57 protein-coding genes and 1 tRNA gene (2 of these 58 cut by a window edge) are annotated in these 55,745 nt (G+C 64.0%); 34 read left to right on the top strand and 24 right to left on the bottom strand.

Going from position 1 to position 55,745, the window contains the following annotated elements:
* The 6 genes from CK224_RS06230 to CK224_RS06205 all read left to right on the top strand — a co-directional run.
* Positions 1-963, top strand: the 3' portion of a protein-coding gene (locus CK224_RS06230; protein ID WP_067002427.1) for a flagellar hook-associated family protein. It extends 87 nt beyond the left edge of the window; the window shows 963 of its 1,050 coding nt (coding positions 88-1,050); its start codon lies beyond the left edge, outside the window; its stop codon occupies positions 961-963.
* A gap of 31 nt (positions 964-994) precedes the next feature.
* Positions 995-1,342, top strand: coding sequence for a flagellar biosynthesis regulator FlaF (gene flaF / locus CK224_RS06225; protein WP_067002429.1), 348 nt, complete (start codon positions 995-997; stop codon positions 1,340-1,342).
* Positions 1,339-1,776, top strand: coding sequence for a flagellar biosynthesis repressor FlbT (flbT, locus tag CK224_RS06220; RefSeq protein ID WP_067002431.1), 438 nt, complete (start codon positions 1,339-1,341; stop codon positions 1,774-1,776). The genes flaF and flbT overlap by 4 nt, the downstream gene beginning before the upstream one ends.
* 2 nt (positions 1,777-1,778) lie before the next feature.
* Positions 1,779-2,189: a flagellar hook assembly protein FlgD gene (gene flgD / locus CK224_RS06215; RefSeq protein WP_067326039.1), complete on the top strand. Its 411-nt coding sequence runs from the start codon at positions 1,779-1,781 to the stop codon at positions 2,187-2,189.
* A 21-nt stretch (positions 2,190-2,210) separates the two neighbouring features.
* Positions 2,211-2,477 carry a flagellar biosynthesis protein FliQ gene (gene fliQ, locus CK224_RS06210; protein WP_027165133.1) on the top strand — a complete coding sequence of 89 codons (267 nt, stop codon included), beginning with the start codon at positions 2,211-2,213 and terminating at the stop codon, positions 2,475-2,477.
* Positions 2,478-2,674: 197 nt separating this feature from the next.
* Positions 2,675-4,318 (top strand): MFS transporter, encoded by a 1,644-nt coding sequence (locus tag CK224_RS06205; RefSeq protein ID WP_095781147.1) that lies wholly within the window; start codon positions 2,675-2,677, stop codon positions 4,316-4,318.
* A 34-nt stretch (positions 4,319-4,352) separates the two neighbouring features.
* On the opposite strand, the gene CK224_RS06200 is transcribed toward CK224_RS06205, so the two are convergent.
* The 7 genes from CK224_RS06200 to CK224_RS06170 all read right to left on the bottom strand — a co-directional run bounded on the left by CK224_RS06200 (position 4,353) and on the right by CK224_RS06170 (position 10,803).
* Entirely contained in the window at positions 4,353-4,709 is a 357-nt protein-coding gene (locus CK224_RS06200; protein WP_067002437.1) for a cupin domain-containing protein, read from the bottom strand.
* Positions 4,710-4,814: 105 nt separating this feature from the next.
* Entirely contained in the window at positions 4,815-6,200 is a 1,386-nt protein-coding gene (locus tag CK224_RS06195) for an FAD-binding oxidoreductase (RefSeq protein WP_095781146.1), read from the bottom strand.
* 31 nt (positions 6,201-6,231) lie between these two features.
* A complete protein-coding gene (locus CK224_RS06190) occupies positions 6,232-7,341 on the bottom strand; it encodes an ABC transporter ATP-binding protein (protein ID WP_095781145.1) in 1,110 nt (369 codons plus the stop codon).
* A complete protein-coding gene (locus tag CK224_RS06185) occupies positions 7,338-8,135 on the bottom strand; it encodes an ABC transporter permease (RefSeq protein WP_095781144.1) in 798 nt (265 codons plus the stop codon). The genes CK224_RS06190 and CK224_RS06185 overlap by 4 nt, the downstream gene beginning before the upstream one ends.
* On the bottom strand, positions 8,135-9,004 hold the full coding sequence (locus tag CK224_RS06180) for an ABC transporter permease (protein ID WP_095781143.1): 870 nt from the start codon (positions 9,002-9,004) through the stop codon (positions 8,135-8,137). The genes CK224_RS06185 and CK224_RS06180 overlap by 1 nt, the downstream gene beginning before the upstream one ends.
* Positions 9,005-9,023: 19 nt before the next feature.
* Complete coding sequence (locus CK224_RS06175; RefSeq protein ID WP_095781142.1) at positions 9,024-10,100, bottom strand: extracellular solute-binding protein; 1,077 nt, start codon at positions 10,098-10,100, stop codon at positions 9,024-9,026.
* A gap of 37 nt (positions 10,101-10,137) precedes the next feature.
* Positions 10,138-10,803: an XRE family transcriptional regulator gene (locus CK224_RS06170; RefSeq protein ID WP_095781141.1), complete on the bottom strand. Its 666-nt coding sequence runs from the start codon at positions 10,801-10,803 to the stop codon at positions 10,138-10,140.
* Between the two features lie 230 nt (positions 10,804-11,033).
* Between CK224_RS06170 and CK224_RS06165 the strand changes: the two genes are divergently transcribed.
* Positions 11,034-11,534 (top strand): molybdopterin-dependent oxidoreductase, encoded by a 501-nt coding sequence (locus CK224_RS06165; RefSeq protein ID WP_176477865.1) that lies wholly within the window; start codon positions 11,034-11,036, stop codon positions 11,532-11,534.
* Complete coding sequence (locus CK224_RS06160; protein WP_095781139.1) at positions 11,495-13,573, top strand: bifunctional diguanylate cyclase/phosphodiesterase; 2,079 nt, start codon at positions 11,495-11,497, stop codon at positions 13,571-13,573. The genes CK224_RS06165 and CK224_RS06160 overlap by 40 nt, the downstream gene beginning before the upstream one ends.
* Positions 13,574-13,581: 8 nt before the next feature.
* On the opposite strand, the gene CK224_RS06155 is transcribed toward CK224_RS06160, so the two are convergent.
* Complete coding sequence (locus CK224_RS06155) at positions 13,582-15,363, bottom strand: chloride channel protein (protein WP_176477864.1); 1,782 nt, start codon at positions 15,361-15,363, stop codon at positions 13,582-13,584.
* A 319-nt stretch (positions 15,364-15,682) separates the two neighbouring features.
* Positions 15,683-16,426 carry an NAD(P)-dependent oxidoreductase gene (locus CK224_RS06150; RefSeq protein ID WP_245425756.1) on the bottom strand — a complete coding sequence of 248 codons (744 nt, stop codon included), beginning with the start codon at positions 16,424-16,426 and terminating at the stop codon, positions 15,683-15,685.
* Positions 16,427-16,473: 47 nt separating this feature from the next.
* Here CK224_RS06150 and CK224_RS06145 point away from each other — a divergent pair, with 47 nt between their 5' ends.
* A complete protein-coding gene (locus CK224_RS06145; RefSeq protein ID WP_095781137.1) occupies positions 16,474-16,944 on the top strand; it encodes a MarR family transcriptional regulator in 471 nt (156 codons plus the stop codon).
* On the opposite strand, the gene CK224_RS06140 is transcribed toward CK224_RS06145, so the two are convergent.
* Positions 16,941-17,240, bottom strand: coding sequence for a putative quinol monooxygenase (locus tag CK224_RS06140; protein ID WP_095777146.1), 300 nt, complete (start codon positions 17,238-17,240; stop codon positions 16,941-16,943). The genes CK224_RS06145 and CK224_RS06140 overlap by 4 nt on opposite strands.
* Positions 17,241-17,362: 122 nt before the next feature.
* Here CK224_RS06140 and flhA point away from each other — a divergent pair, with 122 nt between their 5' ends.
* Genes flhA through CK224_RS06125 form a run of 3 tightly spaced genes read left to right on the top strand, consistent with a single transcriptional unit; the run spans position 17,363 to position 20,588 of the window.
* Complete coding sequence (flhA, locus tag CK224_RS06135) at positions 17,363-19,450, top strand: flagellar biosynthesis protein FlhA (RefSeq protein ID WP_095781136.1); 2,088 nt, start codon at positions 17,363-17,365, stop codon at positions 19,448-19,450.
* Entirely contained in the window at positions 19,447-20,199 is a 753-nt protein-coding gene (gene fliR / locus CK224_RS06130) for a flagellar biosynthetic protein FliR (protein WP_067326000.1), read from the top strand. The genes flhA and fliR overlap by 4 nt, the downstream gene beginning before the upstream one ends.
* Before the next feature lie 5 nt (positions 20,200-20,204).
* A complete protein-coding gene (locus tag CK224_RS06125; protein WP_095777144.1) occupies positions 20,205-20,588 on the top strand; it encodes a hypothetical protein in 384 nt (127 codons plus the stop codon).
* Positions 20,589-20,706: 118 nt separating this feature from the next.
* Here CK224_RS06125 and CK224_RS06120 read toward each other — a convergent pair whose 3' ends face one another.
* Positions 20,707-21,294: a transglutaminase-like cysteine peptidase gene (locus CK224_RS06120; RefSeq protein ID WP_245418651.1), complete on the bottom strand. Its 588-nt coding sequence runs from the start codon at positions 21,292-21,294 to the stop codon at positions 20,707-20,709.
* A 223-nt stretch (positions 21,295-21,517) separates the two neighbouring features.
* On the opposite strand from CK224_RS06120, the gene CK224_RS06115 reads away from it, so the two are divergent.
* From CK224_RS06115 to CK224_RS06100, 4 genes are all read left to right on the top strand, one after another.
* Positions 21,518-22,087, top strand: coding sequence for a rod-binding protein (locus CK224_RS06115; RefSeq protein WP_245418652.1), 570 nt, complete (start codon positions 21,518-21,520; stop codon positions 22,085-22,087).
* Positions 22,088-22,095: 8 nt separating this feature from the next.
* Positions 22,096-22,518 carry a hypothetical protein gene (locus CK224_RS06110; protein WP_067325992.1) on the top strand — a complete coding sequence of 141 codons (423 nt, stop codon included), beginning with the start codon at positions 22,096-22,098 and terminating at the stop codon, positions 22,516-22,518.
* 31 nt (positions 22,519-22,549) lie between these two features.
* Positions 22,550-23,074, top strand: a complete 525-nt coding sequence (locus tag CK224_RS06105; RefSeq protein WP_067002470.1) for a hypothetical protein — start codon at positions 22,550-22,552, stop codon at positions 23,072-23,074.
* 198 nt (positions 23,075-23,272) lie between these two features.
* Entirely contained in the window at positions 23,273-23,557 is a 285-nt protein-coding gene (locus CK224_RS06100) for an SCP2 sterol-binding domain-containing protein (RefSeq protein WP_067002744.1), read from the top strand.
* Between the two features lie 83 nt (positions 23,558-23,640).
* Here CK224_RS06100 and CK224_RS06095 read toward each other — a convergent pair whose 3' ends face one another.
* Together CK224_RS06095 and odc2 are read right to left on the bottom strand one after the other, a co-directional pair.
* Positions 23,641-24,135 (bottom strand): N-acetyltransferase, encoded by a 495-nt coding sequence (locus CK224_RS06095; protein ID WP_095781453.1) that lies wholly within the window; start codon positions 24,133-24,135, stop codon positions 23,641-23,643.
* A 331-nt stretch (positions 24,136-24,466) separates the two neighbouring features.
* Positions 24,467-25,600 (bottom strand): ornithine/lysine decarboxylase, encoded by a 1,134-nt coding sequence (gene odc2, locus CK224_RS06090; protein ID WP_067002471.1) that lies wholly within the window; start codon positions 25,598-25,600, stop codon positions 24,467-24,469.
* Positions 25,601-26,139: 539 nt separating this feature from the next.
* On the opposite strand from odc2, the gene CK224_RS06080 reads away from it, so the two are divergent.
* From CK224_RS06080 to CK224_RS06065, 4 genes are all read left to right on the top strand, one after another.
* Positions 26,140-27,339 carry an amidase gene (locus CK224_RS06080; protein WP_095781133.1) on the top strand — a complete coding sequence of 400 codons (1,200 nt, stop codon included), beginning with the start codon at positions 26,140-26,142 and terminating at the stop codon, positions 27,337-27,339.
* Positions 27,340-27,341: 2 nt separating this feature from the next.
* On the top strand, positions 27,342-28,241 hold the full coding sequence (locus tag CK224_RS06075) for a LysR family transcriptional regulator (protein WP_095781132.1): 900 nt from the start codon (positions 27,342-27,344) through the stop codon (positions 28,239-28,241).
* A gap of 181 nt (positions 28,242-28,422) precedes the next feature.
* Positions 28,423-29,091 carry a DUF1007 family protein gene (locus tag CK224_RS06070; RefSeq protein ID WP_095781452.1) on the top strand — a complete coding sequence of 223 codons (669 nt, stop codon included), beginning with the start codon at positions 28,423-28,425 and terminating at the stop codon, positions 29,089-29,091.
* A 6-nt stretch (positions 29,092-29,097) separates the two neighbouring features.
* Positions 29,098-30,315: a nickel/cobalt transporter gene (locus CK224_RS06065; protein WP_095781131.1), complete on the top strand. Its 1,218-nt coding sequence runs from the start codon at positions 29,098-29,100 to the stop codon at positions 30,313-30,315.
* Positions 30,316-30,330: 15 nt separating this feature from the next.
* Here the strand turns inward: CK224_RS06065 and denD are convergent, their stop codons facing one another.
* Genes denD through CK224_RS06045 form a run of 4 tightly spaced genes read right to left on the bottom strand, consistent with a single transcriptional unit; the run spans position 30,331 to position 33,237 of the window.
* Entirely contained in the window at positions 30,331-31,305 is a 975-nt protein-coding gene (gene denD / locus CK224_RS06060) for a D-erythronate dehydrogenase (RefSeq protein ID WP_095781130.1), read from the bottom strand.
* Position 31,306: 1 nt separating this feature from the next.
* A complete protein-coding gene (locus CK224_RS06055) occupies positions 31,307-31,513 on the bottom strand; it encodes a hypothetical protein (protein ID WP_095777137.1) in 207 nt (68 codons plus the stop codon).
* A 43-nt stretch (positions 31,514-31,556) separates the two neighbouring features.
* The gene (locus CK224_RS06050; protein ID WP_095781129.1) at positions 31,557-32,537 is read right to left on the bottom strand and encodes a cation diffusion facilitator family transporter; all 981 of its coding nucleotides are present in this window, start codon (positions 32,535-32,537) and stop codon (positions 31,557-31,559) included.
* Between the two features lie 13 nt (positions 32,538-32,550).
* Entirely contained in the window at positions 32,551-33,237 is a 687-nt protein-coding gene (locus tag CK224_RS06045) for a GNAT family protein (protein WP_095777357.1), read from the bottom strand.
* 83 nt (positions 33,238-33,320) lie between these two features.
* Here CK224_RS06045 and CK224_RS06040 point away from each other — a divergent pair, with 83 nt between their 5' ends.
* Positions 33,321-34,505 (top strand): pyridoxal phosphate-dependent aminotransferase, encoded by a 1,185-nt coding sequence (locus tag CK224_RS06040; protein ID WP_095781128.1) that lies wholly within the window; start codon positions 33,321-33,323, stop codon positions 34,503-34,505.
* 13 nt (positions 34,506-34,518) lie between these two features.
* On the opposite strand, the gene CK224_RS06035 is transcribed toward CK224_RS06040, so the two are convergent.
* The 3 genes from CK224_RS06035 to CK224_RS06025 all read right to left on the bottom strand — a co-directional run bounded on the left by CK224_RS06035 (position 34,519) and on the right by CK224_RS06025 (position 37,309).
* Complete coding sequence (locus CK224_RS06035) at positions 34,519-35,271, bottom strand: SDR family oxidoreductase (RefSeq protein ID WP_082953977.1); 753 nt, start codon at positions 35,269-35,271, stop codon at positions 34,519-34,521.
* A gap of 279 nt (positions 35,272-35,550) precedes the next feature.
* Entirely contained in the window at positions 35,551-36,258 is a 708-nt protein-coding gene (locus CK224_RS06030) for a tellurite resistance TerB family protein (RefSeq protein WP_067002750.1), read from the bottom strand.
* A gap of 121 nt (positions 36,259-36,379) precedes the next feature.
* Positions 36,380-37,309 (bottom strand): rhodanese-related sulfurtransferase, encoded by a 930-nt coding sequence (locus CK224_RS06025; protein WP_095781451.1) that lies wholly within the window; start codon positions 37,307-37,309, stop codon positions 36,380-36,382.
* Positions 37,310-37,451: 142 nt separating this feature from the next.
* Between CK224_RS06025 and CK224_RS06020 the strand changes: the two genes are divergently transcribed.
* Positions 37,452-38,087, top strand: coding sequence for a 2-dehydro-3-deoxy-phosphogluconate aldolase (locus CK224_RS06020; protein ID WP_095781127.1), 636 nt, complete (start codon positions 37,452-37,454; stop codon positions 38,085-38,087).
* A gap of 112 nt (positions 38,088-38,199) precedes the next feature.
* Here CK224_RS06020 and CK224_RS31190 read toward each other — a convergent pair whose 3' ends face one another.
* From CK224_RS31190 to CK224_RS06000, 4 genes are all read right to left on the bottom strand, one after another.
* Entirely contained in the window at positions 38,200-38,376 is a 177-nt protein-coding gene (locus CK224_RS31190) for a hypothetical protein (RefSeq protein ID WP_082980697.1), read from the bottom strand.
* Between the two features lie 121 nt (positions 38,377-38,497).
* Positions 38,498-38,571 (bottom strand) — tRNA-Gln (locus tag CK224_RS06010).
* 103 nt (positions 38,572-38,674) lie between these two features.
* The gene (locus CK224_RS06005) at positions 38,675-40,519 is read right to left on the bottom strand and encodes a DUF882 domain-containing protein (protein WP_067002493.1); all 1,845 of its coding nucleotides are present in this window, start codon (positions 40,517-40,519) and stop codon (positions 38,675-38,677) included.
* A gap of 378 nt (positions 40,520-40,897) precedes the next feature.
* The gene (locus tag CK224_RS06000) at positions 40,898-42,439 is read right to left on the bottom strand and encodes a sigma-54 dependent transcriptional regulator (protein WP_095781126.1); all 1,542 of its coding nucleotides are present in this window, start codon (positions 42,437-42,439) and stop codon (positions 40,898-40,900) included.
* Positions 42,440-42,583: 144 nt separating this feature from the next.
* Between CK224_RS06000 and CK224_RS05995 the strand changes: the two genes are divergently transcribed.
* The 12 genes from CK224_RS05995 to CK224_RS05940 all read left to right on the top strand — a co-directional run.
* The gene (locus CK224_RS05995; RefSeq protein ID WP_176477863.1) at positions 42,584-44,422 is read left to right on the top strand and encodes a M3 family oligoendopeptidase; all 1,839 of its coding nucleotides are present in this window, start codon (positions 42,584-42,586) and stop codon (positions 44,420-44,422) included.
* 328 nt (positions 44,423-44,750) lie between these two features.
* Positions 44,751-45,470, top strand: coding sequence for a proton-conducting membrane transporter (locus CK224_RS05990; RefSeq protein WP_095781125.1), 720 nt, complete (start codon positions 44,751-44,753; stop codon positions 45,468-45,470).
* A 153-nt stretch (positions 45,471-45,623) separates the two neighbouring features.
* Entirely contained in the window at positions 45,624-46,769 is a 1,146-nt protein-coding gene (locus CK224_RS05985) for an aminodeoxychorismate synthase component I (protein WP_095781124.1), read from the top strand.
* Positions 46,718-47,380, top strand: a complete 663-nt coding sequence (locus tag CK224_RS05980; RefSeq protein WP_095781123.1) for an aminotransferase class IV family protein — start codon at positions 46,718-46,720, stop codon at positions 47,378-47,380. Before CK224_RS05985 ends, CK224_RS05980 begins: the two co-directional genes overlap by 52 nt.
* Before the next feature lie 19 nt (positions 47,381-47,399).
* The gene (locus CK224_RS05975) at positions 47,400-47,687 is read left to right on the top strand and encodes a YciI family protein (RefSeq protein WP_067002501.1); all 288 of its coding nucleotides are present in this window, start codon (positions 47,400-47,402) and stop codon (positions 47,685-47,687) included.
* Positions 47,684-48,604 (top strand): DUF3445 domain-containing protein, encoded by a 921-nt coding sequence (locus CK224_RS05970; RefSeq protein ID WP_095781122.1) that lies wholly within the window; start codon positions 47,684-47,686, stop codon positions 48,602-48,604. The genes CK224_RS05975 and CK224_RS05970 overlap by 4 nt, the downstream gene beginning before the upstream one ends.
* Positions 48,605-48,729: 125 nt before the next feature.
* Entirely contained in the window at positions 48,730-50,175 is a 1,446-nt protein-coding gene (locus tag CK224_RS05965) for a homospermidine synthase (RefSeq protein ID WP_095781121.1), read from the top strand.
* Positions 50,176-50,362: 187 nt separating this feature from the next.
* The gene (locus CK224_RS05960) at positions 50,363-50,734 is read left to right on the top strand and encodes a hypothetical protein (protein ID WP_067002507.1); all 372 of its coding nucleotides are present in this window, start codon (positions 50,363-50,365) and stop codon (positions 50,732-50,734) included.
* A gap of 191 nt (positions 50,735-50,925) precedes the next feature.
* Positions 50,926-53,013, top strand: coding sequence for a 5'-nucleotidase C-terminal domain-containing protein (locus CK224_RS05955; protein ID WP_095781120.1), 2,088 nt, complete (start codon positions 50,926-50,928; stop codon positions 53,011-53,013).
* A gap of 147 nt (positions 53,014-53,160) precedes the next feature.
* Complete coding sequence (hemH, locus tag CK224_RS05950) at positions 53,161-54,225, top strand: ferrochelatase (RefSeq protein WP_095781119.1); 1,065 nt, start codon at positions 53,161-53,163, stop codon at positions 54,223-54,225.
* 133 nt (positions 54,226-54,358) lie between these two features.
* The gene (locus tag CK224_RS05945) at positions 54,359-55,309 is read left to right on the top strand and encodes an SPFH domain-containing protein (protein ID WP_067002512.1); all 951 of its coding nucleotides are present in this window, start codon (positions 54,359-54,361) and stop codon (positions 55,307-55,309) included.
* A gap of 28 nt (positions 55,310-55,337) precedes the next feature.
* A protein-coding gene (locus tag CK224_RS05940; RefSeq protein ID WP_095781118.1) for an NfeD family protein crosses the window boundary here: on the top strand, positions 55,338-55,745 show its 5' portion. 57 nt of this gene lie beyond the right edge of the window; only the first 408 of its 465 coding nucleotides appear in the window; its start codon is at positions 55,338-55,340; its stop codon lies off the right edge, out of view.

The raw sequence follows: 55,745 nt of genomic DNA, 5'->3' as shown, positions 1-55,745 counted from the left end.
ACCACCGAATCCCAGACCGGCAAGGTAGCGGATGTCGGCCTGGCGCTCGGCGGGCGCACGACACAGGCCGTCACCTTCCAGCGCGATCTCGACCGGTTGAACGGCATCGTCGATTCGAACTCGCTGGTCGCCGCACGCCTGACTTCGACACAGGATTCGCTGGGTCAGCTCTCCGATGTCGCGCAGGATCTGCTGACGGCGCTGACCAGCGCCGTGTCGGGCGACTCTTCGACCAGCATCACCCAGACCGCCGGCGCCACGGCGCTGCAGCAGATGACGGGCATCCTGAACACCAGCGTCAACGGCGAATACCTGTTTGCCGGGACCAACACCGACGTCAAGCCGATCGACGATTTCAGCGCCGCCGGCTCGCCCGCCAAGGCGGCGTTCGACGCCGCCTTCACCAGCTATTTCGGCTTCACCCAGAACGACCCCGCGGCCGCCAACATCACCGCCGCCCAGATGGACGACTTCATCACCACCGCGGTCGAGCCGCAGTTCCTGGGCTCCGGCTGGCAGGCCAACTGGTCGAATGCCACCGACGACCAGATCACCAGCCGCATTTCATTGAACGAGACCACGCAGACGTCGGTCAGCGCCAACGAGCAAGGCATCCGCAAGCTCGCCATGGCGGCCGCCATGGTCGGCACGCTCTTTGCCGGCAACATCAGCGAGGCTGGGCAGAACACGATCGTCAGCCGCGCGCAAAAGCTGGTCGGCGAAGCCATCGGCGGCATCGTCCAGGTGCAGTCCGAAGCCGGCCTCACCCAGAAGCGCGTGTCCGACGCCAGCGATCGCATGAAGACCCAGGTCGATCTGTTCGAGAAGCACATCATCGACCTCGAAGGCGTCGATCCCTCGGAGGCCGCCACCCGCGTGGCCGACCTGACGCAGCATATAGAAACGTCCTTCGCATTGACCGCGCGACTGCAGCAACTGAGCCTGTTGAACTATCTCACCTGAACACTCTCACCGGAACGCCAGAGCTCCGACGATGTATCAATTCTCCTACGCCGACATCCAGACCGACTCCGTCGCCGACGCCAAGGACCGGGAGCGGCAGTTGCTCACCCGATCGATCGACATGTTGTCCACGGCTGCTTCCGTTGGGCCGGAGTCGATTGAGGCGGTCGAGGCGCTGCACTTCACCAACCGCATCTGGACCACCTTCGTCGAGGATCTCGGCTCCAGCGACAATGCGCTGCCCAAGGAACTGCGCGCCAATCTGATCTCGATCGGCCTGTGGCTGCTGCGCGAAACGGAAGACATCCGGCAGGGCCGCACCAACAATTTCGAAGGATTGATCGAGGTCTCCCAGATCATCCGAGACGGCATCCAATGAGCAACACGCTGAAGATCTCGCTGAAGCCGAACGAGAAGATCTACATCAACGGCGCCGTCGTCCGGGTTGACCGCAAGGTCACGATCGAGCTGATGAACGACGTTCAGTTCCTGCTCGAAAGCCACGTCATGCAGGCCGAGCAGGCCTCGACGCCGCTCAGGCAGCTCTATTTCATCGTGCAGATCATGCTGATCAACCCGCCGGGCGCCTCCGAGGCCCGCGACATGTTCCGCCGCTCGCTGCCGATGCTGATCGCAAGCTTTGACAACCAGGAAATCTGCAGCGCGCTGAAGCAGATCGACCGCATGGTCGGCGAGGATCATATCTACGAGGCGCTGAAGGCGATCCGCGCGCTCTATCCGCTCGAGCGCCAGGCGCTCGGCGGCAATGACGACATTCCGGAAGCGCCGCGCGCGCTGGCTGTGGGAGCATAAAGATGGCCGTGGACATGACAACGACGATCCCGGTTGGCGCCACCCAGGCCAGCAGCCAGCAGACCTCGAAGACGGCGGTCGACTACCAGTCGTTCCTGAAGCTTCTGATCGCCGAGATGAAGAACCAGGATCCGACCAAGCCGATGGATTCGACGGAATATGTCGCCCAGCTCGCGACCTTCTCGCAGGTCGAGCAATCGGTGCAGACCAACAGCAAGCTCGACCAGATCATGCAATCCTCGGCGCTGTCGCAGGCGGACGCGCTGATCGGCCGTTCGATCACCGCCGCCGACGGCAAGACAACAGGGACCGTGGCTTCGGTGAAGCTCGCCAGCAGCGGCCTGATCGCAGTGCTGCAGGACGGCACCGAGGTCCCTGTCGGCGCGGGCGTATCGATCAAGCCGGCCGCCTAGAGTTTCGCATAGGGTCTGCCCATGAACGAGGCCGACGCCCTCGATATCGTGCAATATGCGGTGTGGACGGTGCTTACCGCCTCCGCGCCGGTGGTGCTCGTGGCTATGGCCGTCGGTATCGGCATCGCGCTTATCCAGGCGCTGACGCAGATTCAGGAAATCACCCTCACTTTCGTGCCCAAGATCGTCGCCATCATGCTGGTCGTGGCGCTGACCGGCCCGTTCATCGGCAGCCAGATCTCGGCCTTCACCAACGTCATCTTCGAACGCATCGAGCACGGCTTCTGACCTGCGGCCGCGGGCATCCCGCCCGAGCGGACCGGCAAAAGTTTGGTCCACACCGGCAAGATGCTTGGCTTAAAGCTTCGCCGACGCATTTTCGCCTTTGCCTTCTTGTTGTTGGACCTGGATGCTTTGGCGAGTCGCCCGCGCGATGATGGCGCCGGGCGAGCGCAAGACAGCAAGATGAAGGCGGGACAGCGACCATGATCGACGACGAGCCGGAAAGCGAACGCGTCTCGGCGCTGGCGCCGTTCCGGCACGGCATCTTCCGTGCCGTCTGGTCGGCGAGCCTTGTGTCGAATTTCGGCGGCTTGATCCAGGGCGTGGGCGCCGCCTGGATGATGACGACGATCGCCACCTCATCCTACCAGGTGGCGCTGGTCCAGGCCTCGACCACCTTGCCGATCATGCTGTTCGCGCTTGTTGCCGGCGCCATTGCCGACAGCTTCAACCGCCGCAAGGTCATGCTGGTGGCGCAGAGTTTCATGCTGGTGGTCTCGGCACTGCTCACCGTATTCACCTGGTTCGGCTGGATGACGCCGTGGACGCTGCTTGCCTTCACCTTCCTGATCGACAGCGGCACGGCGCTGAACAGCCCGTCATGGCAGGCGTCGGTTGGCGACATGGTGGCGCGCGCCAAGGTGCCGGCGGCGATCGCGCTCAACTCAATGGGCTTCAACATCACGCGCAGCGTCGGCCCGGCGATCGGCGGCATCATCGTCGCCGCCGCGGGGGCGGCGGCGGCCTTCGCCGCCAACGCCATCAGCTATATCGGCCTGATCGTCGTGCTTTTCCGCTGGAAGCCGGAAGTACCCGCGCCGACCCTGCCGCGGGAATCGCTCGGCGCCGCGATGGGAGCCGGCCTGCGCTACGTCGCCATGTCGCCGAACATCGGCAAGGTGCTGGCGAGAGGCTTCGCCTTCGGCTTCAGCGCCGGCGCGGTGCTGGCGCTGCTGCCGCTGGTGGCGCGCGATGTCGTCAAGGGCGACGCGCTGACCTACGGCATCATGCTCGGCGCATTCGGCATAGGCGCGGTCGGCGGTGCGCTGATCAGCGTCAGGCTCAGACAATTGCTCTCCAGCGAAACGATGGTACGCGCCGCCTTCGCCGGTTTCGCGCTTTGCGCCTTCAACGCCGCCGCCAGCGACAATGCCTGGCAGACGTCGGCGGGCCTGCTCATTGGCGGTGCCTGCTGGGTGATCGCGCTCTCGCATTTCAACGTCACGGTGCAGATGTCGACGCCGCGCTGGGTGGTCGGGCGCGTGTTGTCGATCTACCAGACAGCAACCTTCGGCGGCATTGCGCTGGGCAGCTGGATCTGGGGCGTCGTCGCTGACGTCCATGGCGCGGAAACTGCATTGATGGTTGCCGCTGTCACCATGCTCGTCGGCGGCGCCATCGGCCTGATCCTGCCGCTGCCGCAGCACACCGCTCTCAACCTCGATCCGCTCAACCGGTTCAAGGAGCCGATGCTGGCGCTCGATTTGAAGCCGCGCAGCGGCCCGATCGCCATCATGATCGAATACATCATTCGCGAGGAGGACGTGCCGGAATTCCTCGCAACCATGGCCGAGCGTGGCCGCATCCGCCGCCGCGACGGCGCCCGCAACTGGACGCTCGCCCGCGATCTCGAAAATCCGGGCATCTGGATCGAGCACTACCACACGCCGACCTGGGTCGAGTATATCCGCCACAACCGGCGTGCCACCCATGCCGACGCCGTTGTCGGCGAGCGCATCCGCGCGCTGCACAGCGGCGAGAACCCGCCGCGTGTGCGCCGTATGATCGAACGCCCGACCACCGCCGGCACGGCCCTTGTCTCGCCCAAGGGGCCGATCGATCACTAACCCGAGTCTTTTGGCCCGGAATATCTAGTTCCGATCAGCCAGCGCTGTGGATCATATAGAGCTTGCGCGTCGTCTCATGAATCAGCCACTCGCCCTTCCAGCCCTTCGGCAGGACGAGCAGATCGCCAGGCCCCAGCTCACGCATCTCGCCGTCGGCGCGGCTCACTTCCACGCGACCGGAGATGATGTGGCAGATCTCGGATGAACCCGAGCGGTCGGCGGTGAAGCGGCCGGGCGTGCATTCCCAGATGCCGATATCGACGGTCCCGTCCGGCGATTGGAAGAACGAGCGCACCGCTTCGACCTGATCGCCTTCGATCGAGGTCGGCTTCGGTGAAAAGACGCCGATATCGGCCGTGGCGAGGTCGCGGAAGGTCGAAAGGTCGATCAAGATAGGCTCCAGTGTCAAAAGCAATTCCAGGAAAGTGCAATGGTTTTCCGTCCGGAATTGCGCGAAAACAAAGAGTTAGAGCGGTTCGGCGAACGCCGAACCGTCTCAGTGGCCTGTGATGCTGTCGGCCAGGGCGGCCAATTTCGAAGTGTAATTGAGCCCGGCGGCCTCGCGTTGGTCGGCGATGCGGTAGAGCTGGTACATCGAGTGGACGCCGAGCCAGCGGAACGGTTCCGGCTCCCACGGTCTGACCTTGCGGTTGACCCAGGGCAGTCGCGTAAGATCCGTGTCATTGCCGAGGATCAGATCGGCAAGCGTGCGCCCCGAAAGGTTGGAGCTCGACACGCCCAGCCCGACATAACCGCCGGCCCAGCCGATGCGCGTCCTGGGGTCGAGGCCGACCGTCGTGCACCAGTCGCGCGGCACGCCGAGCACGCCGCACCAGGCGTGGTCGATGCGGCACCCGGCCGTCTGCGGCAACAGCGTCGTCAGGATCGTGTGCAGCTGGTCGATTGTCGCCTGCTGCGTCCGGCCGTCGACGTCGGTGCGCGAGCCATAGCGGTAGGGCACGCCGCGACCGCCCATGGTGATACGGCCCTCGCGCGTGCGCTGGGCGTAGCAATAGGCGTGCGCCGCATTGCCGAGGAGCTCATGCCCGTCCCAGCCGATCTCGCGCCAGAGTTCTTGTGGCAGCGGCTCGGTCACGATCTGCGCGCTGTTGAGCGCCAGCCATGTCCGCTCTTCCCCGGGAATGCCGGCCGTGAACCCCTCCGTCGCGCGAATTATCGTTTCGGCCCGCACCGTGCCACGGTCGGTGGCCACCCTGCCCTTGGCGATCGAGGTCACGGTGGTCTTTTCGTAGATCGGCACGCCGAGCCGCTCGACCGCTTCCGCCAGCCCGCGCACCAGCTTGGCCGGCTGCACCCGCGCCTGGCCGTGGATGACGAAGCTGCCCATGACATTCGCGATATTGATGCGCGCGCGTGTGGCTGCAGCGTCGAGCAATTCGATGCGCTCGGGGTCGGCGTCCCAGGAGCGGATCGTCTCGCACGACTCGCGCACACGTTCGAGCTGTGCGGCATTGGTGGCGACCGTCAGATTGTCGACGCGGCGGATGTCGGCGTCGATGTCTTCGGCCGCCGCCACCCGGATCACCTCGTCGACGCAGCCGGCCATCGCCTTTTGCATGGCGGTCACGCCTTGCCGAGTCGAGGTCTTCAGATATTTTTCGCGCGACCAGCCAAAGCCGCCCGAAAGCCAGCCGCCATTGCGCCCCGAGGCACCGAAGCCGGCGAATTCGCGTTCGAGCAGGACTATGCGAAGCGAGGGCTTCGCCTTCTTCAGATAATAGGCGGTCCAGAGCCCGGTGTAGCCGGCGCCGACGATCGCAACATCGGCTTCGATGTCGCCGGGCAAGGGCGGACGCGGGCTTGGGACCGCGCCCAGATCCGCATACCAGAACGAGATGTCGCCGTTGCGCTTGACTTGCATGGGATGGCTTCCAAGAGACCGGAGAGAGGGATCAGGTGAGCGTCGTGTCTGCCGTGCTGTCGTCGGGCAGAAGCTTGGCGTCGGCGCCGTCGAAGCAGAGTTCCACCTTCTCGCCGAGGGCGAAATTCTCGCCCGTCAGCGGCGACCGCACGATCGCGGTCGAACCGTCGCCGAGCTTCACTTCGTATTTCGATCCCGAGCCAAGATAGATCGCCTCGGCGATCGTTCCCGCCAGGCGATTCTTGCCGTCGGCTTGCCCCGGCCGGCGAATGGCAAGTTTCTCGGGCCGCAGCAGCATCACCGGGCTGGTTTCTCCGGCAAGCCGGCGCGGCGCGGCGACCGTCTCGCCGGCGATGGTCAGCGCAGTGCCGGTGCCGTCACTTCTGGCTTCGCCGCGCAGCACCGTGGAGTCGCCGATGAAGCGGCCGACGAACAGCGTTGCCGGCTCGTCATAGAGCTGCCGTCCGGTGCCGACCTGCTCGATGCGGCCGCGGTTAAACACGGCGATGCGGTCCGACAGCACCAATGCCTCCTCCTGGTCGTGCGTGACGTAGACGAAGGTGGTGCCGAGCTCGCGATGGATGCGCTTGATCTCGAGTTGCAGCCATTCGCGCAGCTTCTTGTCGAGCGCGCCGAGCGGCTCGTCCATGAGGAGCAGCGGCGGGTCGAAGACGATGGCCCGCGCCAGCGCCACGCGCTGCTGCTGACCGCCTGACAATTCGCTCGGATAGCGATGCGCGAAGTCGCCCATCTTGACCATGTCGAGCGCCTTGGCCACGCGCCGCTTCCGATCGTCCTGCCCAACGCCGCGCAGCGTCAGCGGATAGGCGACGTTGCGGCCAACCGTCATATGCGGGAACAGTGCGTAGTGCTGGAAGACGACGCCGATGTTGCGCTTGTGCGCCGGCACGCCGACGACGCTTTGTCCTCCGACCAGCAGCTTGCCGCTCGACACATCCGTGAAGCCGGCGATCACATTGAGCGTCGTCGTCTTGCCGGAGCCGCTCGGCCCAAGCAGCGTCATGAACTCGCCGGGCTCGATCCTGAGCGACACGCCGTCCAGCGCCTTGAACGCGCCATAGGCCTTGGTGACGGATTCGAGGTCGATCGCCGCGCCGCGATTGTCTGGTCTTGGGTTCATAGGCGTCCCTTCCGCTCGCGGCCAAGAAGAAGCATGCCGCCGCCGATCAGGATCGTCGTGGCGCACAAAAGGATCGTGCCGACGGCCGCGACGGTCGGGTCGGCGTCGCGCGTGATCGAAGAGAAGATCTGCACCGGCAGGGTCTTGAGATAGGGGTTGGTGATGAACAGCGAGACGATGATCTCGTCGAAGGACGTCGCGAAGGCGAATAGCAGGCCCGACAGGATGCCGGGCAGGATCAGCGGCAGCGTCACCGTCCGGAACGTGGTGAGCGCGCCGGCGCCGAGGCTCGCAGCAGCCGTCTCCAGGCGCCTGTCGAACACTTCGAGATTGGCCGACACGGCGATCAGCACGAAGGGCAGCGCCAGGATGGTGTGGGCGAGCACGAAGCCGGGCAGCGTGCCGACGAGTCGCGCATCGAGATAGACGGCATAGATGCCGATGGCCAGCACCACGCCCGGCACCACCATCGGCGTCAGCATCAGCATCCGCAGCAAATTGGCAGGCCGCGCCTTCATACGGTCGAGGCCGAAGGCGGCCAGCGTGCCGAGCACCGTTGCCAGCACCGCCACGATCGAGGCGACCTTCAGGGAATTGAGGAAACTGGTCGACCATTCTGGATTCGTGACGAAATTCTCGTACCACTGCCAGGAAAAGCCTTGCGGTGGGAAAGAGAGCGACTTGTTGCCGTTGAACGACATCGGCACGACGACCAGCGTCGGCGCCACCAGCCAGATGGCCACCAGCAGGCTGACAAGGCCGAGAACGACACGGGTGAGCGGCTTCATTTCCATCAGCGCCGCCCCGCTTCCCGGTGCCGCGACCGCATCACCGGCGCTGCAAGCGCCAGCAACAGGAAGGTCGTGACCAGCAGCACCACGCCCATCGCGCCGCCGCGTCCCCATTGCAGCAGGCTGAGCACCTGGGTCTGCACCAGTGTCGACAGCATCGTCGAGCGCGGCCCGCCGAGCAGTGCCGGCGTGATGTAGAAGCCCAGCGCCAGGATGAAGACGATGATCGCGCCGGCATAGACGCCCGGCAGCGACAGCGGCAGGTAGACTGTGAAGAAAGCGCGGGACGGCCGGGCGCCAAGGCTTCGCGCCGCCTGCACCAGCCTGAGGTCGATGCCTTTCATCACCGAATAAAGCGGCAGGATCATGAAGGGCAAAAGCACCTGCGCCATGCCGATCACCACGCCCGTCTGGGTGCGGATCAGCCGGATGCCCGCGAAGCCAGCTGATCTCAGCAACGAGTTGATGACGCCGGAATCCTGCAGCAGGATCACCCAGGAGAGTGTGCGCACCACGCCGCTCACCCAGAATGGGATCAGCACGCAGAGAACCAGGACGAGCCGCACGCGGGGCCCGACCGCGGTCATGAGGTAAGCATAAGGATAAGCGCAAACCACGCAGACCAGCGCCACCCACGCCGAGATGGTGAAGGTGCGCTGGAGCACCGCGAGATTGACGGGCGCACCAAAGAACCAGGCATAGTTCTGGACGCCCCATTCCGGCTCCGAGAGGCTGCGCAGCACGATGGTGAGCAGCGGATAGCCGATCACCGCGGCGAGCAGAACCAGTGCCGGCAGCGTGAGCGCGAACGGCCGCCAGGCCCATCCTGCCCGCTTTTCGGCAGTCTGGATCGTCGGTTCGAGCGCGCTCACGGGCCTTGCCTCCGTCAGTTCAGTTGCCGGCCATCAGCGCGGACCACTTCTCCTGCGCGACCGGGAAGTTCTCGACCCAGAACTTGATGTTCTGCTTGTAGCCTTGCTTCTGGCGCTCGGGCGTGTTGGTCAGGAAAGCTGCGACCGACTCGTCAACCTTCGGCTTCGCATCGTTGTTGATCGGCGTGTAGGAGGTCTGCTGCGTGAGAATCTCCTGCGCCTGCTTGCCGAGATAGGCATTCAGCAGCGCATAGGCGGCATCCGTATCCTTGACACCGACGGGGATCGTCATCTGGTCCATCACCACCAGCCAGTCCTGCCAGGCGGGCGCGTATTTGGCACCATTCTTGACCGCCGTCATGGCGCGGCCGGTCCACATCATCAGCATGTCGGCTTCGCCGGACTCCGCGAGCTGCTGCGATTCAGCGCCCGTCTTCCAGTAGATCGTGTCCGGGCCGAGCTTGCGAATCACGTCGAGGGCCTTGTCGATATCGGCAGCGGTCATCGCCTTCGGATCGCCGCCCGCCACCTTGAAGGCCTGTTCGAGCAGGCCACCGGTCGGATCGCCGGATCCGTCCAGGGCGCGCACGCCGGGGAACTTTTCGGTGTCGAAGAAGTCAGCCCAGTTCTTGGGCGGGTTATCTTTGTACTTCTCCTTATTGTACATCAGCACGACGCCGTAGTTCATCGCCGGAACCGAGCACTCGCCGACCTGTCCTTCGGGTATCTTCGAGACGTCGAGCTTCGAGAGATCGAGCTTCTGGAACAGCTTTCCGCAATGGACGTAAGGCGGCAGATCGCCGGTATCGACCACGTCCCAGGTGACGTTGCCGGATTCGACCTGGGCCTGCAGCTTGGCGATTTCGGTCGGCCCGTCATTGAGCAGCTTGACGCCGGACTTCTCGACGAACTCCTTCAGCGCCGCCACCTGGCCATCCTGATAGATGCCGCCATAGGAGACGAAGGTCAGGGTCTTGCCCTTGAGCGAGCCTTCCTTCACCTCGCCCGCGACAGGCTTTTCCTGTGCGAAGGCGGTGGTTGTCAGCATTCCGAGCGCCAGCACGGCGCCAAGACCTGCAAGTTTCGACTTCAACATAACTCTGACTCTCCCATTATGCCCGCGTTTAATCGGACTACCTGGCCGCGAGCGGTTTCCAGGGCTTGTATTGATCGAGCTCGGCGCGTGCCGAGGTCGGCGGTGCGATGATCCACATCACCTCGGCCCGACCACTGCCGATGTTCTCGCTGCGATGTGGTGTCGATGTCGCGTATTCGATGCTGTCGCCTTCTTCGAGGACGTGGCGGGCGTCGCCAAGAGAGACCTCGACGACACCGCGAAGGACGATCAGCATCTCCTGCGCGTCGCCATGCGTGTAAAGCGCGGAGCCGGTCGAGCCGCCGATATCGAACTCGCCGACATAGACCTCCATGTCGCTCAGCGGCGGGCGGGAAAGCAGCATCTTACGGCAGCCGTTGCTGGGCGGAAGACTTGGCCGCTCGCTGCGCCGGAGCACGCCATGGTTCTGTGTCGCGCTTTCCTCGAACAGCATCGCGACGCTCACGCCCAACGCCGAAGCCATCTGGTTGAGCGAGGCAGTACTGGCGCCGGTCAGCCCGCGTTCAAGCTGGCTGATGAAGCTGGCGCTCGTTCCGGTCGCTTCCGCGAGGTCACGCAATGATAGACGGCGAGCGAGGCGCAGGGCCTTGAGCCGCACGCCCAGCACCTGCTGCGCATGAGCTGCAGCCGTGCCGGCACCGATCGCCGCCGGAGCCTGGCCGTCCTCCGAAGCCTCGCGCATCCCGTTTTCCTCCACTTAACACTTTGTACAGTACCACTGTACAGCTGGCAATAGGGGCGGATGCCATTTCCGCTGTCCCATGACTCGAAACGGAAGCCGACCAAAAAATTAAGCATTCAACGGCAGTATCGAATGTCGGCCGGCAAGATGTCGTACAGCAAGGGCCATTGTCGGTCAGCTGAGCGGGAAGGGATCGCGATATGTCATCCTGGCTAAGAAACGGACCGTTGATGCTCATGCGCAGCCTGCTGATGCTGGCTGTCTTGGCGATCGGCACTCTGACTGCAGGGGCGTTGGAACCCGCCAGCTATCCGGAGCCGCCAGACTCCGTAGCTTTCACCGTTCAGAAGGACGGCAAGCAGATCCCGCTCACGCTGCGGCAGTTGGAAAAGCTCGGCCTCTATAAGGTCATCACCACAAGTCCTTTCGAGCAAGGGCAATTGACGTTTGAAGGCGTCCTGTTCCGAGACGTGCTCAAGTCCGTGGGATTGGCGGATAGGGATTCCGTCACTCTAAGGGCCGCGGACGATTACGTGCAGGTGATTCCGCACGAGGATTGGACGGAAGGTCCTCTGCTTCTCGCGACGCGCCTGGACGGGGAGTTGCTCACCCGACGAACACAAGGTCCGACCCGCTTGGTCTATCCTCTCAAGGACTATCCCGCCTTCGACACGCCGATCCGCAAACCGCGATGGATTTGGCTGATCAAGACGATCGAGTCCGACAACTGACCGGCTGGCAGGCCTCCATGGTGGGATCTCGACTGAGAGGCTGGCGAATTCCGCTTACCTATGGCAGTGCCATAGGGCTGGCGGCGATCGGTTCCGCGATCCTCATCGTCATGCTGTTTGTCAGTATCAGCAAGATCGAGTCTTCGCTGCCCCGGTTCGGATTCTTCGCCATCCGCGAATTCCATATCGCCATACGCGACGTGACCCACCTGAGGGATATGATCTCGCTCGCTGAGGTCGCGCCCAACTCTCAGGCGAGCCTAGATCATCTGGCCGCTGCAAACGACCTGGTTTACATCCGCTTCAAGCGGATCGACGGCGGCGAAACGATCAGCGCAATTCCCGCATATGCAGGCATCGTGCCGCGCGTGAACGACGCGGTAACGCGGCTCGACGCCGTGATCGCGGCGGGGCTCCCCTTCGATCAGCAGCGCTTGAAGGAACTGGGTCTGGAACTCGAGCAGATCGTCGGCCGGATGAACGACGAGTACTACAAATACGGCGAGGGCGTTAACGCCGATCTCTATGCGTCGGAAGTCAGCCTGAATCGGTTCAACTATCAGATAGCCTTTGCTCTGACGATCCTGTCGCTGCTGGCAATCGGGACGGCGGTTCTGTTCATCGGGCGCCGGGAAACGATAAAGAAGCTGGAATTTCTCGCCTGGCGCGATGCGACCACCGGACTGAAGAATCGTGCCTGGATGGCAGCCAACAGGGACGCCATGCTGGACCGGGCGAGGGAGACCGGTAGGCAGCTTCAGCTGCTCCTGATCGATCTCGACCATTTCAAGAGCGTGAACGACACTTTCGGCCATCACGTCGGCGATCTGCTGCTGAAGGCGGTTGCCGAGGTCCTTCAGTCGGTCGAGCGGCCCGGCGACGTAGCCGCCGTGCGATTGGGCGGCGACGAATTCGCCATCATGGCTATTGCCGATCGGAATGATCATGACAATTTGGGGCAACGTCTGCGCGAACGGCTGAACAGGTTCGCAGAGTTGGAGGGCCATCAGGTGCGCATTGGCGCCAGCATCGGCATGGCATGTTTCCCTCAGCACGGTTCCGACATTTCCACGTTGCTGCACAGTGCCGATAACGCTCTCTACACGGCAAAGGCCGAAGGGCGGTCCGGTTTCGTGACGTTTTCGCCCGCGATCCTCAGTCAGATCGACATGCAGCTCGGTGAAGAAGCGGCCATCAAGCGGGCCCTCAATTGCGACGAGTTCTTCCTGGTCTGGCAATCCCAGTTCGAGCTGGCGACCGGCCGCATGATCGGGGCCGAGGCGCTGGTCCGCTGGCACGACCCGGTCTCGGGAGCGGTTCGTGCGCCGGCATCGTTCATTCCGATCGCGGAACGAAGTGAGCTGATCCTGGAACTCGACAAGATGGTTCTGGGCAAGGCTTGCGAGCAAGCCGCCCGATGGATGCCTATTTCCACCGAGGAGTTCATCTGCTCGGTCAACGTCTCCGGAAGAAGCCTCCAGACCGATGCCTATCTGACGCATCTCACCGAGACGCTGCGGCAAACGGGGTTGCTTCCATCGCGTCTGCAGTTGGAGATCACTGAAGGGATATTCATCCAGAACAGCCGCAATGCCTTGGAGAGCATCGGCAAGATTAGAAACCTCGGAGTGAGCCTGGCACTCGACGATTTTGGGGCAGGTTATGCGAGCTTCGGATACCTTGCCGATTTCGACTTGAACCAATTGAAAATCGATCGCTCGTTCCTCAGCGACCTGGCTTCCTCCACGAAGAAACAGAACGTGGTCCGAGGAATCATCGCGCTGGCCAATTCGCTAAGTCTGACCGTTGTTGCGGAAGGGGTGGAGAACGAAGCCCAACTCGACTTCCTGATCCACGAACACTGTCACGGCGCACAAGGGTTCTTTATGTCGGAGCCTGTTGAGGCAAGGTTGATGACCAACTATCTCGTCGCAAGGCAGGGTGGCAAAACAGATGGAAAAGTTCGGGCCGAGTCTCTTCGCCTGAGCCCATCCATGCTGCGGAAAGTCGCCAAGCAGGGCCGCAAGACCGCCGATTAAATCAGGGCTCAGCCCTCGCCGGAAAGATCCCGCCGCGCCTTGTCCAGCTCCTCGGCGTAGCGTCGCATCAGATGGCTTTCAGTGAGCAGGCCAAGCACGATGCGGTCGTCGAAATCCTCAACGACCGCTAGCTCTTCAGCGCCGGCGCGCTGAAAGGTCTCGGCGGCGGACTGGACGTTCATCGACGGCACCAGCACCGCATCCTTGAACTGCGCGAGCGCCTGCACCGGAGTCTCGCCGTCTGAGAGGTCGCTGTGCAGTTCGGCCACGAGCAGCACGCCGACATAGTGCCGGCCCTCTTCGACGGCGATGACGCGCTGCGCCGAGCCGAGCGGGATCTCCTTGCGGAACTCGGCCAAGGTAATCGAAGCATCGATGGTGCGGACGTCCTTGCGCATCATCGACCCGACATTGAGGCTGCGCATCCAGCCGACGTCGTGGGCGCTGCGGATCGTCTCGCCGCGCAGATGGAAGCGCCAGGTCGAGAAGGAGTAGCCGAAGGTCTCGCGGACCAGAATGGCCGACATGATCGACGCTGCCAGCACCACGCCGGTGAGCGTCAGGTCCCGCGTCGATTCCAGCGCGAGAAAAGTCATGGTCAGCGGGCCGCCGACCACACCTACGGCAAGCGAGGTCATGCCGACGACAGCGGCGACCGCCGGATCGAGCGCGGTTGAGGGCGCAGCCATCGCCATGACGCCGGCAAAGACCTTGCCGAGCAGCGCCCCCAGGAACAGCGAGGCGAAGAACAGACCGCCGCGGAAACCGGAGCCGAGCGAGATCGCCGAGGCAGCAAGCTTCAGCACGAACACGCTAGCCACCACGGGAAGCGCGTAGTTCATGGCGAACTCGCGGTGCAGCGCGCCGTGTCCGCTGGACAGCACCTGCGGCGTGACCAGCCCGAGCAGCCCGACAACGATGCCGCCGATGAAAGGTCTGACAGAAGCGTCGATCGCCAGCCGCACAAAGACGCGCTCGATAAGGCTCACCAGATGCATGATCGCGATGGACGCAGCCCCGCCGAGCAGTCCCAGCAGCAGGAACGGCACATACTGGCTGGCGGTCAGCGTCGGCAGGCCGGAAAGTTCCAGTGGAAACGGCACGCCGCCGAACATCTCAGCCGTCAGCGAGGCGGCGATCGCCGCCGTCATGACCGGCGCCACATTGGCCACCGAGTAGATGCCGATGACCAGTTCGAAGCCGTAGAAGGCACCCGTCAACGGCGCGTCGAAGGCGGCAGCGATCGCGCCGGCGGCGCCGCAGCCGACCAGGATGCGCACGTCGTTGCGGCGCAGCCGGAAGGCGCGCGCCAGCCGCGAGGCGATGCCGGAACCAACCTGCGTATAACCGGCTTCCAGACCGACCGAGGCGCCGAAGCCGCTGGAGATCATGGTCTGGCCGACGATGATGAACGTATCGGTGAGCGACATGCGCCCACCGTAGAGCGCATTGGCTTCGATCGGGTCGACAGGCGTTCTGAACTTCCGCCTTCTCAGCCAGATCACCGAAAGGCCGAGCAGCAGTCCCCCGATCGCCGGAAACATCGCCTGCACCGGACTGGCCAGCGAAAACATCGCCGAAAGCCGCCCGCCCGGCTGCACGTCAAAGAGCAGGAAGTGCATGGCTTGCACCAGCGCGCTCATGCCGGTGACCAGGGCGCCCGCGGTCATGCCGACCATCCCCGCCATCAGCACAATGACGATGCCGCGCGCCTCGAGCACGGGGATGGAATTGATCAGCACCGCCCGAAGCCGGCGGGCGTAGACTTGCGGTTCGTTTATGGCAGGCAACGGAGCGGCTCGCCGGTATGCGGATGATGGATGCTGCCGCGCCTGATACGCCCGACGGCATGGAGTGGCAACCGCAATGCCGACCGCTTGTGGCGCCATTTTGGCGTTGCGTCGATTAGCGACGGTTGGGCCGGCTACCCTCGCTTGCGAGAATGGGAAAATGGCACTGATCGAGAGGATCAGCGGCCCGCAATCGTCCCCCGAGACGAAGGTCGCCAGCATGTCCCCCGCTCCGTTGCGCTCGCCTTTTCCGCGATCAGATGCACCGTGCCCGGCGGCTCGAACCAGGTCTGTCCTTTGGCGGCAATTCCTTCGTCCCTCACACAGCCAGGCGGAAGTCGGGCCGCCAGCCGAGTTCGCTAACGGCCTTGTCGGTCGCGACATGGCCGTTCGGCTCGGCGATGTTGAAGGGGCCCGGCGCGCCGCGCTCGACGGCAAGCAGCACCGCATAAGCGGCGGCATCGACATGCAGCGCCGGGTCGGCGGCAGCGTCGGCTCCGGTGCCGGGACCATAGAGATGTCCATAGCGCAGCACGATGCCTGTCATGCTCGAGCCCTCGAGAACCTGGCGTTCGAGCGCGATCACGCCGCCGACGCTGATGCCGCGGCCGCCTTCGGCGCCGCTGTCGAGCGGATCGGTTTCGGCATGCGGCTCGGGTCCGGGCGCATAGGCCCAGGCGATGCTCTGCGCGATCAGGCGACGGGCGCCGGCCGACGTCGCGGCCTCGACCAGATTGCGGGTCCCCTCGTCGCGGACGCGCGCGTTTCCGATGATGGACTCGCCCATCCTATTGGGATCGAGTCCGGCCGGCAGATCGGTAAGCTGATGGATCACGACCTCTGGCCTCGCCGCGGCGACCGCCGCAAGCAGGCCGCCGGCATCGAACACATCGATCACCACCGGGCTGGCCCCGATCGCGCGGAGCTTCTCGGCCTTCTCGGCCCGACGCGTTGTCGCAGTCACCCGATGGCCGGCAGCGACCAGTTGCGGGATCAGGCGGCGGCCGATCGCGCCGGAACCGCCGGCAAGAAAGATGCGATAGCCCATCGTCTTCCATTCCATCTTGCGATAATATCAGAGTTCGAACAACATATAAGAGCTCTTACATCATGCGCAAGCAGAAACCGGAAATTCCTGCCCCCGGCGAAGGCAAGCGCGGCGAGGAAGGTTATCTCGGCTACCTGCTGCGCCAGGCCGCCGGCGCCTACAGGCTGCGGGTCGAGCGGGCGCTGGATGAGTTCGGCGTCACGCAGCCGCAATTCGCGACGCTGACCATGCTGTCGGCCTATCCAGGCATCTCCAATGCCGACCTCGCCCGGCTCGCGGTGCTGACGCCGCAGACGGTGAGCGTGATCGTCGGCAATCTGGAAAAGGCCGGTTCAGTGGTCCGCAAGCCGCATGCGGTGCACGGGCGCATCCAGCACCTCGATCTCAGCGACAGCGGCCGTGCCTTGCTGAAGAAATGTCGCGAGCGCGTGCAGCGGCTTGAACGCCAGCTGACCGCCGGACTTTCGGCCAACGACGAGCGCGCCGTCCGGCGCTGGCTGGTCGCCGTCGCGATCGCAGGCGCGGCCGGTTAGATCGCAGCACCCCCACCCGCTTCATAGAGCGTCAGCTTCCGATCCCCAATGCCGAGCTCCGCCCAGCTCGCGCGCCATTCGGCTATGTGCGCTGACTTGAAATGCAACTCGAGCGCCGCACGATCCCGCCACGCTTCCGAGACATGGATCAGGCCGGGATCGAGAACATCCTGCGCATACGAATATGCCAGGCAGCCGGCTTCGGCGCGACTCGCTGAAATCATTCGTTCCATCGCCGGCCTTGCCTGCTCGAGCCTGTCGGGTGGCAGCCGAATCGTGCCGATGATGAGGAGCATGCACCTTTTCCTTTCGCCAGCCGGCTCAAATCCCGTAGCCTCTCTCCCACCTTCGCGCAAGCTTGACCGGTTAAGGTCGGGAGCCTGCCTTTGCGCTGGGCAAGTCTGGATTCGAGGACGATATGGCGATCAGCGAAACAATCCCGTCCGGCCTGGCGGCCAAGAACGGCCGCGACGTTTTCTTCGCGCTCGGCATCGTCGTCATCCTGGCGGTGCTGTTCCTGCCGATCCCGGCCTTCCTCATCGACATCGGCCTTGCCTTCTCGATCGCGCTCTCGGTGCTGATCCTGATGGTGGCGCTCTGGATCCAGCGGCCGCTGGATTTCTCCTCCTTCCCGACCGTGCTGCTCATCGCCACGATGCTCAGGCTCTCGCTCAACATCGCCACCACGCGCATGATCCTGTCGCATGGCAATGAGGGTACGCATGCCGCCGGTTACGTCATCTCGGGTTTCTCGAAGCTGGTGATGTCGAGCGACTTCGTCATCGGCCTCATCGTCTTCATGATCCTGATCGTGGTGAACTTCATCGTCATCACCAAGGGCGCCACCCGCATCGCCGAAGTCGGTGCGCGCTTCACCCTCGACGCCATCCCCGGCAAGCAGATGTCGATCGACGCCGACCTTTCCGCCGGAATGATCGACGAGAAGACGGCGCAGCTTCGCCGCCGCGAATTGGAAGAAGAATCCTCCTTCTTCGGCTCGATGGACGGCGCGTCGAAATTCGTGCGCGGCGACGCCATCGCCGGCCTCATCATCACCGCCATCAACATCGTCGGCGGCATCGCCATCGGCTATCTGCGCCACGGCATGGGCCTCGGCCAGGCGGCCGACGTCTTCATCAAGCTGTCGGTCGGCGACGGCCTCGTCACCCAGATCCCGGCCCTCATCGTCTCGCTCGCCGCCGGCATGCTCGTCTCCAAGGGCGGCACGCGGGGCTCCGCCAATCAGGCGGTGTTCGGCCAGCTCGGCGCGCATCCGCGCGCGCTCTATGTCGCGGCCTCGCTGCTCGTCATCCTCGGCCTTATGCCCGGTCTGCCGCTATTCCCGTTCTTTGCCCTTGCCGGCGCCATGGCCGGCCTCGGCTACGTCATCCCGCTGCGCCACAACCGCGCGGTGGCGGCGGCCGAAGCGCAGAAGAACAAGGAGAAGGCCGACAAGGTCGAGGAGGAGAAGAATTCGGTCAAGGCCTCGCTTGCGACTGCCGAGATCGAGCTGCTGATCGGCAAGCAGCTCTCGACCAGGCTGCTGGTCGCACATCAGGAGCTGGTGTTCCGCATGTCGAAGATGCGCAAGAAATTCGCCCAGCAATATGGGTTCGTGGTGCCGGAGGTGCGCGTCGCCGACGACTTCGCCATCCCGCCGAAGAGCTATCAGATCAAGGTCCACGGCACCGTCGTTGCCGAATACCAGATGCGCGTGGGCGAAATCATGGTGCTGCTTGGCACCCGCGGCGTGCCGGACATCCCCGGTGAGGAAATCCGCGAGCCGGCTTTCGGCATGCGCGCCTATTCGGTGCTGGAAACCTTCGCCGAAGATCTGAAACGCGAGAACTACACCTTTGCCGACAACATGTCGGTCCTGCTCACCCACCTTTCCGAGGTGATCCGCAACAACCTGCCGCAGCTCCTGTCCTACAAGGACATGAAGGCGCTGCTCGAGCGGCTGGACCCCGAATACCGCAAGCTCGCCGACGAGATCTGCACCTCGCACATCTCCTATCCCGGCCTGCAGGCGGTGCTGAAGCTTCTGCTTGCCGAGCGCGTCTCGATCCGCAACCTGCACCTGATCATCGAGGCCATCGCCGAGATCGCGCCGCATGTGCGCCGCACCGAGCAGATCGTCGAGCATGTCCGCATCCGCATGGCGCAGCAGATCTGCGGCGATCTCTCCGAGGGCGGCATGCTCAAGGTGCTGCGCCTCGGCAACCGATGGGACCTCGCCTTTCACCAGAGCCTCAAGCGCGATGCCAAGGGCGAGGTGCGCGAGTTCGACATCGATCCGCGCCAGCTCGAGGAATTCGGCCAGGACGCCACCAAGGCGATCCGCAAGCATCTCGAAGCCGGCGAGCGCTTCGTGCTGGTCACCGCGCCGGACGCGCGGCCTTATGTGCGCATGATCATCGAGCGGCTGTTCACCACGCTGCCCGTGCTCAGCCACGTCGAGATCGCCAAGGGCGTCGAAATCAAGGTGCTCGGAACGATCTCGTGAACGCGCTCTCGCAAGGCGTCGTCATCGCCGCCTTCCTCGCCTTCTGCCGCATCGGCGCCTGTTTCATGCTGATGCCCGGCCTGTCGAGCGCCCGCGTGCCTCTCCAGGTCCGGCTGTTTGTGTCGATCGCCGCCACCGGCGGCCTGCTCGCCTTCCTCTGGGACCGCATCTATCCCTATGTCGACCCGCGCCCGCAGGTTCTGGTGCCGATGATCGTTTCCGAGCTTCTGGTCGGCGGGCTGATCGGCGCCATGACCAGGCTCTATATGGAAGCGCTGCGGTTCATGGGCTCGGCCATCGCCATGATGATCGGCTATGGCGGCTCAGGCGGCCCGGCGATCGAGGAGCCGGAGCCGCAGGCTGCGCTCGCCGCCATCATCTCGTTCTCGGCGCTGCTCCTGCTTTTCGTCTTCGACTTCGACCACGAGATCGTGCGCGCGCTGGTCGCCTCCTACACGGTTGCTCCGGTCAATGTATTCTTCAACCCGCAGGCGGCGCTGGTCGACGTCACCGACACGGTGTCGGACGCCTTCTTCCTGGTCATCCGGCTCGGCAGTCCCTTCGTCGCCTACGCCATTCTGGTCAATTTGACGATCGGCTTCGTCAACAAGCTGACGCCGCAGATCCCGGTGTACTTCATCTCGCTGCCCTTCGTCATCGCCGGCGGGCTGATCATCTTCTACTTTGCCATCGGCACCTTGCTGTCGTTGTTCGTCGACGGCTTTGTCGACCTGACGCTAGCGAGGTAGCCGCGATGGCCTCGCGCAAGGACAGACTGAAGAAGTTGGTCAAGGTGCAGGAGCAGTTGAAGGCGGTGCACGAAACCCGTCATGCCGGCTTCCTCTCCGCGGCCGCGGCGGCCGAATCGGAAGCAAAGGAACTCATCGGGCATTTCGACGCTGATAGCTCGCTGGCCGGCCTGTTCCCGGAACTTTACCATCGCCGGATTGCGAACGCGCTCGGCCAACAAAAACAGAATCTTGAAAGCGCCCGGGAGGAGGCGACGTTGATCGCCGCCGCGACCGCGCGGACCAACATGGTCGAGCGCGCCTATAGGGACGCTCGCCGCCGCGACGACCGCGAACGCTCAGACCGCGAGCGGCTGGACCTCATTGCCCAGAAGCGGGGACATGACTAGGGCAATCAGGAAAAGCATGAAACGGTTGGGCTCGGCGACTTCGCCGTGGCCTCCCGTCCGGACTTGCGTCAAACCAAGGAGATAGAGCGGTGGATCCGGCGGGCGGCGAGCGAGGCTGTCAGGTGCCGGTCGCCGTCGTGCCGACCGACTTGGCCGCCCCGATCCGCTCCCAGCGCCTGCCATTGCCCTGCGCCTGCCGGGCGAAATAGTTGTAGGGCGTGCTGGACCAATCACGGACCGCGCTGGTGAGGTTGTCGAGCACCAGGTCGCCCTCGTTGGTGCGCACCGTCAGCACCGTGTGTCCCTCGCCGTGATAGCTTGCCACGGTCAACAGCAGCGCCGAGGCCGGCCAGCCGCGCTTCATCAGTTCGAGCTTCTTCAGTATCGCGATATCCTCGCAATCGCCGGACACGGTCGGCACGCGCCAGTCGTCGTTCTTGCCGACAACGGCTCGATCACTGACCTCGGTAATGCGTGAATTGACCGAAAGGTTGATCTCGTTCAATTGCGCGCTGAGCTGAGGCCGCAGGGCGACGACCTTTGTTCCGCCGGCCGTGCTGCAGAGGCTGGGTTGGCGGCTGCAGAACGAATAGAAGGCCGGCGGTGCGAACGCCTTGCCTTTGGTTTGCATTGCCGTTCCGGCCTGGGCGGCAAATGGGCTGGCAACCGACAGCAGAAATGCGATCAGCACGACATCGCTTTTCACGATCAACGTCTCCAAGGCGTGGTCTCGAGGATGAGGGGGCGGGGTTAATTAGTCGTTTTCAAAACCCCGAATTGCGCCGGCGGCGGGGCAACACCGTTAAAATATTAATACCTGCTAAAATAAGATTTGAGCGCTGCACTGCACCTCGCCATCCCCGCAAGCCTGCCACAAGCTTGTTGCGTCATTGTGCAACGGACAAAAACCGGCAAAAGGCAGTGCTTTCTTGGCGATTTCACCTCCCAGCGACATCGTGATGGACGTCGCCCGTGCGGCGGAGCCGGCCGACGTCGAGGCCGCGCGGGCAGCACTCGCGAGGCGGGCTGGCGGTGCCGGGGAGACCTTCTCGATCGACCAGACTGCCTCGGTCGAGGCGGGCTCGGTGCTCTCGCGCGCCGCTGCCGACAAGGCCGAGGCGGCAAATCCAGCCAAAAAGTTCCAGCGCTTCGAGGCGATGGTGCTGACCACTTTCATCCAGAACATGATGCCCAAGGACACCGAGGGCGTTTACGGCAAGGGTCTGGCCGGCGACATGTGGAAATCGCAGCTTGCCGAAAAGGTAGCCGATGTCATGGCCGCGCATGGCGGGATCGGCATCGCGAGATCGATGCTTGCCGACCATTATCTGGACGGCAAACACAAGGTGCCGGTCGGGCCCGTTGGGGGCGGACCGGAGAAAGCCGAGATCGACCAGCAGACCAGGCTTTCGACCTCCCTGGTCGACGAGCTCGAGCGTAAGGCCGCCCGGTCTATGACCGGTGACGACACAACCATAAAAACGGACATCAAGATCTAGGGACCTACATGGCCGACCAAACGGACCTTTCCAACCTGCCTGCACGAACCACCGCCGCGGAAGCACCGATCGCAGCTGCACGGCCTGGCAACCTCGCCGCCATCATTGGCCGGATCGAGGAGGCGGTGGACGAGGAGACGGCGGGTATCCGCAGCGGCACCAGCTACGACCTCAAGGCCTCGAATGCCCGCAAAAGTCGCTATCTCTACGAACTGACCCGCGCGCTGAAGGGCGCCAATGAGATCGAGTTCCTCGAGCAGCATCGCGAAGGGCTGGCGCGGTTGCGCCAGAAGCTGGCAAAGAACGAGGCGGCTATTCTTGCCCATCTCAATGCCGTCAACGAGGTCGCCACGCTGTTGAAGAACGCCATCCAGCGCGCCGATGCCGACGGCACCTACTCGGCAGGCGAATTCGGATATGCCCGGGCTTGAATGAGATGACTGCGGAGCAAGGTAGGATTCGGTGATCAAATTCCTCGCCGCAGCGCTTTGGATCTGCGCCGTAACCCTCGGCGCGGTGTTTTACTCGTTCCAGGCGGCGGGCGAGCGCGGCGTCGGTGAGCCGCCGAAGCCGATGCTGGGCGGTCTCGACTACGTCAAGACCGACATCATTTCGGTACCGCTCGTCCGCGATGCCAAAATCGACGGCTATTTTCTCACCAAGCTGGTCTACACGGTGGAGCCGGATCAGATAAAGAAACTGTCGATCCCGGCGCCGGCCATCATTACCGATCAGGTCTATTCCTACCTCTATTCCAATCCGCAGATCGATTTCACCAAGAAGGACACGATCGATCTCGATGCTTTCCGCAAAGCGATCCGCGAGACCGTCAACGCCCGCGTCGGCGTCGAGCTGGTGCATGACGTGCTGATCGACCAGGTCAACTTCCTGTCCAAGGACGAAATCCGCGACAACGCCATCCGCCGCCGCAAGACTGCCGGCGAGACCGCGCAAGCGATGACCAAGCCGTTCCAGCCGGAGCATTGATCGGCTCTCGGCGATCGAACTGGCGGGTTCACACCCTCGTCTGGTGATGCGACATGCCGCATGGCGGCCACGTTGACGTAAACGTCAACCCGAAGCTATATGCGCCGGTGGCTGTCGCCGCGCTCCCGCGCGACGCGGCGCCTCGCCCAGCGGCCAAGGCCGGTGCGCGTCAAACGCAACCAAACGAGGAGAACCGCCATGGGCGTTCAGGAGATTGCCGACAAGATCAGGTCGCGCGTGGCAAGCGCCGGCTTCGAGCACTCGGTCAAGTTCGACACCGGCAGCGACGGCGTCATCGTTATCGACGGCGCGACCGTTTCGACCGCCGATGCCCCGACCGACTGCACGATCAAGCTCTCGCTCGACGATCTCGATTCACTGATCGCCGGCGATCTCAACCCGACCATGGCCTTCATGGCCGGCAAGCTGAAGGTCGAGGGCGACATGACGGTCGCCATGGCGCTCAGCCAGTTGCTCGGCTGACCGGCAGCCAACTACTTTTTGGAAGAGCGATGTGGCGCCGCGTTTTTGAACGCGCGGCGCCGCATCGGTAATGCCTCCGACAGTCAGGCGACGAAATCCAGCGCCTTGACCTTGCGGCCGGCGGCCTTGATCGTGCCCGCGGCCCCGTCGAGCGAGCCCTCCTTCAGCTCGAGCGCCAGCAGGCGGTGCAGCTCATAGGGCCCAGGCATGGCGAGCGAGCCGGTGCGGTCGGCCGAAAAACCGAACCGCCCGTAATAGGGCGCATCGCCGACGAGCAGGATCGCGCCGTGACCGAGCCGCGCAGCCTCGGCGGTCGCGTGCCGCATCAGCGCTGAGCCGATGCCGCCGCTCTTCAGGCCGGGCTCGACTGCCAGCGGCCCAAGCAGGAGCGCTGCCGGACCACCCTCGCCCAGCGTCACGTCCCACAGCCGAACCGTGCCGACGAGCGCGCCCGACGGGTCGCGCGCGACAAAGGCCAGGCCTTCCGACGGCCGGCGGCCACGCCGCAGTCTCTCGGACGACTTCTTCCTGCGCTTCGGCCCCATGGCGCGGTCGAGCAGCGCTTCGCGCGCCTGCATATCACCGATGCCTTCGGCAACGATGACGAAGCCCGGCGCAATCTCCCCCCTCGAGCGGGAGATGTCGCCAAAGGCGACAGAGGGGGTCGTTGCGCATGTAATACCGGCGCCCAGCGTGACGAGAAGCGGCGCTGGCGCTCCACGCGCGACGCCCCCCTCTGACCGCTGCGCGGCCATCTCCCCCTCGAGGGGGGAGACCCGGCGCGCAGCGCCCTCGATGATGAAATCTGCAAAGTCCATTTCCGCGATCCTTCACGAGCGGAGATCTGTTCCACAAGCGAGCCCCGGCGGGCGATGTCACCCACGCCGGTTGATCTGAAGGCTCGCGCCTTCAGATCACGTAGGATCGGAGAGGCTCGAAGCCGTTGAAGGCGACCGACGAATAGGTGGTCGTGTAGGCGCCAGTACCTTCGATCAGCACCTCGTCGCCGATGGTGAGCGACAGAGGCAGGGGATAAGGCGTCTTCTCGTAGAGCACATCGGCCGAATCGCAGGTCGGGCCGGCGAGCACGCAGGGTGCGGTCTCCGATCCGTCGCGCGGCGTCACGATCGGATAGCGGATCGCCTCGTCCATGGTTTCCGCTAGGCCGCCGAACTTGCCGATGTCGAGGAACACCCAGCGCACATTGTCATTGTCGGCCTTCTTCGAGATCAGCACGACTTCCGACTTGATGACGCCGGCATTGCCGACCATGCCGCGGCCCGGCTCGATGATCGTCTCGGGCAGCGCGTTGCCGAAATGCCTGCGCAGCGCCGAGAAGATCGCCTGGCCATAGGCCTGCGCCGCCGGTACGTCCTTCAGGTAACGGGTCGGGAAACCGCCGCCCATGTTGACCATTTTCAAGACGATGCCTTCCTCGGCGAGGGTGGCGAACACCTTCTTGGCATCGCCCAGCGCGCGGTCCCAGGCCGAGAGATCGGTCTGCTGCGAGCCGACATGGAACGACACGCCATAGGCGTCGAGGCCGAGGCTCTTGGCGTGACGCAGCACGTCGACGGCCATCGCCGGCACGCAGCCGAACTTGCGCGACAGCGGCCATTCGGCACCCTCGCCGTCGGTCAGCACGCGGCAGAACACGCGCGAGCCCGGAGCGGCGCGGGCAATCTTCTCGACCTCCTCGACGCAATCCACCGCGTAGAGGCGGATGCCGAGCTGGTAGGCGCGCGCAATGTCGCGCTCCTTCTTGATGGTGTTGCCGAAGGAAATGCGATCCGCCGGCGCGCCGGCATCCATCGCCATCTCGACCTCGGCAACCGATGCGGTGTCGAAGGACGAGCCCATCGCAGCAAGCAGGCGCAGGATCTCCGGCGCCGGGTTTGCTTTCACCGCATAGTAGATCTTGGAATCGGGCAACGCCTTCTCGAAGGCGCGGAAATTGTCGCGCACGACATCGAGGTCGACGACGAGGCAGGGGCCGTTCGGACGTCGGGTGGCGAGAAAGTCAAGGATGCGCTGGGTGGCCATCGAGGTCTCTCCATCTGCGCCTTTCGGCGCGCACAAAGGCTGCGGGACGCGGGCGCTCAGCCTCGCGAACTCGCGGTGGACAAAGGCGGGACGGAAAATCCATGGAACCAGCCGGTGGAGACCCCGGAACCACGGATCGCCGTCTCGCGGCGGTGAACCTGGCCTTGCCCGGCCTCGGTTCGCTTTGTCTGCCTTGGCTTGGATGGGAGGACCCGTCCGCACTGCCGGCAATGAAGGTGTGCCTCTTCAGTAACCCCGGTCTTTGGACGACCGGCAGACACCAGAAAGGCCCGCACCGTCGTTGCTTCAAGGTGTCCTCGGTCTTGTGGTTGGCCACTGACCGACTGGAGGGGTGGCTCCAGTTTACCTTACCGATTGCCCTCACCATTCGAGGATCGGCGGACACCCACAGGCACGTGCGACTTTGGGCAAGCGCGATATAAGAGCGAAGGGTTTCACAATCAATAAAAATCGTCAGCGCCGGTTGTAAAAATTGCGGCATCGAACAATGTTTGTGGACCGTATTCGGAAATCGAACAATGCCAGGCACCCACGGCCCTCTCAACGCCTTCCTCGATCTGCGCCAAATGCCCGTGGCCAATGCGGAATTTGGCCCGCTGGCCGGCCTGCGCCTAGCCGTGAAGGACATCTATGACGTCGCCGGCTATCGCACCGGCTGCGGCAACCCGCGCAAGTTCGAACAGGCTCACGCCGCCTCGCGGACGGCCGAGGCTGTGCAGTTGATTCTCGATGCCGGTGCGCGATTCGTCGGCAAGACGCAAACCGACGAGCTCGCCTTCTCGCTGTTCGGCCAGAATTCGCATTTCCCGTTTCCGGTGAACGCAGCCGCTCCGGATCGCGTGACCGGCGGCTCCTCGTCAGGTTCGGCGGCAGCGGTCGCCGGCGGCCTTGCCGACATCGCCGTCGGCTCCGACACCGGCGGCTCGATCCGCGCGCCGGCGAGCTTCTGCGGGTTGATCGGGCTGCGCACCAGTCACGGCCGGGTATCGCTCGAGGGCGCCATGAAGCTCGCGCCGAGCTTCGACACCTTCGGCTGGTTCGCCGGCGACATAGAAGCTTACGAAATGGCCGGCAAGCTTCTGCTCGGACGCGATCCACACCAGCATCCGCTCAACCGCCCGCTGTCGATCGGCTGGCTCGATGCCTTTGTTTCCGGGCCGACGGAAGCCGCCGAATATGCGCGGGTGAAGGCACAGGCAGCAGCCGTCGTCGGCGAGCCGACCGAAACCGAACACGCCTTCGCCTCGTCCCCAGATGATCTCTACTGGTGCTTTCGCCGGCTGCAGGCCTTCGAGGCCTGGCAGGTGCATGGCGGCTGGATTTCGGCAGGCGGTCACGGGCTGGGTCCGGGTGTCGACGAGCGTTTCGGCTTCGGCCGCACGATCGACCCAAAGACGGTCGAAGCCGAAACGGCGCGTCGGGCAGCCTTCCGTTCCGAGTTCGGCAAGCTGCTCGGCAACGACGGCTTTCTTGTTCTGCCGACCGTGCCGGGCGCAGCGCCACTGAAGACCAGCACGCCGGAGCAGTTCCAGGCCTATCGCGAAAGGGCGCTGCATCTTTTGTGCCTGGCCGGGTTGTCGGGCTTCCCGCAGATCACCTTGCCGCTCGGTTCCGTCGATGGCGCGCCCTTCGGCCTGTCGCTGCTCGGCCCTTTCGGCAGCGACGTCGCCCTGATAGGGCTCGGCCGCACGATTCTGGACGCGGCCCGAAAGGTCTGATCATGGATACATTGACCCGAATGCGCGCCTTCATCGACGTGGTCGAGGCCGAAGGCTTCTCGGCCGCCGCGCGCAAGATCGGCCGTTCCAAGGCGCTGCTGTCGAAATATGTGCGCGAGCTCGAGGACGAACTCGGCGCGCTATTGTTGAACCGCACGACGCGGCAGTTCTCGCTGACCGAAGCCGGCCACACCTATTATCAGCGCGCCTCCGAAATCGTGCGCGAGGTCGACAGCCTGGCCGATGCCGTGCGCGAATCTTCCGGCGACGTGCGCGGCCGCATCAAGCTCTCGGCGGCGCGCACCTTTGCCGACGCGCCGATTGGCCAGTCGCTGATCGACTTTGCCAAGCAACATCCGGATATCGTTCTCGACATCCATCTCGACGACCGCTTCGTCGATCTGGTCGAGGAAGGCTTCGATGTCGCCGTACGCATTTCGCGGCTGGAGAACTCGTCGCTGATCGCGCGGCGCCTCGGGCCGTTTTCGATCAAGCTCTGCGCGTCGCCGGACCTGCTCGCAAAGCATGGCACCCCGAGCCGCCCGCAGGATCTTTCCAACATGCCCTGCATCGTCGACACCAACGGCCGCTCTTTAGCCAACTGGCGCTTCAAGGGAGACGGCGAGGATTCGGTGAGCGTCACCGTGTCGGGGCCGATCGAGGTCAACAGTCCGATGGCGGCGAGAGCAGCCGCCGTGTCGGGCCTGGGCTTCACCATCCTGCCGGATTTCATCGCTGCGCCCGAAGTCGCGTCGGGCAAGCTGGTGACGGTGCTCGACGACCGCATCCTCTCGGGCAGCGGCATCTTCGCGGTCTATCCGCATCGCCGCTATTTGCCCGCCAAGGTCCGTGTCTTCGTCGATTTCCTGGTGCACTGGTTCAGGACGCGCGACGCTGCGTGAAGCACGTCCCCCGAAGGTGGGAACCGTTTTCGGCACAAGGACATGCGCAGAATCAGAGCCTAAAAGCGCATCGAGCGAATCTGGAAAGAGCGCAACGCTCTCCGAGAGCGCGTCCCAATTTCGCCCCCTTTCTGTTAACTCTCGGAGCCCACTCCCAAAGTCGATGGAATCGCGGCCCGGAATGCACCTGAAACGGCAAGCAATCGTACTGGCTTCGGCAATTGCGGCCACCTTTGCCGCGGTAGAGCCCGCCCAGGTGCACCCGCACGTCTTCGCCGAGGCTCGCCTCGACGTCATCCTCAGCGCGGATCACCAAAGTGTGACGGCGCTGCGCCACCTTTGGCGCTTCGACGATCTGTTTTCGAGTACAGTGATGATGGAGTTCGACAAGAACTCCGATCTGAAGCTTGACGACAAAGAGCTCAAGGAAGTGGCCGACACCGTCCATTCCTCGCTGGCCGAGTTCAACTATTTCCAGCTGGTCACGCAGGACGGCAAGGACGTGGCCATGGTCCCTCCGCCGCATCTGATGGCGAGCTTCGACAACGACCAGCTGATCATTCTGTTCGAGTCGCAGCCGAAGACGCCGATCAAGCTCGCCGGCAAGATCGACGTCGGCGTCTACGATCCAACCTTCTACACGGCGATCGACTTCACCGACGACGCCAACCTCACCGTTGAGGGATTGCCCGCGAATTGCACCAAAAAGGTGATCCGTCCCGATCCGGACGAAGCGATCAAGGAAAACCAGAAGACCCTGACGGAAGCCTTCTTCAACGATCCGACGGGCACCGACATGAGCAAGATCTTCGCCACCAAGCTCGAACTGAACTGTCCGCCGGAAGGATAACTGGTGATGAAACCGTCGCTGCGCTTGGCGCTCGGCCTCGCGGCCGCCACCTTGGTCATGACGCATCTACCCGGCGTCGCCCATGCCCAGAGCTCGCTCGGCATCGGCACCAATGACGGCATGGCGCCGAGCACGACCGGTCCGTTCGCCCATATCCTGATGTGGATCAATCTCAGGCAGCAGGAATTCTACCATTCGCTGGCGGCCGCGATGAAAGCCATGCGCCAGGACGGCAACAAGCTCTGGCTGCTCGTCGGCCTGTCCTTCGCCTACGGCATTTTCCACGCCGCCGGGCCCGGCCACGGCAAGGCGGTGATTTCGTCCTACATGGTCGCCAACGAAGTGGCGCTGAAGCGCGGGATCATGCTGTCCTTCGTCTCGGCGCTGCTGCAGGGGCTGACCGCGGTCGTCGTCATGATGCTTGCCTATTTCGTGCTGCGCGGCACGGCGGTGTCGATGACCGACGCGGCATGGTTTCTTGAGATCTCCAGTTATGTGCTGGTGACGCTGTTCGGCGCCTGGCTACTGTGGCGCAAGGCGGGCCCGGCCATTCTTCGGCGGTTCGGCGCCGGTCCGGCCCACAGCCTGTCGGCGGCCCATGCCGGCCACTCGCGTGGCGGGCACTCGCATGCTCACGCGCATTCCCATGCCGGTCATTCCCACTCCCATTCGCATTCCGCGCATGCCCACTCGACGCACTCGCACGCGCATCACGACCATGATCATGCCGCGCATTCGCATGCGCACAGCCATGAGGCGACTGATCACAAGGCGCATGATCACGACCACGCGGCGCACGACCATGCTCACGCTGGGCATCATCACCACGGCCCGGGAGAAGTCTGCGACACCTGCGGCCATTCGCACGCGCCGGATCCGGCGCTGCTTTCGGGCGATCGCTTCGACTGGAAGACCGCCTGGTCGGCGGTGGCCGCCGTCGGCATCCGCCCCTGCTCCGGCGCGCTGATCGTGCTGAGCTTCGCGCTTCTCAACGGACTCTGGCTCGGCGGCCTGCTCTCGGTGCTCGCCATGTCGATCGGCACCGCGATCACCGTCTCCGCGCTGGCGACGATCGCGGTGACTGCCAAGAACTGGGCTGTCTATTTCGCCGGCGACGGACGCATCGGCAACCGCATCCATTCGATCGTCGAGATCGGCGGCGCCGCCTTCATCTTCCTCGTTGGCCTGCTGCTCTTGTCGGCCAGCCTGACGGGCGGCGTCTGAAGCCGACCGAAACTGTCACTCGATCCTTCCGTCGAGTTCGTCCTCGATATGGGCGCGGATGATCTCATCAAAATTCTTCTCGGCGACAAAACCAAGTTCCCGCGAGCGGCGCGCCTCGAAGCGCGTCGGCCAGCCTCTGACGATCGCCCAGATCGTTTCGTCGGGCTGCTCGCGGATCCGTTTGACCACCTCGGCGCCGCCTATGCGCCCGAGCGCGTCGATCTGCTCGCCGACCGTGACCGCCACGCCGGGCATGGTGAGATTGCGCCGCGGCCCGACCTTATCGCCATCGATTTCGGCCGCATGGATCAGGAAATTCACCGCCGATCGCGGGCTGGCATGTGTGTGCAGCACCGAGCGCGGCACCGGCAGGATCGCCTCCTGGCCGCTGAGCGGCTCGCGGATAATCCCTGAGAAGAAGCTCGACGCCGCCTTGTTCGGCTTGCCCGGCCGTACGCAGATGGTGGGCAGCCGGATGCCGATGCCGTCGAAGAATCCGCGCCGCGAGTAGTCGGCAAGCAGCGCCTCACTGATCAGCTTCTGCGTGCCGTAGGAGGTGAGCGGCGTCGGATGGAACTCGTCCGGGATGACATCCGGGAACGGCGCGCCGAACACCGCGATCGACGAGGTGAAGACAAGGCGCGGCGCGAAGCCCGCCACCCGCACCGCGTCGAACAAAGCGCGCGTGCCGTCGAGATTGACGCGGTAGCCGAGGTCGAAATTGGCCTCCGCCTCGCCGGAAACGATGCCGGCGAGATGGAAAATCACGTCCGGGCGGGAAGCAACGAGCTTGGCCGTCGCGCCGGGCGTGGAAAGATCGCCGGCGTGGATCGAGATATCGACTCCGGCGAGCGTCGGCGCCTGCGGCGGCACGATATCGTGCAGATCGAGCGCGGTTATTTTGCGCCCGCGCAGCACACCGTCCTTGGCCAGCCTTGCGATCAGCTTGCGGCCAACCATGCCGGCGGCGCCGGTAATCAGAACTCTCATCTCATAGACCCTTCTTGCGTTGGCTGCGTCCGCGCAGCCACAGGACGACGAACAGCCCCACCATGAAGAGCGCGGCGATGACGACCGCAAGGACCGTCGAGACCTTGCCGGCGGCCAGCATGATGGTCGGCAGGAAATAGGCGGCGAGGCCGAACAGGAGCAGTATCCAGGCCGCGGCGATCGCCGCGTTGCGCGTCTCGCGGTCCATTATTCACCCTTCGCTCCGAGGCAACTCAAAGGCATCGCCCGGCTCAGTGATAGTGGCGGCGATCGCGAGGCGCATCATGCGCATGGTCGTGATCATGGTGATGATCGTGCTCGTCATGGCTGTCGGCGCACAGGCCGAACTCGGGCTCCACCGTTGCATGATCGATCCCGTGCTTCGCCGCAAGCCGCTTCTTGATGGCGCTCACCGCAGCATGCGCATCGACGCCGTCATTCAGGCAGGCATGCAGCGTCGCCATGTTGCTGGTGCCGTCGAGCGACCAGACATGCATGTGATGCACCTCCCGCACGCCCTTGACCGCGGCTTCCAGATCCTTGGCGATGAGATCGCGGTCGAGGCTTGCCGGCACGCCTTCGAGCAGCACATGGGCGGCCTCGCGCATCAGCGACCACGCCGTCGACAGGATCAGCAGCGCCACCAGCACGGAGAGGATCGGATCGATCGGCGTCCAGCCGGTGGCGAGGATGATGAGGGCCGCAGCGATTGCCGCGGCCGAGCCAAGCAGGTCGCCCAGCACATGCAGTATGGCGCCGCGCATGTTGAGGCTCTCGCGGTCGCCGCCATGCAGCGCGAAGAAGGAGGCGACGTTGACCAGCAGGCCGGCGACCGCCACCACCAGCATCGGCCCGCCCAGCACCGGCGCCGGGTGCATCAGCCGCCCCCAGGCCTCGTAGACGATCCAAAGCGCGATGACGAAAATGGCGATGCCGTTGGTGTATGCGACCAGCGTCTTCACGCGAGCGAAGCCGTAGGTGAGACGCCCGGTGGCGGGACGTCCGGTGAGGTGGAAGGCATACCAGGCGAGACCGAGCGCGATCGCGTCCGCCAGCATATGGCCGGCATCCGCAAGCAGCGCCAGCGAGCCGGTGAGCAAGCCGCCGAGCGCCTCCGCGATCATGAAGCCCGCTGTCAGGCAGCCCGCGACGAGAACGCGCTTCTTGTCGGTCGACCCGTGCACGTGATCGGCGCCGTGGCTGTGCGCGTGTGAGCCGTGATCATGCGCCATCGCGCAACTCCTGCTACGCGCCGGATTCGGCACGGAAATCCTCGAGCCGTCGCTTTTGGCGGCCCTCGCCATCGAAATTCGCCGGATCGAGCCAGGCCTCATAGGCCTTGCGCAGCGCCGGCCACTCCTTGTCGATGATCGAATACCACGCCGTATCGCGGTTTTCGCCCTTCACCACAAGATGCTGGCGGAAAATGCCTTCGAACTTGAAACCGAAACGTTCCGCCGCACGTTTCGACGGCTCGTTGCGGTTGTTGCATTTCCATTCGTAGCGGCGATAGCCGAGCTCGTCGAAGGCATATTTGGTGAACAGGAACTGTGCTTCGGTCGCCTGCGGCCTGCGCGAAATCAGCGGCCCCCAATAGATGTTGCCGATCTCGATGACGCCGTTGGCGGCATCAATCCGCATCAGCGTCTGACGTCCGGCGACCTTGCCGCTCGCCTTATCGATGACGGCGAAGAACAGCGGATCCTCGCTCGCCTCGACTTTGTCCAGCCATGGTTGGAAGGCGGCGCGGTTCTCGGGCGGATAGTCCGGCAGCCAGGCGAAGCGGCCACCGGCATCCGGCACCGACGACGCTTCAAAGAGCCCGTCGCCGTGCTTTGACGCGCTCAGCGGTTCGAGCCGGACATAGCGACCTTCCAGCGCCTTGCGTTCGGGGCGCGGGCGTGCCTGCCAATTCTTCAGATTTTCCGACACCGACCGCTCCAATCCGTTTGACTTTTCCTGGCGCACGCTCACAAAAACGCTCGCCCACAGAAAGAACCACAGGGACGGGAAAAATGCTCCACACCATCGCGGCCTTCGATCGTCTCGGCGAGGAAAATGCCTTTGCGGTGCTCGCGCGGGCAACGGCGCTTGCCCATCAGGGCCGCGACATCATCAACCTCGGCATCGGCCAGCCCGACTTCAAGACGCCGCAGCATATCGTCGAGGCGGCGATCAAGGCGCTGCGCGACGGCCATCACGGCTACACGCCTGCCAACGGCCTTTTAGCCACTCGAGAGGCGGTCGTGCGCCGAACCCTGACCACCACCGGGGTCGAAGTATCGCCCGAGAACGTGATGATCCTGCCCGGCGGCAAGCCGACCATGTTCGCCGCGATCCTGATGTTCGGCGAGCCGGGGGCGGAGATTCTTTATCCCGATCCCGGCTTTCCGATTTATCGCTCGATGATCGAGTTCACGGGTGCTGCTCCAATCCCGGTGCCGATCCGCGAGGAGAACGGCTTTGCCTTCTCGGCGGAAGAGACGCTGGCGCTGATCACGCCGAAGACGAGGCTGCTGATCCTAAACTCGCCCGCCAATCCGACCGGCGGCGTGACCGCGCGGGACGAGATCGCCAAACTCGTGAAGGGCTTGGAGAAGCACCCTGAGGTCGCGATCCTCTCCGACGAAATCTACGATGTCATGACCTATGACGGCGAGACCCACTGCTCGCTGCTCAACTTTCCGGAACTCCGCGACAGGCTGATCGTGCTCAACGGCTGGTCCAAGACCTGGGCGATGACCGGCTGGCGCATGGGCTGGTCGATCTGGCCAAACGGCGAAAAGGGCGCCTATCTCTACGACAAGGTGCGCAAGCTTGCGGTCAACTGCTGGTCCTGCGTCAACGCGCCGAGCCAGTATGCCGGCATCGCCGCGATAGACGGCCCGCAGGACGATGTCGAAAAGATGATGCTCGCCTTCGACAACCGCAGGAAGATAGTGGTCGAAGGGCTGAACGCGCTCCTCGGCATTTCCTGCATCACGCCGAAGGGCGCCTTCTACGCCTTCCCCAATGTTTCGAAGACCGGCTGGAAGGCCAAGAAGCTTGCCTCGGCGCTGTTGGAGGATGCCGGAGTAGCGCTGATCGGCGGCCCCGATTTCGGCGTGCTCGGCGAAGGCTATGTCCGGCTTTCCTACGCCAATTCCGAGGAGAACATATTGCGAGCGCTGGAGCGGATCGAAGGGTTCTTGACGAAATAGAGCCTCAGCCCCCTCACCCGCGGCCGACGAACGGCATCTTCGTCGCCATCACCGTCATGAACAGCACATTGGCGTCGAGCGGCAGGCTCGCCATGTGAAGCACCGCGTCGGCGACGCGCTGGACATCCATCACCGCTTCGGCGGCGATGGAGCCGTTGGCCTGCGGCACGCCGACGGTCATCGCCTGCGCCATCTCGGTCAGCGCATTGCCGATGTCGATCTGGCCGCAGGCAATGTCATAGGGCCGGCCGTCGAGCGCCAGGGTCTTGGTCAGGCCGGTGATGGCATGCTTGGTCGCCGTGTAGGGCGCTGAGCCCGGCCGCGGCGCATAGGCCGACACCGAGCCATTGTTGATGATGCGCCCACCCATCGGCTTTTGCCGGCGCATGACGCCGAAGGCGGCACGGGCGCATAGGAACGAGCCGGTCAGGTTGACGCCGACGACATCGTTCCAGACCTCGACCGGGATCTCGTCGATCAGCGTCGACTTGTAGCCCATGCCGGCATTGTTGAAGAGCAGGTCGACGCGCCCGAACGCCTCCACCACTGTCTCGAACATGTCGTCGACTTCGCCGGCCTTGCTGATGTCGCATGCAACGGCAAGCGCCCTGGCGCTGGTCTTCCCAGCCTCGGCGATCGCCTCCTCGAGCAGCGTCTTGCGGCGGCCGCAGAACACGGTGTTCCAGCCTGCCTTGAGCAGCGTGGTGGCGACGCTCTTGCCGATGCCGGTGCCCGCGCCGGTTACGATGGCTGTTTTCTCTGTCATGGCGGTCATCGTCCTCGCTCCCCGTCACTGCTGGAAGAAGACGTGGCATCGCAAATGACGGAGGGCGTGGCAAGCGGCTATTGTCGGCAAGAAAGCGGAGCCGACAAAAAGGGCGGTCATTGGCGACCGCCCCTCATCTGAACCGCGCTTGGGAGGAGGATAAGCCGGTCCGACTGGTTAGAATGATGCGCTTGCTGGGTTAACGAAAGATTAACGGCCAGCAGCACGTCCCATGCCCGTTTACCAACCGGCAATTTGCTGGCGCGGATCGGGCGCGGTTCAAGCCGGCGCCTTCGCCGCCGAGACCGTCGCCTCGACATGGTCGACCAGCGCGTCCGGCAGGCCGAGGCGGCCGGCTAGCAGGTCGAGATAGCCGCGCTCCGTGCGGGTGTCGGGATCGATGGTAAGGCGCGAGGCGGTGTAGAGCTCAACCTTCTGCGCATCGGTCTTGGCGCCGGTGATCAGGACGTCGAGATCGAGCGGGCGTTCAAGCTCATCCAGCAGAAATTTTTCCGCTTCGGCACCGATGCCGGCGAGCTTGAGCTTGTCGGCGATCTTCTGCCGCTCCTCGTCATCGACATGACCGTCCGCCTTGGCCGCCGAGATCATCGCCCGCACTAGGGTCAGCGTGAATTCGGCCTCGCCCTGCGGCGCCTGCGAGGGGTGGAAGGCGGTGTCCTTGGGCGGCGGCAGCAACTCGGGCTCGCCGGCCACGGGTTCTTGTGCCGGCACATTGCCGGCCTTGTAGTTCTGGTAGGCCTTGTAGGCGAGGCCGCCAATGGCTGCCAGGCCGCCGAGCTTCATGGCAGCGCCCGTCACCTGTCGACCGGGGCCGGTGCCGAGCAGCACCGCCGCCAGCGCGCCGGCGGCGAGCGGATTGTCCTTCGCCATCTGCACCGCCTGCCCCGCCTTGTCGCGAACGGTCGATCCCGTGCCGGGAATTTGCGAGCCGAAAAGGTCGTCGAGCAGCTTCTTGGGGTCGAGCATCAATGCCTCCAGAATTGGCCCGGCCGAATGCGCCCGGGCGGGGTTTCGGATCGGCAAGACGTAGGCCCCGCGCATTGACATTACAATGAACGGGCGGATGATTTGACGAAACCTGGGCTGCTCAGCTTCCGATGTGGCGCTTGGCGCCCCGCGCATGCGCGAGTTCCACCTGGCGATGGCGTTCGGCGTAGCGCGCGCGGTCCGCGTCCGAGCGCGCTTCGAAGCAATGCGGGCATGAGACGCCGACCGTATATTTCGGCGAGAGCCGGTCCTCGACGGTGAGCGGATGGCGGCAGGCGCGGCAGAGTTCGGCTTCGCCCTCGGCCAGGCCATGCGACACCGATACCCGCTCGTCGAAGACGAAGCATTCGCCCTGCCATAGGCTCTCTTCGGCCGGCACCTCTGCGAGATATTTCAGGATGCCGCCCTTGAGATGGAAGACCTGCCTGAAGCCCAGCGACTTCACGTAAGCGGTCGCCTTCTCGCAGCGAATGCCGCCGGTGCAGAACATCGCCACCTTGCGGCCTTCGAGCTCCTCGCGGTGCTCTTCGACCCAGCCCGGGAACTCGCGAAAGCTGGCGGTCTTGGGATCGACCGCGCCCTTGAAGGTGCCGATCGAAACCTCGTAGGCGTTGCGCGTGTCGATGACCAACGTGTCGGCGTCCGCGATCAGCGCGTTCCAATCGGCCGGCGCGACATAGGTGCCGGCGCTGCTCGCCGGATCGAGATCGTCGACGCCCATCGTGACGATCTCGCGCTTCAGCCGCACCTTCATGCGGTGGAACGGCATCTCGGCGGCGGTGCTGTATTTCACTTCCAGGCCGGCAAGCGCTTCGATCGCCTCCAGGTGATCGATAAGCGCTGCGATCGCTGCCTCGCTGCCGGCGACCGTGCCGTTGATGCCCTCCTGCGCCAAAAGCAGCGTGCCCTTGATGCCGCGTCCGCAGCAGAAGGCGGCAAGCGGCGCGCGCAGCGCTTGGTAATTGTCGAGCCACGCAAACTTGTAGAGCGCGGCAACGCGGACCGGCTGAATTTCCTTGGTTGTTGTCATGCCCATGCCACTAGACCGTGCTGAAAGCCGTTTCAAGGCGGAGCGGACGGGCCGCGTGACATTGCGACACGCCCGCCTTCGTGGACTCGGAATACCCCTTCTGCTAATCGGTTGAAATCGACCGAAACGGAGAGACAAGCCAATGACCAGCAAGACCGAAAAGCTTCTGTCGCTCCTCAACGGCCAGCCGGTCATCCCGGTGCTCAAGATCGCCAATGTCGCCGACGCCGTGCCGCTCGCTCGCGCTCTGTCGCGCGGCGGCTTGAGGGCGATCGAGATCACGCTGCGCACCGCCGATGCGCTGGAAGCGATCCGCCGCGTCGCGGCCGAAGTCGAGGACGCGGTTGTCGGTGCCGGCACCATTCTCGATGCCAAGCAGTTCGACGAGGCGGCACGCGCCGGCTCGAAATTCATCGTCAGCCCCGGCATTACGAGCCAGCTTCTCGACGCGGCCAACGACAGCCCCGTGCCGCTGCTGCCCGGCGCCATCACCCCCGGGGAGATCATGGCTGCGCGCGAAGCCGGCCTGCGCTTCCTGAAATTCTTCCCGGCCGAACAGTCGGGCGGCATCGCATCGCTGAAGGCCTTCGCCTCGCCGCTCGCCGACGTGAAATTCTGCCCGACCGGCGGCATAACGGCCAAGAACGCCGCCGACTATCTGAGCCTCCCCAACGTCATCTGCGTCGGCGGCTCGTGGGTGGCGCCCGACGAATTCATCAAGGCCGGCAAATGGGATGAGATCGAAGCCCTGGCGCGCGAGGCGAGCAAGCTCGCCTAACGCAATTCCAGGAAGTGTGGGCACCGGTTCTTCCGTCCGGATCGCGTAAAGAACACCTGGAGCGGTTCAGCGGTCTATCAAACGCTGAACCGCTCCAGGGCTGGACATGCGGTCAGTGGCAGACCTTGACCTTCTCGACGACCTTGCGGTGGTGAACCCAATGGGTGACCACCTTGGTTCTGCAGTGATGCTTGCCGGTCTTGACGATAACGGTTTCGGCCTGCGTTGGAGCCACGGCAGCCGATGCCGCGGCCAGAGCGAGAACTGACGCCAATAGAATCTTCTTCATGAATATCCCCAGTTTGGAACGAACGCATCCTAACCCGAAAAAGCGCGGCCCGTTCCGGTCTCACGAGAAGTTTAAGCGTGCGTGATGGCATGCCGGTGCGGGCCGAATACCAGCCGCCGGCTGGTTCCCGCTCATGGATTCGAACCACGATTCACGCCTTCAAAGGGCGCTGTCCTATCGTTAGACGAAGCGGGAAAAGACCACGCGGGAAACCCGCGCCGTTCAAACTATGCTGCCGTGATAAAAAGCAAAAGCCGCGCTGTTGTTCAACGCGGCTGTTGCGGCACTGGCAGGCTCGTTATTTGGTCTGGAAGCGGGCGACCGAAAGGAACTTCACCGCGTTGCCGGTGAACCGGCTGGCGTCCGGCAATTGCGCATCCGTCTGGAAGCCGGCCGTGTAGACCTCGCTCGGCGGCGTGTGCACGATATTGTAGGCATAGCGCGGTGCCGTGGTCGGATCGGAAACGGTGGCGATGTTGTCGCCGCTGCCCAGCGCCCAGCGCGCTGCCTGCGGCGGCGTTGCCACCACCATTGCCTTCGGGCCGGGCTTCAGGTCGTTGGCGGACGCCCTGGCCTCCTTGCGCGTCGTCTTCACGCCGGCGCCGATCGCCTGCGCCGGATCGGTGCCGGCGGGGCGGGCGGCAATGGCTTGACGCGGCGAAGCTGCATCGAGACCCGACGGATCGTTGAATGCCGAGCGTGGCTCCGGCGCAGTCAGCGAAGCGACTTCGTATTCGGCCCCACTCGAGCCGGCCACGGTGGTCGCGCTGGCCTGCTCGAGCACCGCTTTGATCTCATCCGGCTTGCCCGTGTCGGGCCGCGCGGTCGGCAGCACCGAGAAGGCATCGGTCGCGCTCTTGTCCTGCGAGGCGGTTTCCGCCAGCGCCAGAAGCACGCCCTTGTCTTTGGGCGCAAGTTCCCTCGGCAGATCGGGCCGCCTCGTCGGCAGCGGAACATTGTTGAACGCCCCCTGCGCGGGATCGGCTGCGGCCTGCGCCGCGCCGGCGGCCATGCCGAACGGTACGTTGGCCGGAGCATGCGCCGTCGCCACCACCTGCTCAGCCGTGGCCGAGGCGTCCGCCACGGCGAACGGCACGTTTTCAGCCGTCTGCTGGCCGACATCGGCCTTGGGCCTCGGCGCGAAGGCGGGCAGAGGAACCTCCTTCGGCGGCAGCGCGGCAATGATGGTTTCGGGCGTGTCCTGCTGCGGTTGCGAATCGTCCGAGCTGTCATCGGCGATCTGCGGGATGTTGGCGCGCTTGGCATCCTGCGGCGAGACGATCGCGATGCCCGGCAGGCTGCCGCTGTTGCCGCTCTTGGCGGCCGCCACCTGCTTCACAGCTTTCGGCTGGGGTGCGGGTTGGGCGCTCGCGACATCGGCGCTGTCGTCGGCCTCGTCGTCGCCGCCGCCGAACCAGGCCGCAAACAGTCCGCCGGACCGCTTGGTCGAGCCGCCGGCGCTGGCCAGCTCGATATTGGGGGTGCCGGCGCCCTTGCGCGCCTTGTAGGCGGCCAGAGCCTGCTCATAGCCAGGCAGCGGCCGGCCGTCGCTCGGCACGTGCAGCGTCTTGCCGTTCGGGAACAGGCTGACCAGTTCCTGACGGCTGATACCCGGCCAGTGGCGGACATTGCCGACATCCATGTGGACGAACGGAGAACCGGAATTCGGATAGTAGCCGACGCCGCCGCCCTGCATCTTGAGGCCGATGTTGCGCAGCTTCTTCAGCGGCACGCCGGGGATGTAGAAGTCCATCGCCTTGCCAAGCATGTGCTGGCTTTTCTCGGCGACACCGCGGCTGCGGCTGCGCAGCATCGAATTGGTAGATGGCGAGCGATAGCCGCAGACGACCTGGATGTAGTCGGTCGCTCCGCTCTGCCGGTAGGCCTCCCACACCAGATCGAGCAGCCGCGGATCCATCTTGGTCGGCTCGTTGCGGCGCCAGTCGCGCAGGATGATGTTGATCTTGCGCAGGCCTTCGGGAACGTAGCGGCCGTTACGCTTGTAGACGATCTCGGCCTTTTCGTGTGTGTGCAGGTGATAGAGCTTCAGCGAACGGACTTCGGCTTTCGCGCCAGAGGCGGCTGCCGAAAGGAACCCTACGGCCAAAATCACAAACGTCAGCCACCGTGGCCAGACGCTCATGTGAAAATGCCGCCCGTTCGTGTGTCGTTCGACTTGGTTCAAATCAAAAGGCCTTGCAGGCTGCCGTTTGTCCCCGGATTTGCCCAAACGGATGCGTGGTTCTCACATCCGAATATCGATCCTAATGGTTAATCATCGCTTATTGGAGCCGAAATGCGGTAACACCGTGGCGATATCCCGTCAAAAATGATGCACCGTGTTTCGTGGTAAATCGCTGGTTTAGATCGAGAATTCGGCTTTGGCCCAAACACAATCTGTTACCGATTGCGTTAAATGCGTGATCGCGAACACGCAAGCGACTGAAAAAGCGCCTTCAGAAACGAAAAAGCGACAATTTAAGTCGGAGTATAAACCGGTAGGCTGGGCTGGGCTTGCGTCTCAAGAGGCAAGTCGATCAAGCCGACCCGCTTCGGGGTCAATGCCATATTCCTTCAACTTGCGGTAGAGCGTAGAGCGCCCGATGCCGAGGCGGCGCGCCACCTCGCTCATCTGGCCGTTATAGTGGTCGATCGCAAGCTTGATCATCTCGAACTCGACATCGGCCAGCGCCCGCACATTGCCGCGCTCGTCCAAGGCCCTCAGCGTGCCGAATCGCGGCTGCAGCCGCGCCGGCGCCTCGGCCTCGTGCGAGCCTGACGCCACTCCGCCGGAGGCGGCCTGATCGCCCGACTGCAGCTCGTCCGCGACCGGTGCCACGGCAGGCGCGGGCTCGGCATCGAGCTTCACCGTGCCTTCGACCTGCGCGCGGATTTGCGGGAATTCCTCTTCGGTCAGCAACTCGCCTTCGGCGAGCACCGACGCCCTGAATACCGCATTTTCGAGCTGGCGGATGTTGCCCGGCCAATCGTAGGCTTGCAGCATCGCCAGCGCTTTGGCCGATATGCCGGTGAGACGATGACGCGGATCGGCCGGCGCCACCTTCTCCATGAAATGCCTGACCAGATGGGGGATGTCCTCGCCCCGGTCGCGCAGCGGCGGCACGAAGATCGGATAGACGTTCAGGCGATAAAATAGGTCCTCGCGGAATTTGCCGTCCTTGACCTGCTGCAAAAGATTCCGATGCGTCGCCGAGATCAGCCGGATGTCGACCTTGACGGTCGAACGGCCGCCGACCGGGTCGACCTCGCCCTCCTGCACGGCGCGCAGCAGCTTGACCTGGACGTCGAGCGGCAGGTCGCCGATCTCGTCCAGGAACAGCGTGCCCGAATGCGCCTCGACGAATTTGCCGGTGTGCTTGTCCGTGGCGCCGGTGAAGGAACCCTTCTCATGGCCGAACAGGATCGATTCCACCAGATTGTCGGGGATGGCGCCGCAATTGACGGTAACGAAGGGTTTCGAGCGGCGGTCGCCGCTGCCCTGGATGGCGCGCGCCACCAATTCCTTGCCCACGCCCGATTCACCTTCGATAAGGATCGGAATATTGGAGGCCGCCGCCTTTTGCCCGAGCCGGATCACCCGGTCCATCGCCGGGCTGCGGGTGATCAAATCCTTGAAGGTGAGATGGCCGCCGCGACGCCGCGACGAGCGCTTCACCTCGTCCTCGACCGCTTCCACCTTCAAAGCATTGGAAATCGAGGTCTGCAGCCGGTCGGGCGAGGCCGGCTTGACGACGAAATCGAAAGCGCCGTGGCGCATGGCCGAGACAACGGTTTCGATGCCGCCCTGCGCGGTCTGCACGATGACCGGGAGATTGATGGCGCGCTCGCGCATCGCCTTCAGCACGCCGATGCCGTCGAGACCCGGCATGACCAGGTCGAGGATGACGACCGACACATCGCGCGCCTTCGGTCCGTCCAGCACATCGAGGCCCGCCTCGCCGCCGTCGGTGACGATGGCGCTGTGGCCGAATTTCGTCACCGCCGCCTCGAGCAGCCTGCGCTGCACGGGATCGTCATCGACTATGAGTACGGAACCTGTCATGACTCTTCGAATTATCCGCCCGATAAATCCCCATGGATCATCTTGGCACAGGGTTCTAAATAAGGTTTCAAAAAACCCGGTGAACGAATTCCTTAGGATTTGACCGGCTTCTCCTTTCCCGTTGATTCGAAGAAGGTATTGTCGATGCGCATGATGTTTGGTCAGCGGCTTGCGGCGACGGCGTCTGGCCAGTCCGCGGCGGAGCTCGGCGATCTGCCGGAGTGGAATCTCGCCGATCTCTATTCCGGCATGGAAGCGCCGGAGCTGAAGCGTGACATCGCCCGGGCGGCAAGCGACGCCATTGCCTTCGAGGTCCGTTGGAAGGGCACGTTGGCCGCCGAAGCCGAGCGTGGCGCCGCCGGCCGGCTCGGCGAGGCGCTGAGGGCCTACGAGGCGCTGGAGGAACTGATCGGCCGCATCGTCTCCTATGCCGGGCTTGTCTATGCCGGCAACACCGCCGATCCGCAGCGCGCCAAGCTCTATGGCGACATCCAGGAGAAGATGACGGATGCCAGCGCGCATCTTTTGTTCTTCGCGCTGGAGCTCAACCTGATCGACGACGCGGTGATCGAAGCAGCACTCGCGGCCGACCCGGCCTTCGCCCACTATCGCCCGTGGGTGCTCGACCTCAGGAAGGACAAGCCGTACCAGCTCGAGGATCGGGTCGAGCAGTTGTTCCACGAGAAGTCGGTCACCGGACGCGGCGCCTGGAACCGCCTGTTCGACGAGACGATGACCGACCTGCGCTTCGACGTCGATGGCGAGGAGCTGACGCTGGAGCCGGCGCTGAACCGACTGCAGGACGCGGATGGCGAAGTGCGCCGCCGCGCCTCCGAGGCACTCGCCGCGACCTTCCGCAAGAACCTGCGCACCTTCACGCTCATCACCAACACGCTGGCCAAGGACAAGGAAATTTCCGACCGCTGGCGCGGCTTCGAGGACATCGCCGATTCACGCCATCTCGCCAACCGCGTCGAACGCGGCGTGGTCGATGCTTTGGCCGCGGCCGTGCGCGAAGCCTATCCGCGCCTGTCGCACCGCTACTATCAGATGAAGGCGCGCTGGCTCGGCATGGACGTCATGAACCACTGGGACCGCAACGCGCCGCTGCCCGAGACCCCGCAGTCGGTGATCCGGTGGGACGACGCCAGGGACACGGTGCTGTCAGCCTATCAGCGTTTCTCGCCGAAGATGGCGGAAATCGCGCGGACATTCTTCGATCGCAAATGGATCGATGCGCCGGTCAGGCCGGGCAAATCGCCCGGCGCCTTCGCCCACCCGACTGTGCCATCGGCGCATCCCTACGTGCTCCTCAACTACATGGGCAAGCCGCGCGATGTGATGACGCTGGCGCATGAACTGGGTCACGGCGTTCACCAGGTGCTGGCCGCCGACCAGGGCGCGCTGATGGCGTCCACCCCGCTGACGCTGGCCGAGACGGCCTCCGTCTTCGGAGAGATGCTGACCTTCCGCTCGCTGCTCGACCAGACCTCCGACAAGCGCGAGCGCAAGGCCATGCTCGCCCAGAAGGTCGAGGACATGATCAATACTGTCGTGCGCCAGATCGCCTTCTACGAGTTCGAGCGCAAGGTGCATGCCGAGCGCCGCAACGGCGAGCTGACCTCGGACAGGCTGGGCCAGTTCTGGCTTGAGGTGCAGGCTGAAAGCCTGGGGCCGGCGATCAAGTTGCGCGATGGCTACGAGGTCTTCTGGACTTATATCCCGCACTTCATCCACTCGCCCTTCTACGTCTACGCCTATGCCTTCGGCGACTGCCTGGTCAACTCGCTCTACGCCGTCTACCAGAACGCCGAGCGCGGCTTTCAGGAGAAGTATTTCGAGATGCTGCGCGCCGGCGGCACCAAGCATCATTCGGAACTGCTGGCGCCCTTCGGCCTCGACGCCACGGATCCGGCCTTCTGGCAGATCGGCCTGGGTGTGATCGGCGCGCTGATCGACGAGCTGGAGGCGCTCGACAAATGACGGGTGCTCGCCTGGCGGCATAGACCGGGAACAGTTTGGCCGGAACGCATACTTGTGCTGTTCTTCAATAACTCTGCCCGCACTTTTCAATTAGCTTTGCGCAGGCCGTGTGCTAGCCTCAGACCCCAAGCTCAACCGGACGCGACAGCAAGGCCGGAGGCGGCCCTAGCGTTGCTTCAGCGAGAGCGATAGCGGCCGTCGGGCCGCAGCCGGAGGAGGGCCCGCCGCCAGCGATTGGAGGGGCGGTTCCGCCCAGCGCGGAACGATTGACGATCCCTGCGGCAAGGCCGCCGTTTGCGGCCGCGGCCCGATCGGACTGGAGAGGGAAATGAGCACTTTCTTCTATATGCTCCTGGCGTTCGTTGTCGGTGTCCTGGTTGGCTGGTTCATCTGGGGCCGCCTGCGTGGCGAGCTCGACAGCCTGCGCGGCGAACTCGGTCGCTCCAAGAGCGAACGCGACCGGTTTAGCGCCGATACCTACCGCCTGAGCGGCGAGCTCGACGCATGCGGCCGCAGCCGCGCCGATCTCGAACGCAAGCTGCGCGAAGCGCCGACCTCTTCCGCCAAGGCGGAAACCGACAAAGCCTCCGCGCCTGCGCCGGCGGCGCTGATGTCGACCCCGACCCCAGCCAGATCCTCATCTGCAAGACCGTCAGCGGCAAAATCGGCTTCGACCAAATCCGCCGCGGCCAAGCCGGAAGCGGCAAAAACGGCAGCGGCAAAGACGGCCGGCGCGGCGCCAAAGAAGGCGCCGGCTCCGAAGAAAGCCGCCGCCCCGAAGGCGACCACCGGCAAGGCGGACAATCTGCGCCGCCTGATCGGCATCGGCCCGGTCAATGAAAAGCTGCTCAAGGCGCAGGGCGTCACGTCCTATGCCCAGATCGCCGCTTGGACCGATGCCGACGTCAAGCGCGTCGAGGAGGTGCTCAATTTCGACGGCCGGATCGCGCGCGAGAAATGGATCGAGCAGGCGAAACTGCTGGCCGCGGGCGACGAGGCCGAATTCGCTAGCCGGTTCCCCACGGCGGCGACCTCGAACAACAACTGATCTCGCTGTGCCTTCCCAGCGCAGGCGGCGTCCATTGGGCGCCGTTTTTGCTTTGGACCAGATGCCTTTACGTCCTCCGACGCCGTTCTCTCGATTGCGCCTCGCCGCGCCCCCATATAGAGCGATCGACTTAATCGACCCCATCCAAGGCTTATGTCCCTGCCCTCAGCAATATTCCGCAATGACGAGACCGGCCGCCAGCTCGTCTTTGACGAGCCGCATGAGGTCATCACGGCGCGAACCGCGGACGAATTCACGCCGGCGCTGGAAGCGGCACAGGCCGCCTCCGACGCGGGCAAATGGCTGGCAGGCTATTTCTCCTATGAGGCAGGCTACCTGCTGGAGCCGAAACTGGTGCCGTTGCTGCCAGAGGGCCGCCGCGCGCCGCTGATCTGTCTCGGTGTCTTCGATGCGCCGCTCGAACAGGCTGTGCCGCGGAATGAAGGCCCCGCCAGCAACGGACCGATCTTCGACGCCCGCGCATCCTGGTCCGCCGAGGACTACGCCGTCCGCTTCGCGCGCCTCCACCACCATATTCGCAAGGGCGACTGTTATCAGGGCAATCTGACCTTTCCGGTCCATGCGCAATGGTCGGGCGATCCGCTTGCCACCTTCGAGGCGCTGACCGGGCGCCAGCCAGTGAAATACGGCGCGCTGATCTCGTTGGGCGATCCGATCGTGCTGTCGCGCTCGCCGGAACTCTTCTTCGAGATCGACGCCGACGGTATGATCGAGACGCACCCGATGAAGGGCACGGCGCCGCGCGGCGCCACCAAGGCCGAGGACGCGCGGCTGAAGGCGTTCCTGCGCAACGACGAGAAGAACCAGGCCGAGAACCGGATGATCGTCGATCTCCTGCGCAACGACATCTCGCTGATCAGCGAGGTCGGCACGCTGGAAGTGCCGGAGCTGTTCCGCATCGAGACCTACCCGACGGTGCACCAGATGGTGAGCCGGGTGCGGGCGAAGCTCCTGCCGGATATCGGTATTCGCCAAGTCTTCGCAGCGCTCTTTCCCTGCGGCTCGATCACCGGCGCGCCGAAGATCCGCGCCATGGAGATACTGCACGATCTGGAGGGCGTGCCGCGCGACGTCTATTGCGGCGCCATCGGCTGGGTCGCGCCCGGCGGCACGATGCGGTTCTCGGTGGCGATCCGCACCATCTCGCTCTTTGCCGACGGCGAGGCTGTCTACAATGTCGGCGGCGGCGTCGTCTTCGATTCCACCGCCGAGGAGGAGTACCGGGAGTGTCTTCTGAAAGCGCGCTTCGCGACGGGAACCGTGCCGACTTCGAGCTGATCGAGACCATGCGTTGGGAGCCTGGCTCAGGCTTCCTGCGCTTCGAGCGCCACCTTGCGCGGCTTTATGCCTCGGCCGCGGAGCTCGGCTTTGCCTGCGATCCGCAACGGATCGGCGAGGTGCTGAAGAACGCGATCGGCGGGCAGCGGATCGCTTTGCGCACCCGGCTTGCACTGCAGCGCAACGGCGAGGCGACAGCAGCCGCGCAGCCCTTTGAGCAGCTTCCCGCGGGCAGGGCATGGCGTCTGCAGCTGGCGCGGGTCCGCCTCGATTCCGGTAACTTGTTGCTGCGTCACAAGACCAGCCGCCGCGAAACCTACCAACAGGCGCGCGCCGAATACCTCGCCACCCGCGCCGACGAAGTGCTGCTCGCCAACGAGCGCGGAGAACTCTGCGAAGGCACGATCACCAATCTGTTCGCCGATTTCGGCGACGGGATGCTGGTGACGCCCCGGCTTGATTGCGGCCTGCTGCCTGGAGTATTGCGCGGCGAGCTTCTGGACGAAGGCCGCGCCGCGGAAGCGATCTACACCTTCGACGATCTGAAGTCGGCGCAGGCGATCTTCGTCGGCAATTCGCTACGTGGGTTGATCCCGGCGAGGCTGGCATGACGCCAAGCAGGAGAATGCAATGTTCATCGTTTCGCTGAACTACAAGGTGCCGCTGACCGAGATCGATCGGCTGGCGCCGGCGCATGTCGAATGGCTGAAGGCCTGCTACGCGGAAGGCATTTTTGTTGCGTCTGGACCGAAACGGCCAAGGACCGGCGGCATCATCGTCGCGCGCGGTTCCCGCGACGTGCTTGACGCCAGACTGGCGGCCGACCCTTTCTCCGAGGCAGGCGCGGCCGACTACGAAATCACCGAATTCGCGGCGCGGTTGACCGCCACCGAACTGGACGCCTTCAAGGAAGCATGAGTGTTCGCCCGCCGACCCATACGCCCTATGACGGATCGTCAAGGCTTTTCACCATCGGGCTGAAACCGCTCGATCTCGATCGATGGATCGAGCTCGACGAGCTTCTTTTGCCGCATCTCGCCGAGAAGCGCCGTCTCTACGCGGAAATCCCAAGCCGGGTTTTTGTCGAGGAGGAGGGCACGCGTGAGGCGCAGCAGGAGGTGCTGGATCTGCTTGGAGCGCACCTGCTGGCGAAACATCCCGAAACCTACCGCCGCAAGGGTGCCGGGATCGAGGTAGCCGGCCCCGAAGGCAGCAATGTCGGCCCCGACGCCCCGCTGGTCGCAGCCTCGCTGCTAATCCAGGAAGACCTGATCCTGATGCGCCGCGACGACAGCGGCTGGCGGCTCGCCGCCGGCTCGCTCTGCTTTCCGTCGTCCTGGTCGCTCCAGGAGAAATTCGGCAAACCGCTGCAACAGATCCACGCGCCGGTGCCCGGCTTCGGCCCCGGCACACGGCCTGCGGACCTCATCAACCGCATGTTCGACGGCCTGCAGGGCCAGGCGGTCGAGCGCTTCAACTGGTCGATCCAGGCGGGCGACGCGCTCTATCATCCACTTTCCAACGGGGAGCGGATCGACCGTGCCACGAACCGTCCGACTCGTTTTCCGGATGGTGACATCAACGCCCATGCCTTCATTCGCGTCGAGCGTCAGACCTTGCGCAAGCTGCCGGTGTCACGCGACATCCTTTTCACCATTCGCATCCATCTCGACCCGCTGGCGGTGCTTGCCCGCCACCCCGACAAGGTCGCGCTTGCGGCCTCCTTCGCCGACCAGCTCAATGCTCTCGATCAGGCGCAGCTCGACTACAAGGGTTTGAGCGCCGACCGCGACCGGCTGGTTTCGTACCTCGCCGGCATGGCCATGGTGGCTTAACCAAACCGCCAGGCCGGTTTGGCCGTCGGTTGGCGGTTTTTGCTGGTTTGTGACAATGATCTGTGATGTAGGGCTACCGGCGAAAAATGCCGGACTTTCCCGTGTTTGAAGGAGTATGCGAAAAAATGGCGAACGAGAACTGGCCCGTTTACGGTGAAATCACCGGCCCTGTCGTGATGATCGGCTTCGGCTCGATCGGACGGGGAACGCTGCCGCTGATCGAACGCCATTTCAAGTTCGACAAGTCGCGCATGGTGGTCATCGACCCGCGCGACAGCGACCGCATGCTGCTCGACGAGCGCGGCATCGCCTTCGTTCAGGACGCGGTGACCAGGAAGAACTACAAGAAGCTTCTGACCCCGCTTCTCACCAATGGCAGCGGTCAGGGCATGTGCGTCAACCTGTCGGTCGACACCTCCTCGCTCGAGTTGATGAAGCTCTGCCGCAAGCTCGGCGTGCTCTATATCGATACGGTGGTCGAGCCGTGGCTCGGCTTCTATTTCGACGACAAGGCCGACAATGCCTCGCGCACCAATTACGCGCTGCGCGAGAGCGTGCGCCAGGAGAAGGAGAAGGCTCCCGGCGGCACTACGGCGATCTCCTGCTGCGGCGCCAATCCTGGCATGGTCTCCTGGTTCGTCAAGCAGGCACTGGTCAACCTCGCCAACGATCTCGGGCTCGAGTTTGTGGTCCCGCCGGAGCACGACCGCGAGGGCTGGGCGAAGCTGATGAAGAAGGCCGGAGTCAAGGGCATCCACATCGCCGAGCGCGATACCCAGCGCACCAAGAAGCCGAAGCCGATGGATGTATTCTGGAACACCTGGTCGGTCGAGGGCTTCATCTCGGAAGGCCTGCAGCCGGCCGAGCTCGGCTGGGGCACGCATGAGACCTGGATGCCGAAGAACGGCAAGAAGCACAAGCATGGCTCGCAGGCGGCGATCTATCTGGAGCAGCCGGGCGCCAACACGCGCGTGCGCTCCTGGTGCCCGACGCCCGGCCCGCAATACGGCTTCCTGGTCACCCACAACGAGGCGATCTCGATCGCCGATTTCTTCACCGTGCGCGGCAAGAAGGGCAAGGTTCAGTATCGCCCGACCTGCCATTATGCCTATCACCCCTGCAACGATGCCGTGCTGTCGCTGCACGAGATGTTCGGCGCCGCCGGCAAGGCGCAACCGGTGCATCACGTGCTCGACGAGAACGAGCTGGTCGACGGCGTCGACGAGCTCGGCGTGCTGCTCTACGGCCATGCCAAGAACGCCTATTGGTACGGCTCACAGCTGTCGCTGGCCGAGGCGCGCAAGCTGGCGCCTTACCAGAACGCCACCGGCCTGCAGGTCACCTCGGCGGTGCTCGCCGGCATGGTCTGGGCGTTGGAAAATCCGATGGCCGGCATCGTGGAGGCCGACGAGATGGACTACCGGCGCTGCCTGGAAGTGCAGCTTCCCTATCTCGGGCCGGTCAGGGGCTACTACACCGACTGGACGCCGCTTGATAATCGCCCGGGGCTTTTCCCCGAGGATCTGGACAAGGATGATCCGTGGCAGTTCCGCAACATCCTGGTGCGATAGCAGCCAAGCCTACCCGCGTCTCCACCTTGCAATCGCCCGGAAATCGGGCGATTGAAGACGGGCGGCCTAGAGAAAAGGGCGTTCCTTCGGACGCACAAAGTACTCTAGCACTTTGAATGCACGCATCGTGCTTTTCCGAAGATCGGAGATCGGTTTTCGGGCCGACGCGAGAGGAGAGGATTTCTAAATGACCATTGCGCGCAAATTGCTTTCGGCAGGCGCCGCGGCAAGCCTTCTGGCCGCTGCCGCCTGCACCACCACCGGCCCTTCGGAGCCGATCGCAGCGGCGCCCAAGGGCGTCGAGGGCAACTGGATCGACGCCAAGGGCACCGGCCTCTCGACTTTCGCAGCCGGCAGCTTCACCACCGTCGCGACCGATACCGGCCAGAAGCTGTCCGAGGGCAGCTACACCATGACCGGCGCGACCTCGGTCGAGATCCACGGCACCTCGCTGATCCGCCAGACGCCGGTCAGCTTCAACTGCCTGATGGTCTCTACCAGCCAGCTCAACTGCACCAGCTCCAGTGGTCAGAATTTCGTGCTGACGCGCCGGGCCTGAGCTCAGGCAGAGATCGACTTTGTTGAGGATGGCGGCGCGAGCCGCCGTCCTTTTTTGTGCCGGCAAAATCCCCTCCCGATTTCCGCTTGCATCGGCCAAAACGCGATGTGAACATGACCCGAAGCTGACTGTTACCTTCCAGCCAAGCGAGGGCTTTAAGCACTTCAAGTCAGCTCATCCGGGAGACGAGAATGAAGAAATTTGCCGCCATTGCCGCCCTTTCCGCATCAGCACTTGGCCTCTCGGCCGGAGCGTCTTTTGCCGACTACACGCTGAACATCCTGCATTTCAACGATTGGCATAGCCGCATCGAAGGCAACAACAAATACGAGTCGACATGTTCCGCGGAGGAGGAGACCAAAGGCGAGTGCATTGGCGGCGCCGGCCGGCTGGTCACGGCGATCGCACAGGAGCGCAAGAAGCTCCAAGGTCAGAACGTGCTGCTGCTCAATGCAGGCGACAGCTTCCAGGGATCGCTGTTCTACATCACCTACAAGGGAGCAGCGGAGGAGGAATTCCTCAATCAGCTCAAGCCCGACGCGGTGACGCTCGGCAACCATGAGTTCGACGACGGCGAAAGCGCGCTTGTGCCTTACCTCGACAAGGCGAAGTTCCCGGTGGTCAGCGCCAACGTCGTGCCCAACGACAAGTCCGGCGCCCACGGCAAGATCAAGCCGTCCATCGTGGTCGAGGTCGGCGGCCAGAAGATCGGCATCGTCGGCGCCGTCACCAACGACACTCCGGAACTCGCCTCGCCCGGCCCCAACATTGCCATCGCGGACGACGTCAAGTCGATCACCGCCGAGGTCGAGAAACTGAAGGCGCAGGGCATCAACAAGATCATCGCCGTCACCCATATCGGCTACAACCGCGAGCGCGACGTCATCGCGAAAATCCCCGGCGTCGACGTGGTGGTGGGCGGCCACAGCCACACGCTTTTGTCGAACACCGATCCGAAGGCGGCAGGCCCCTACCCGACGATGGTCGACAACCCCGACGGCTACAAGGTGCCGGTGGTGCAGGCGGCGTCCTATTCGAAATATCTCGGCGAATTCAAGGTCGTGTTCGACGACAACGGCGTCGTCAAGTCGGCCAGCGGCGACCCGATCTTTCTCGACAAGTCGATCACGCCCGATCCGGCGGTGCTCGCCCGCATCAAGGAGCTTGGCGCGCCGATCGAGGCGCTGAAGAACAAGGAAGTGGCGGAGACCACCAAGCCGATCGATGGCAGTCGTGAAAGCTGCCGCACCCGCGAATGCGAAATGGGCAATCTCGTCTCCGACGCCGTCCTCGATCGGGTCAAGGGCCAGGGCGTCGAGATCGTCATCTCGAATGGCGGCGGACTGCGCGCCTCGATCGACCAGGGCACCGTGACCATGGGCGAAGTGCTGACGGTGCTGCCGTTCCAGAACACGCTGGCGACCTTCAAGATCTCCGGCAAGGACCTGGTCGCCGGTCTCGAAAGCGGCGTCAGCCAGGTCGAGGACGGCGCCGGCCGCTTCCCGCAGGTGGCCGGCTTGAAATATGCCTTCGACAAGTCGGTCGCGCCCAATGCCGGCCGCGTCAAATCGGTCGAGGTGATGGAGAACGGCGCCTGGGTGCCGATCAATCCGGACAAGCAGTATCTCGTCGCCACCAACAACTACGTCCGCCAGGGCGGCGACGGCTACAAGGTCTTCGCCGAAAAGGCCACGGACGCCTATGACTACGGCCCGGGCCTGGAGCAGGTGGTGGCCGACTATCTCGGCGCGCACCGCCCCTACACACCGAAGCTCGACGGCCGCATCACCGAGATCGGCGCCACGACAGCGGCCGCGGAGCCGGCAAAACCTGCCGAGACCGCCACGACGCCGCCTGCCGCCCAACCCGCGAAGCCGGCCGAGACGGCGCCGGCGGCCACCGAGCCTGCCATGCCGGCTTTGCCGTCCAATTCCGGCGACATCGCCGGGACGCCGCCGGCCGTTCCGACCGAGACGGCACCGGCAACGTCGGAGACAGCAAAACCTGCCGAGACTGCGCCGGCGACCGCCGCCCCTGCGACCGAATCCGCCAAGCCGGCCGAAACAGCGCCCGCCGAGGCCAAGCCGGCCGCGACCGGTCCGGAGGCCAGCCCAGAGACCAGCCATGTGGTTGCCGCCGGCGACACCTATTGGGATCTGGCCAAGAAAAACTATGACGACGGCAGCAAATGGAAGCTGATCTCCGAGGCCAACAAGGACTACAGGCCGCGCCGTCTGCCGCTCGGAGCAACGCTGACAATTCCGCCGGCCGCAAAGTAACCTTTCGCCGGAAGTTCATGGCGCCCGTCCGGGAGACCGGACGGGTGTTCCGTTTTCAGACGCAAACGCGGTAAGGTGCGTCCAGACGCAGCATTCCAAAACCGGCATGGCATCGCTAGTTTTCGCACCGACAACCGGAGACCGTCGATGACGCTTGCCAATCCTGCCGATGCGAAAGCCGCCAAGACCGCCGGTCCGGCGCCGGCGGGTGCCGCGCCGGCGAAGGCGGGCAAGATCGGCATCATGCTGATCAATCTCGGCACGCCCGACGGCACCGATTTCAAGCCAATGTGGCGCTATCTCAGAGAATTTCTCTCCGATCCGCGCGTCATCGAGCTCAACAAGGCGATCTGGTATCCGATCCTCTACGCGCTGGTTCTCACAACGCGGCCGACAAAGTCCGGCGCCAACTACGCCAGGATCTGGAACCGGGAGAAGAACGAGTCGCCGCTGCGCATCTTCACCCGCTCGCAGGCGGAGAAGCTCGCCATTGCGCTTGCTGACTTGCCAACCGTCGTGGTCGACTGGGCCATGCGCTACGGCAATCCCTCGACCGGCAGCGTCGTCCGCCGGCTGGTCGAGCAGGGCTGCGAGCGCATCCTCACTTTTCCGCTCTATCCGCAATATTCGGCGACGACCACGGCGACGGCGAACGACCAGCTGTTCCGGGCGCTGATGAAGATCAGGCAAGCGCCGGCCATCCGCAGTGTGCCGCCCTATTATGACGAGCCAGTCTATATCGACGCCCTCGCCCGTTCGATCGAGCAAAACCTGGCGACGCTCGATTTCGCGCCGGAGGTGGTGATCACCTCCTACCACGGCATCCCAAAACCCTATTCCGACAAGGGTGACCCTTACCAGGGGCATTGCCTCGAGACGACGAGGCTGCTCAGGGCAAGGCTCGGCTGGGACGAGAAGAAGCTCATCACCACCTTCCAGTCGCGCTTCGGCGCCCAGGAATGGCTGCAGCCCTACACCGACGTCACTATCGAGAAGCTGGCGAAGGACGGCGTCAAATCGATCGCGGTCGTCAATCCAGGTTTTTCCGTCGACTGTATCGAGACGCTGGACGAAATCGGCCGCGAGGCCGCCGAGACATTCCACCATGCCGGCGGCAAGAACTTCGCCCACATCCCTTGCCTCAACGACAGCGCCGAGGGCATGGCAGTGATCGAGGCGCTGGTGCGGCGGGAACTGTCAGGCTGGGTCTGACGTCCGATAATAGGCGGCGAAACCGGTTCGCAATAGCCTTCGCTAACCAATATTCGCGATCACCTGATTGTAACGCTTCGGAAACACACTTAAGTGATTCCGCGAGGTCGCCGCCTTTTGAGGGAGAAACGAAATGGGGTTTAGCGGTTTCGATATTGCCATCATTGTTCTTGTATTCCTCGTCATCATCCTTCTTTTCAAAGGCATCAGAACGGTGCCGCAGGGCTACAACTACACGGTGGAGCGTTTCGGCCGCTACACCAAGACGCTGACGCCCGGCCTGAACATCATCAATCCGATCTTCGAGCGCGTAGGCGCCAAGATGAACATGATGGAGCAGGTGCTCGATGTCCCGACGCAGGAGATCATTACCCGCGACAATGCAATCGTGGGCGTCGACGGCGTCGCCTTCTACCAGGTGTTGAATGCCCCGCAGGCCGCCTATCAGGTCTCCGGGCTGCAGAACGCTATCCTCAACCTCACCATGACCAACATCCGTACCGTCATGGGCTCGATGGACCTCGACGAATTGCTGTCCAACCGCGATGCGATCAACGAGCGGTTGCTGCGCGTCGTCGATGAGGCCGCGCACCCGTGGGGCATCAAGATTACCCGCGTCGAGATCAAGGACATCAACCCGCCGGCCAATCTGGTGGATTCGATGAGCCGCCAGATGATCGCCGAGCGCGACAAGCGCGCCCAGATCCTGGCCGCCGAAGGCATGAAGCAGTCGCAGATCCTCGAGGCCGAAGGCCGCAGGGAAGCCGCCTTCCGCGATGCCGAAGCGCGCGAGCGTTCCGCCGAGGCGGAGGCCAAGGCGACCCAGGTGGTGTCGGAAGCCATCGCCAAGGGCGACGTGCAGGCGATCAACTATTTCATCGCGCAGAAATACACCGAGGCGCTGGCCAGGATCGGCTCGTCCAGCAACAACAAGATCGTGCTCATGCCGTTCGAAGCCTCATCGCTGATCGGTTCGCTCGGTGGCATCGGCGAGATCGCACGCGAAGTGTTCAAGGCCGACGGCCCTTCCGGCCCGCAACGTCAGGGCGCGCGCACGCCGCTCGTGCGACCGTCGGACAATTGAGGCACGCCATCTGGGTGGGAGAAGGTCAATGATCGAGCGCATCGTATCGGAACTCGGCCCGTGGAACTGGATGGTCCTCGGATTCGTGCTGCTGGTGATGGAAATCGTCGCGCCCGGCGTGTTCATGCTGTGGATCGGCATCGCCGCGCTGATCATCGGCGCGGTTTCGCTGCTGATTTGGGATGCTGCCTTCTGGACTTGGCAGCTCCAGGTGCTCGCCTTCCTCGTGCTCTCCCTGGCCTCAGCCTTCGTCGGCAAGAAGCTGGTGGGTGATCGTGCCATCAATGCGGACCAGCCGCTGCTCAACCGCCGCGGCGCTCAGATGGTCGGCCGCACGGCGACATTGGCCGAGCCCATCAAGAATGGCCGCGGCCGCATCCGCCTCGGCGACACGCTGTGGCGTGTCTCCGGCCCGGACCTGCCCGTCGGCACCCAG

Source organism: Mesorhizobium sp. WSM3862, from assembly GCF_002294985.1.
Classification (GTDB): Bacteria; Pseudomonadota; Alphaproteobacteria; order Rhizobiales; family Rhizobiaceae; genus Mesorhizobium.
Note: the sequence above shows the minus strand (reverse complement) of the source record. Positions and strands in the feature narration are given on the sequence as shown.

Excerpts from the sequence above, each read along its gene's own strand:
- flaF (WP_067002429.1), top strand. The coding sequence starts at position 995 with ATGTATCAATTCTCCTACGCCGACATCCAGACCGACTCCGTCGCCGAC.
- flbT (WP_067002431.1), top strand. The coding sequence starts at position 1,339 with ATGAGCAACACGCTGAAGATCTCGCTGAAGCCGAACGAGAAGATCTAC.
- flgD (WP_067326039.1), top strand. The coding sequence starts at position 1,779 with ATGGCCGTGGACATGACAACGACGATCCCGGTTGGCGCCACCCAGGCC.
- fliQ (WP_027165133.1), top strand. The coding sequence starts at position 2,211 with ATGAACGAGGCCGACGCCCTCGATATCGTGCAATATGCGGTGTGGACG.
- CK224_RS06205 (WP_095781147.1), top strand. The coding sequence starts at position 2,675 with ATGATCGACGACGAGCCGGAAAGCGAACGCGTCTCGGCGCTGGCGCCG.
- CK224_RS06195 (WP_095781146.1), bottom strand. The coding sequence starts at position 6,200 with ATGCAAGTCAAGCGCAACGGCGACATCTCGTTCTGGTATGCGGATCTG.
- CK224_RS06190 (WP_095781145.1), bottom strand. The coding sequence starts at position 7,341 with ATGAACCCAAGACCAGACAATCGCGGCGCGGCGATCGACCTCGAATCC.
- CK224_RS06185 (WP_095781144.1), bottom strand. The coding sequence starts at position 8,135 with ATGGAAATGAAGCCGCTCACCCGTGTCGTTCTCGGCCTTGTCAGCCTG.
- CK224_RS06175 (WP_095781142.1), bottom strand. The coding sequence starts at position 10,100 with ATGTTGAAGTCGAAACTTGCAGGTCTTGGCGCCGTGCTGGCGCTCGGA.
- CK224_RS06170 (WP_095781141.1), bottom strand. The coding sequence starts at position 10,803 with ATGCGCGAGGCTTCGGAGGACGGCCAGGCTCCGGCGGCGATCGGTGCC.
- CK224_RS06165 (WP_176477865.1), top strand. The coding sequence starts at position 11,034 with ATGCTCATGCGCAGCCTGCTGATGCTGGCTGTCTTGGCGATCGGCACT.
- CK224_RS06160 (WP_095781139.1), top strand. The coding sequence starts at position 11,495 with ATGGATTTGGCTGATCAAGACGATCGAGTCCGACAACTGACCGGCTGG.
- CK224_RS06150 (WP_245425756.1), bottom strand. The coding sequence starts at position 16,426 with ATGGAATGGAAGACGATGGGCTATCGCATCTTTCTTGCCGGCGGTTCC.
- CK224_RS06145 (WP_095781137.1), top strand. The coding sequence starts at position 16,474 with ATGCGCAAGCAGAAACCGGAAATTCCTGCCCCCGGCGAAGGCAAGCGC.
- CK224_RS06140 (WP_095777146.1), bottom strand. The coding sequence starts at position 17,240 with ATGCTCCTCATCATCGGCACGATTCGGCTGCCACCCGACAGGCTCGAG.
- flhA (WP_095781136.1), top strand. The coding sequence starts at position 17,363 with ATGGCGATCAGCGAAACAATCCCGTCCGGCCTGGCGGCCAAGAACGGC.
- CK224_RS06125 (WP_095777144.1), top strand. The coding sequence starts at position 20,205 with ATGGCCTCGCGCAAGGACAGACTGAAGAAGTTGGTCAAGGTGCAGGAG.
- CK224_RS06110 (WP_067325992.1), top strand. The coding sequence starts at position 22,096 with ATGGCCGACCAAACGGACCTTTCCAACCTGCCTGCACGAACCACCGCC.
- CK224_RS06100 (WP_067002744.1), top strand. The coding sequence starts at position 23,273 with ATGGGCGTTCAGGAGATTGCCGACAAGATCAGGTCGCGCGTGGCAAGC.
- CK224_RS06095 (WP_095781453.1), bottom strand. The coding sequence starts at position 24,135 with ATGCAGGCGCGCGAAGCGCTGCTCGACCGCGCCATGGGGCCGAAGCGC.
- odc2 (WP_067002471.1), bottom strand. The coding sequence starts at position 25,600 with ATGGCCACCCAGCGCATCCTTGACTTTCTCGCCACCCGACGTCCGAAC.
- CK224_RS06080 (WP_095781133.1), top strand. The coding sequence starts at position 26,140 with ATGCCAGGCACCCACGGCCCTCTCAACGCCTTCCTCGATCTGCGCCAA.
- CK224_RS06075 (WP_095781132.1), top strand. The coding sequence starts at position 27,342 with ATGGATACATTGACCCGAATGCGCGCCTTCATCGACGTGGTCGAGGCC.
- CK224_RS06070 (WP_095781452.1), top strand. The coding sequence starts at position 28,423 with ATGCACCTGAAACGGCAAGCAATCGTACTGGCTTCGGCAATTGCGGCC.
- CK224_RS06065 (WP_095781131.1), top strand. The coding sequence starts at position 29,098 with ATGAAACCGTCGCTGCGCTTGGCGCTCGGCCTCGCGGCCGCCACCTTG.
- denD (WP_095781130.1), bottom strand. The coding sequence starts at position 31,305 with ATGAGAGTTCTGATTACCGGCGCCGCCGGCATGGTTGGCCGCAAGCTG.
- CK224_RS06055 (WP_095777137.1), bottom strand. The coding sequence starts at position 31,513 with ATGGACCGCGAGACGCGCAACGCGGCGATCGCCGCGGCCTGGATACTG.
- CK224_RS06050 (WP_095781129.1), bottom strand. The coding sequence starts at position 32,537 with ATGGCGCATGATCACGGCTCACACGCGCACAGCCACGGCGCCGATCAC.
- CK224_RS06040 (WP_095781128.1), top strand. The coding sequence starts at position 33,321 with ATGCTCCACACCATCGCGGCCTTCGATCGTCTCGGCGAGGAAAATGCC.
- CK224_RS06035 (WP_082953977.1), bottom strand. The coding sequence starts at position 35,271 with ATGACAGAGAAAACAGCCATCGTAACCGGCGCGGGCACCGGCATCGGC.
- CK224_RS06030 (WP_067002750.1), bottom strand. The coding sequence starts at position 36,258 with ATGCTCGACCCCAAGAAGCTGCTCGACGACCTTTTCGGCTCGCAAATT.
- CK224_RS06025 (WP_095781451.1), bottom strand. The coding sequence starts at position 37,309 with ATGACAACAACCAAGGAAATTCAGCCGGTCCGCGTTGCCGCGCTCTAC.
- CK224_RS06020 (WP_095781127.1), top strand. The coding sequence starts at position 37,452 with ATGACCAGCAAGACCGAAAAGCTTCTGTCGCTCCTCAACGGCCAGCCG.
- CK224_RS31190 (WP_082980697.1), bottom strand. The coding sequence starts at position 38,376 with ATGAAGAAGATTCTATTGGCGTCAGTTCTCGCTCTGGCCGCGGCATCG.
- CK224_RS06005 (WP_067002493.1), bottom strand. The coding sequence starts at position 40,519 with ATGAGCGTCTGGCCACGGTGGCTGACGTTTGTGATTTTGGCCGTAGGG.
- CK224_RS06000 (WP_095781126.1), bottom strand. The coding sequence starts at position 42,439 with ATGACAGGTTCCGTACTCATAGTCGATGACGATCCCGTGCAGCGCAGG.
- CK224_RS05995 (WP_176477863.1), top strand. The coding sequence starts at position 42,584 with ATGCGCATGATGTTTGGTCAGCGGCTTGCGGCGACGGCGTCTGGCCAG.
- CK224_RS05990 (WP_095781125.1), top strand. The coding sequence starts at position 44,751 with ATGAGCACTTTCTTCTATATGCTCCTGGCGTTCGTTGTCGGTGTCCTG.
- CK224_RS05985 (WP_095781124.1), top strand. The coding sequence starts at position 45,624 with ATGTCCCTGCCCTCAGCAATATTCCGCAATGACGAGACCGGCCGCCAG.
- CK224_RS05975 (WP_067002501.1), top strand. The coding sequence starts at position 47,400 with ATGTTCATCGTTTCGCTGAACTACAAGGTGCCGCTGACCGAGATCGAT.
- CK224_RS05970 (WP_095781122.1), top strand. The coding sequence starts at position 47,684 with ATGAGTGTTCGCCCGCCGACCCATACGCCCTATGACGGATCGTCAAGG.
- CK224_RS05965 (WP_095781121.1), top strand. The coding sequence starts at position 48,730 with ATGGCGAACGAGAACTGGCCCGTTTACGGTGAAATCACCGGCCCTGTC.
- CK224_RS05960 (WP_067002507.1), top strand. The coding sequence starts at position 50,363 with ATGACCATTGCGCGCAAATTGCTTTCGGCAGGCGCCGCGGCAAGCCTT.
- CK224_RS05955 (WP_095781120.1), top strand. The coding sequence starts at position 50,926 with ATGAAGAAATTTGCCGCCATTGCCGCCCTTTCCGCATCAGCACTTGGC.
- hemH (WP_095781119.1), top strand. The coding sequence starts at position 53,161 with ATGACGCTTGCCAATCCTGCCGATGCGAAAGCCGCCAAGACCGCCGGT.
- CK224_RS05945 (WP_067002512.1), top strand. The coding sequence starts at position 54,359 with ATGGGGTTTAGCGGTTTCGATATTGCCATCATTGTTCTTGTATTCCTC.